The sequence below is a fragment of the Weizmannia agrestimuris genome (assembly GCF_943193165.1).
GTDB classification, from domain to species: domain Bacteria; phylum Bacillota; class Bacilli; order Bacillales; family Bacillaceae_C; genus Weizmannia; species Weizmannia faecalis.
The window spans coordinates 1-57,671 of record NZ_CALPDC010000009.1; the positions used below are offsets into that span (position 1 = coordinate 1).

General features: G+C 46.4%; 46 protein-coding genes, 2 tRNA genes, 1 pseudogene and 1 riboswitch (1 of these 50 running past the window's edge). Of the genes and pseudogenes, 16 read left to right on the plus strand and 33 right to left on the minus strand.

Annotated features, from left to right (window positions below; translation table 11 throughout):
• Positions 1-456 precede the first annotated feature (456 nt).
• Positions 457-1,707 (plus strand): C40 family peptidase, encoded by a 1,251-nt coding sequence (locus tag NFR98_RS05795; protein ID WP_014095902.1) that lies wholly within the window; start codon positions 457-459, stop codon positions 1,705-1,707.
• Positions 1,708-1,790: 83 nt separating this feature from the next.
• Here the strand turns inward: NFR98_RS05795 and NFR98_RS05800 are convergent, their stop codons facing one another.
• The 3 genes from NFR98_RS05800 to nagA form a co-directional block, all read right to left on the minus strand.
• Complete coding sequence (locus tag NFR98_RS05800; protein WP_014095903.1) at positions 1,791-2,501, minus strand: GntR family transcriptional regulator; 711 nt, start codon at positions 2,499-2,501, stop codon at positions 1,791-1,793.
• Positions 2,494-3,222, minus strand: coding sequence for a glucosamine-6-phosphate deaminase (gene nagB / locus NFR98_RS05805; protein ID WP_014095904.1), 729 nt, complete (start codon positions 3,220-3,222; stop codon positions 2,494-2,496). Before nagB ends, NFR98_RS05800 begins: the two co-directional genes overlap by 8 nt.
• 79 nt (positions 3,223-3,301) lie before the next feature.
• Complete coding sequence (gene nagA, locus NFR98_RS05810) at positions 3,302-4,435, minus strand: N-acetylglucosamine-6-phosphate deacetylase (protein ID WP_035182262.1); 1,134 nt, start codon at positions 4,433-4,435, stop codon at positions 3,302-3,304.
• Positions 4,436-4,634: 199 nt separating this feature from the next.
• Here nagA and NFR98_RS15805 point away from each other — a divergent pair.
• Positions 4,635-6,114 (plus strand): annotated as a pseudogene (locus NFR98_RS15805) (MDR family MFS transporter).
• A gap of 180 nt (positions 6,115-6,294) precedes the next feature.
• On the opposite strand, the gene metA reads toward NFR98_RS15805, so the two are convergent.
• From metA to NFR98_RS05840, 4 genes are all read right to left on the minus strand, one after another.
• Positions 6,295-7,200, minus strand: a complete 906-nt coding sequence (gene metA, locus NFR98_RS05825) for a homoserine O-acetyltransferase MetA (protein WP_014095907.1) — start codon at positions 7,198-7,200, stop codon at positions 6,295-6,297.
• A gap of 91 nt (positions 7,201-7,291) precedes the next feature.
• Positions 7,292-8,239, minus strand: a complete 948-nt coding sequence (gene manA, locus NFR98_RS05830) for a mannose-6-phosphate isomerase, class I (RefSeq protein WP_017551620.1) — start codon at positions 8,237-8,239, stop codon at positions 7,292-7,294.
• A 664-nt stretch (positions 8,240-8,903) separates the two neighbouring features.
• Positions 8,904-9,299, minus strand: coding sequence for an SMU1112c/YaeR family gloxylase I-like metalloprotein (gene gloA2 / locus NFR98_RS05835; protein ID WP_035182266.1), 396 nt, complete (start codon positions 9,297-9,299; stop codon positions 8,904-8,906).
• Positions 9,299-10,159: a CvfB family protein gene (locus NFR98_RS05840; RefSeq protein ID WP_035182268.1), complete on the minus strand. Its 861-nt coding sequence runs from the start codon at positions 10,157-10,159 to the stop codon at positions 9,299-9,301. The genes gloA2 and NFR98_RS05840 overlap by 1 nt, the downstream gene beginning before the upstream one ends.
• A gap of 103 nt (positions 10,160-10,262) precedes the next feature.
• On the opposite strand from NFR98_RS05840, the gene NFR98_RS05845 reads away from it, so the two are divergent.
• Positions 10,263-10,451 carry a hypothetical protein gene (locus NFR98_RS05845; protein WP_014095911.1) on the plus strand — a complete coding sequence of 63 codons (189 nt, stop codon included), beginning with the start codon at positions 10,263-10,265 and terminating at the stop codon, positions 10,449-10,451.
• A 5-nt stretch (positions 10,452-10,456) separates the two neighbouring features.
• Entirely contained in the window at positions 10,457-10,588 is a 132-nt protein-coding gene (locus NFR98_RS05850) for a DUF6254 family protein (protein WP_014095912.1), read from the plus strand.
• A 161-nt stretch (positions 10,589-10,749) separates the two neighbouring features.
• Here NFR98_RS05850 and NFR98_RS05855 read toward each other — a convergent pair whose 3' ends face one another.
• From NFR98_RS05855 to NFR98_RS05895, 9 genes are all read right to left on the minus strand, one after another.
• Entirely contained in the window at positions 10,750-10,938 is a 189-nt protein-coding gene (locus NFR98_RS05855) for a cold-shock protein (RefSeq protein ID WP_014095913.1), read from the minus strand.
• 662 nt (positions 10,939-11,600) lie between these two features.
• Positions 11,601-12,587 (minus strand): LacI family DNA-binding transcriptional regulator, encoded by a 987-nt coding sequence (locus tag NFR98_RS05860; protein WP_017551614.1) that lies wholly within the window; start codon positions 12,585-12,587, stop codon positions 11,601-11,603.
• A 19-nt stretch (positions 12,588-12,606) separates the two neighbouring features.
• Complete coding sequence (locus NFR98_RS05865; RefSeq protein ID WP_251459820.1) at positions 12,607-13,647, minus strand: aldose epimerase family protein; 1,041 nt, start codon at positions 13,645-13,647, stop codon at positions 12,607-12,609.
• Positions 13,648-13,959: 312 nt separating this feature from the next.
• The gene (gene galT, locus NFR98_RS05870; protein ID WP_110133859.1) at positions 13,960-15,444 is read right to left on the minus strand and encodes a UDP-glucose--hexose-1-phosphate uridylyltransferase; all 1,485 of its coding nucleotides are present in this window, start codon (positions 15,442-15,444) and stop codon (positions 13,960-13,962) included.
• 5 nt (positions 15,445-15,449) lie between these two features.
• A complete protein-coding gene (galE, locus tag NFR98_RS05875) occupies positions 15,450-16,445 on the minus strand; it encodes a UDP-glucose 4-epimerase GalE (protein WP_251459821.1) in 996 nt (331 codons plus the stop codon).
• Positions 16,442-17,623, minus strand: a complete 1,182-nt coding sequence (locus NFR98_RS05880; RefSeq protein ID WP_026684379.1) for a galactokinase — start codon at positions 17,621-17,623, stop codon at positions 16,442-16,444. The genes galE and NFR98_RS05880 overlap by 4 nt, the downstream gene beginning before the upstream one ends.
• 424 nt (positions 17,624-18,047) lie before the next feature.
• Positions 18,048-18,266, minus strand: coding sequence for a hypothetical protein (locus tag NFR98_RS05885; RefSeq protein WP_017551607.1), 219 nt, complete (start codon positions 18,264-18,266; stop codon positions 18,048-18,050).
• Between the two features lie 378 nt (positions 18,267-18,644).
• Positions 18,645-18,788 carry a hypothetical protein gene (locus NFR98_RS05890; RefSeq protein WP_437184214.1) on the minus strand — a complete coding sequence of 48 codons (144 nt, stop codon included), beginning with the start codon at positions 18,786-18,788 and terminating at the stop codon, positions 18,645-18,647.
• 44 nt (positions 18,789-18,832) lie between these two features.
• The gene (locus NFR98_RS05895) at positions 18,833-19,969 is read right to left on the minus strand and encodes an acyl-CoA dehydrogenase family protein (protein WP_014095921.1); all 1,137 of its coding nucleotides are present in this window, start codon (positions 19,967-19,969) and stop codon (positions 18,833-18,835) included.
• A gap of 140 nt (positions 19,970-20,109) precedes the next feature.
• Here NFR98_RS05895 and NFR98_RS05900 point away from each other — a divergent pair.
• Positions 20,110-20,182: transfer RNA gene (locus NFR98_RS05900), tRNA-Thr, on the plus strand.
• Positions 20,183-20,200: 18 nt separating this feature from the next.
• Positions 20,201-20,291 (plus strand) — tRNA-Ser (locus NFR98_RS05905).
• Positions 20,292-20,339: 48 nt separating this feature from the next.
• Here NFR98_RS05905 and NFR98_RS05910 read toward each other — a convergent pair.
• The 3 genes from NFR98_RS05910 to NFR98_RS05920 form a co-directional block, all read right to left on the minus strand.
• A complete protein-coding gene (locus NFR98_RS05910) occupies positions 20,340-21,125 on the minus strand; it encodes a 5'-nucleotidase, lipoprotein e(P4) family (protein WP_014095922.1) in 786 nt (261 codons plus the stop codon).
• An 855-nt stretch (positions 21,126-21,980) separates the two neighbouring features.
• On the minus strand, positions 21,981-25,070 hold the full coding sequence (locus tag NFR98_RS05915) for an MMPL family transporter (RefSeq protein WP_035190804.1): 3,090 nt from the start codon (positions 25,068-25,070) through the stop codon (positions 21,981-21,983).
• Entirely contained in the window at positions 25,067-25,597 is a 531-nt protein-coding gene (locus NFR98_RS05920) for a MarR family winged helix-turn-helix transcriptional regulator (RefSeq protein WP_035190801.1), read from the minus strand. The genes NFR98_RS05915 and NFR98_RS05920 overlap by 4 nt, the downstream gene beginning before the upstream one ends.
• Before the next feature lie 573 nt (positions 25,598-26,170).
• On the opposite strand from NFR98_RS05920, the gene NFR98_RS05925 reads away from it, so the two are divergent.
• Entirely contained in the window at positions 26,171-26,812 is a 642-nt protein-coding gene (locus NFR98_RS05925; RefSeq protein ID WP_104851270.1) for a TetR/AcrR family transcriptional regulator, read from the plus strand.
• 30 nt (positions 26,813-26,842) lie between these two features.
• Positions 26,843-28,354: a DHA2 family efflux MFS transporter permease subunit gene (locus NFR98_RS05930; RefSeq protein WP_035190796.1), complete on the plus strand. Its 1,512-nt coding sequence runs from the start codon at positions 26,843-26,845 to the stop codon at positions 28,352-28,354.
• Positions 28,355-28,407: 53 nt separating this feature from the next.
• Here the strand turns inward: NFR98_RS05930 and gabP are convergent, their stop codons facing one another.
• From gabP to NFR98_RS05945, 3 genes are all read right to left on the minus strand, one after another.
• Positions 28,408-29,799, minus strand: coding sequence for a GABA permease (gabP, locus tag NFR98_RS05935; protein ID WP_026684375.1), 1,392 nt, complete (start codon positions 29,797-29,799; stop codon positions 28,408-28,410).
• Positions 29,800-29,843: 44 nt separating this feature from the next.
• On the minus strand, positions 29,844-31,181 hold the full coding sequence (locus tag NFR98_RS05940; RefSeq protein WP_251459823.1) for an aspartate aminotransferase family protein: 1,338 nt from the start codon (positions 31,179-31,181) through the stop codon (positions 29,844-29,846).
• A gap of 1,541 nt (positions 31,182-32,722) precedes the next feature.
• Positions 32,723-33,187 (minus strand): DUF8821 family protein, encoded by a 465-nt coding sequence (locus NFR98_RS05945; protein WP_026684858.1) that lies wholly within the window; start codon positions 33,185-33,187, stop codon positions 32,723-32,725.
• A 600-nt stretch (positions 33,188-33,787) separates the two neighbouring features.
• Between NFR98_RS05945 and NFR98_RS05950 the strand changes: the two genes are divergently transcribed.
• Together NFR98_RS05950 and allB are read left to right on the plus strand one after the other, a co-directional pair.
• Entirely contained in the window at positions 33,788-35,224 is a 1,437-nt protein-coding gene (locus tag NFR98_RS05950) for an NCS1 family transporter (RefSeq protein WP_251459824.1), read from the plus strand.
• On the plus strand, positions 35,109-36,611 hold the full coding sequence (gene allB / locus NFR98_RS05955; protein WP_251459826.1) for an allantoinase AllB: 1,503 nt from the start codon (positions 35,109-35,111) through the stop codon (positions 36,609-36,611). Before NFR98_RS05950 ends, allB begins: the two co-directional genes overlap by 116 nt.
• A 124-nt stretch (positions 36,612-36,735) precedes the next feature.
• Here allB and thiW read toward each other — a convergent pair whose 3' ends face one another.
• From thiW to NFR98_RS05995, 8 genes are all read right to left on the minus strand, one after another.
• Positions 36,736-37,254, minus strand: a complete 519-nt coding sequence (gene thiW, locus NFR98_RS05960) for an energy coupling factor transporter S component ThiW (RefSeq protein WP_207368358.1) — start codon at positions 37,252-37,254, stop codon at positions 36,736-36,738.
• A 39-nt stretch (positions 37,255-37,293) separates the two neighbouring features.
• Positions 37,294-38,085 carry a thiaminase II gene (gene tenA / locus NFR98_RS05965; RefSeq protein WP_326242078.1) on the minus strand — a complete coding sequence of 264 codons (792 nt, stop codon included), beginning with the start codon at positions 38,083-38,085 and terminating at the stop codon, positions 37,294-37,296.
• Positions 38,086-38,121: 36 nt separating this feature from the next.
• Positions 38,122-38,211: riboswitch (TPP riboswitch) on the minus strand.
• A gap of 32 nt (positions 38,212-38,243) precedes the next feature.
• Complete coding sequence (locus tag NFR98_RS05970) at positions 38,244-38,435, minus strand: helix-turn-helix domain-containing protein (protein ID WP_251459829.1); 192 nt, start codon at positions 38,433-38,435, stop codon at positions 38,244-38,246.
• Between the two features lie 92 nt (positions 38,436-38,527).
• Positions 38,528-39,421 (minus strand): alpha/beta hydrolase, encoded by an 894-nt coding sequence (locus NFR98_RS05975; protein ID WP_251459830.1) that lies wholly within the window; start codon positions 39,419-39,421, stop codon positions 38,528-38,530.
• Positions 39,422-39,725: 304 nt separating this feature from the next.
• Positions 39,726-39,980: a hypothetical protein gene (locus NFR98_RS05980; protein WP_225621020.1), complete on the minus strand. Its 255-nt coding sequence runs from the start codon at positions 39,978-39,980 to the stop codon at positions 39,726-39,728.
• 529 nt (positions 39,981-40,509) lie between these two features.
• Positions 40,510-41,286 (minus strand): class I SAM-dependent methyltransferase, encoded by a 777-nt coding sequence (locus NFR98_RS05985; protein WP_035182296.1) that lies wholly within the window; start codon positions 41,284-41,286, stop codon positions 40,510-40,512.
• A 323-nt stretch (positions 41,287-41,609) separates the two neighbouring features.
• Positions 41,610-43,001, minus strand: a complete 1,392-nt coding sequence (rlmD, locus tag NFR98_RS05990; protein ID WP_251459831.1) for a 23S rRNA (uracil(1939)-C(5))-methyltransferase RlmD — start codon at positions 42,999-43,001, stop codon at positions 41,610-41,612.
• 372 nt (positions 43,002-43,373) lie between these two features.
• Entirely contained in the window at positions 43,374-43,700 is a 327-nt protein-coding gene (locus NFR98_RS05995; RefSeq protein ID WP_017551589.1) for an acyl carrier protein, read from the minus strand.
• 390 nt (positions 43,701-44,090) lie between these two features.
• Between NFR98_RS05995 and NFR98_RS06000 the strand changes: the two genes are divergently transcribed.
• Positions 44,091-46,283 carry an alpha-galactosidase gene (locus NFR98_RS06000; protein WP_251459832.1) on the plus strand — a complete coding sequence of 731 codons (2,193 nt, stop codon included), beginning with the start codon at positions 44,091-44,093 and terminating at the stop codon, positions 46,281-46,283.
• Positions 46,284-46,502: 219 nt separating this feature from the next.
• Positions 46,503-47,123, plus strand: coding sequence for an RraA family protein (locus tag NFR98_RS06005; RefSeq protein WP_104851266.1), 621 nt, complete (start codon positions 46,503-46,505; stop codon positions 47,121-47,123).
• A 327-nt stretch (positions 47,124-47,450) separates the two neighbouring features.
• On the opposite strand, the gene NFR98_RS06010 is transcribed toward NFR98_RS06005, so the two are convergent.
• A complete protein-coding gene (locus NFR98_RS06010) occupies positions 47,451-48,629 on the minus strand; it encodes a pyridoxal phosphate-dependent aminotransferase (RefSeq protein WP_251459833.1) in 1,179 nt (392 codons plus the stop codon).
• Positions 48,630-48,777: 148 nt separating this feature from the next.
• Here NFR98_RS06010 and NFR98_RS06015 point away from each other — a divergent pair, with 148 nt between their 5' ends.
• The 3 genes from NFR98_RS06015 to NFR98_RS06025 are packed head-to-tail and all read left to right on the plus strand — an operon-like array spanning position 48,778 to position 50,853.
• Positions 48,778-49,401 (plus strand): YhbD family protein, encoded by a 624-nt coding sequence (locus NFR98_RS06015; protein ID WP_014095949.1) that lies wholly within the window; start codon positions 48,778-48,780, stop codon positions 49,399-49,401.
• 13 nt (positions 49,402-49,414) lie between these two features.
• Positions 49,415-50,116, plus strand: a complete 702-nt coding sequence (locus NFR98_RS06020; protein ID WP_014095950.1) for a polymer-forming cytoskeletal protein — start codon at positions 49,415-49,417, stop codon at positions 50,114-50,116.
• Positions 50,117-50,154: 38 nt separating this feature from the next.
• The gene (locus tag NFR98_RS06025; RefSeq protein ID WP_251459852.1) at positions 50,155-50,853 is read left to right on the plus strand and encodes a hypothetical protein; all 699 of its coding nucleotides are present in this window, start codon (positions 50,155-50,157) and stop codon (positions 50,851-50,853) included.
• Between the two features lie 1,534 nt (positions 50,854-52,387).
• On the opposite strand, the gene NFR98_RS06030 is transcribed toward NFR98_RS06025, so the two are convergent.
• Positions 52,388-53,782, minus strand: a complete 1,395-nt coding sequence (locus NFR98_RS06030) for an MATE family efflux transporter (protein WP_251459854.1) — start codon at positions 53,780-53,782, stop codon at positions 52,388-52,390.
• A 275-nt stretch (positions 53,783-54,057) separates the two neighbouring features.
• On the opposite strand from NFR98_RS06030, the gene NFR98_RS06035 reads away from it, so the two are divergent.
• The gene (locus tag NFR98_RS06035) at positions 54,058-54,933 is read left to right on the plus strand and encodes a 3-hydroxyacyl-CoA dehydrogenase (protein WP_251459834.1); all 876 of its coding nucleotides are present in this window, start codon (positions 54,058-54,060) and stop codon (positions 54,931-54,933) included.
• Between the two features lie 190 nt (positions 54,934-55,123).
• Here the strand turns inward: NFR98_RS06035 and NFR98_RS06040 are convergent, their stop codons facing one another.
• Positions 55,124-57,671, minus strand: partial view of a YhaN family protein gene (locus tag NFR98_RS06040; protein ID WP_251459835.1) — the 3' portion only. 974 nt of this gene lie beyond the right edge of the window; only the last 2,548 of its 3,522 coding nucleotides appear in the window; its start codon lies beyond the right edge, outside the window; the stop codon is at positions 55,124-55,126.

Genomic DNA, 57,671 nt, shown 5'->3' on the forward strand with positions numbered 1-57,671 from the left:
TAACGTAGACGTGCTCTATGTTAAGAAAGACTCTCAATTTTGCCGGGTATCTTAACGTAGACGCACTCTATGTTAAGGAAGCGAGAAAATTTTTGCGGATATCTTAACATAGTCGCGCTCTAGGTTAAGAAAGACCTTCGATTTTGCCGGATATCTTAACATAGAAGCACTCTACGTTAAGGAAGACGCGGAATTTTTATGGATATCTTAACGTAGACGTGCTCTATGTTAAGAAAGACTCTCAATTTTGCCGGGTATCTTAACGTAGACGCACTCTATGTTAAGAAAGACCTTCGATTTTGCCGGATATCTTAACAAATTTCGCTATTTCTGCCGCTTTCATTGGAAAAAAGTGCAATCTTTTCCTATAAAATGCCGAAATGGGGTACCATTGTGAAAAAATTTTGATAGAATGTTAAATAGAGAGATAAAAATATAAATGGAGGTTACACGAGTGTGAGAAAGAAAACTGTCTTTTCTGTTGCCGCTACAACCATTCTGGCCACTTCGTTTACATCGCAGGCATTTGCCCAGACATATAAAGTCCAAAAAGGGGATTCCCTCTGGAAAATTGCAAAGAAGTATAATACGTCCGTTGATGCATTGAAATCAACCAACCATTTGGCATCTGACACGATTTACCCGAACCAGGTACTGAACGTTTCAGCGTCCAAGGCAAAAGCTTCGGCCCGTTCTGTTTCGGCCCCATCCTCTTCTGCCAAAACGTACACGGTCAAGCCGGGGGATACATTGAGCACGATTGCCTTAAACCACGGCATATCGGTTTCAAACTTAATGAGCTGGAACAAGCTCTCTTCATCGCTGATCCATCCCGGTGACGTATTGGCTGTTTCCAAAGGGGCAGATTCCGCTTCCTCGTCCAGTTCAAGCAGCAGTTCGCGTTCAACCGGCAGTTCCAGTTCCACGACTACATACACAGTAAAAAGCGGAGACACATTATCCGGCATTAGCAAACAGTTTGGGACAACTGTCAGCAAGCTAAAATCTTTGAACAATTTAAGTTCCGATTTGATTTTTTCCGGTCAGAAGCTAAAAGTAACCGGTAGCAGCTCATCCGGTTCCTCCACATCGGGAACGGCAGGCGCTGCAAGTTCAAACAGTTCCGGTTCCACGGCTACGGCTACATACACGGTAAAAAGCGGAGACACATTGTCCGGCATTAGCAAACAGTACGGAATCACCGTCAGTAAGCTTAAATCTTTGAACAATCTGAGTTCCGACTTGATTTATGCCGGCCAGAAGCTGAAAGTAACCGGCAGTCCGTCCGATTCTTCCAAATCGGTCACAACAGTCGATACAACTTCAGGCAGTACCCATTCTGTATCTTCTTTAATCAGCATTGCGAACAGCTTAATCGGCACGCCGTATGTTTGGGGTGGTACGAGCCCGTCCGGATTTGACTGCAGCGGTTTTATCTATTATGTATACAAAAAAGCCGGGTACAGCATTTCCCGCATGTCCGCAGCAGGCCTTTATAACCGTTCTTACTATGTGAACAGCCCAAAGGCAGGAGATCTCGTCTTCTTTGAAGGCACGTATGGAACCAATCCGAGCGCGATCACGCATGTTGGTATCTATCTCGGCGGCGGCCGGTTTATCGCCGCGAATTCCGATGGCGTATCTGTTTCTTCTGTCGGCTACACGTACTGGAAATCCCATTTTGACAGCTATAAACGTTTCTATTAATGTTCTATAAATTGAACCAAAAAAACCGCGGATCTTCCGCGGTTTTTTTGCATCTGAACCGGCTTGCCCCGATTTGATTCTTCTTACATATAAAATTTAAAGCGGCTGCCGGCGTATTGCGCTTTGACATATTCAAACGGTGTACCGTCTGAAAGCGAAGTCACGCGTTCAATGGACAGCACCGGTGAACCCGGGGCCACTTTTAACAGTTTTGCCAGCCGTGCGCTCGCCGCAACGGCTTCGATTGTCTGGTACCCTTTTCCGAGCCGCAATCCCTTTTCCCGTTCAAGAAACTGGTAGAAAGAACGGTTTAATTTTTCTTCAGTAAGCCCTGCCGCAATCCTTGCCGGGGTGATGATCGATTCGAATACAATCGGGATCTCATCCCCGTAGCGGAGCCGCTCGATATGAAGAACGTTTTCCGGCTCTTTCAGCGTGAGTGCCTCCATTTCCTGCACGGAGGCTTCCCTTTCAAAAAACGCCACGATTTTATTCGAAGCTTTCATCCCGCGCTCTTCCATCAGCCGCGTAAAACTCATCCGCCCTTCCAAAGGCTGCTCCACCTTATGTTCGCTGATAAACGTGCCGCTTCCCCGTTTTCTCATTAAAATGCCTTCATCCACCAAACCTTGTACCGCCTGGCGGACTGTCATTCTGCTCACTTCAAAAAGATCGCTTAACACCCGTTCAGACGGAATGGCTTCGCCTGTTTTCCATTCCCCCTCCCTGATTTTCTTCCGGATTTCTTCCTGAATTTGAAAGTAAATCGGGATCGGGGAGGTTTTGTCAATCATGGCGCTTCCCGGCATCCTCCAGCAAAGAAGCGGCATCTTCATCGGCAACGACAACGACATTCGGATGCATTTGCAGAACGGATGCCGGGCAGGCTTCGTCCACCGGCCCTTTGATCATGCTGCGGACCGCTTCAGCCTTACTTTTGCCGAATGCCAGCAGTACGATTTTTTTCGCGTCCATAATCGAAGCAATCCCCATCGAAAGGGCGCGATCCGGCACATCTTCTTCTCTTTCGAAAAAGCGCCGGTTTGCTTCCCGCGTCGATTCGGTCAGTTCGACAATATGGGTTCTGGAATCGAAGGAAGTGCCCGGTTCATTAAAGCCGATGTGCCCGTTTTTACCGATGCCGAGCACTTGTAGGTCGACCGGATGCGTTTTTAAAATTCTTTCATACCTTGCACATTCTTCTTCGAGGTCTTCCGCCGTTCCATCAGGCAGATACGATTGTTTAAAATTCATATGCGAAAACAGTTCTTTTTCCATGTAATAACGGTAGCTGTGTTCATCGGTATCTTTGAGGCCCACATATTCGTCAAGATTCACAGTGGTAACGTTTGAAACGTCCAGTCCGGCATGCCGCATGTAAGCATACAGCTTCAGCGGCGTGCCGCCCGTTGCAAGCCCGAGCGTGCGGATTTGCCCTTCCCGAATCCCTTTTTCGATCAGTTCATAGGCGTATTTTGCTGCTTCATCGCTTGTTTTAAAAATATGCACATCCATTTTTATCCCCGCTTTCAAAGATGATATGTTTTTTTACCAGATCTTTACTGGTTGTAAGACTCTTTTACTGCGCGACTGGTTATTTCCGCTCTCCAAGGTGATACGTTGCTTTCGCTCGTAATTGTTCATCCAGCAGTACGAAATCGGCATCTTTCCCGGCCGTGAGACTTCCTTTTTGTTCGAGGCCAAACTCGCGCGCCTGGTTCACGGAAGTCATCTGTACCGCTTCTGCAATCGAACAGCCGGTAAATTTCATAATGTTGCGGAATGCATCGTCCATCTTTAAGATGCTGCCGGCAAGCGCACCATTTTCAAGCCGGGCTTCCCCATTTTTCACCAGCACTTTCTGGCCGCCGAGCTCCGACTCCCCGTCCGGCAGCCCTTTCGCCCGCATCGCATCAGTAATGACGGAGATTTTTTCCGGCCCTTTTATTTCATACGTGAACTTCACCATATCCGGATGCACATGGATACCGTCAACAATCAGTTCAACTTGTACATAAGGCGACAGCAACGCATGCCCCGCAACGCCAGGCTCGCGGTGGTGCAGGCCGCGCATGCCATTATAAAGATGGGTCGCGTGTGTTGCCTTGCTTTGTAAAAGTTCAGCACGGACGGCATCTGAATGGCCCATGGAAGGCACGATGCCGCGTTCAATCATCACATTTTCAAATGCCCGTGCACCTTCATTTTCAGGGGCATAGGTGACAAGCTTAATGAGATTGCCAGAAGCTTCAACCCACTTTAAAAACAGTTCCGTGTCCGGCGCCTTAATATATTCAAGCGGCTGGGCCCCCGCTCTTTTTTTCGAAACAAACGGCCCTTCGAGATGAATGCCTTCGATCGTTGTGCCCCCTTTTTCTTTTGCCACTTTAACGGCGCGCAAGGCGGCTTCGATTTTTCCGTAATCCTGGGTCATCGTTGTCGCGAAAAAGGAAGTCACCCCTTCCTGCCGCAACTTTTGGCTTAATGTAACGAGCGCCTCCGGATCGGCATCCATCGCATCAATGCCATAGCCGCCATGGATATGGACATCAATCATGCCCGGGATAGTTGTCATCCCTTTCCCGTCGATCACTTCTTCCCCTGCTTTCGGCCGGTAATCTGCCATTTTGCCGGTTTCAATGATTTTATCTGTAAACCGGATAAATCCGTCTGCAATATGTTCATTCCCTGTATAAAGATTGCTGTGGATCAGCACTTTTTCCGTCAACGGAAAACACCTCTTTTTTAAAATTTATATAGTTGTCTATACCAATTATCATTCATGATGTGTCAGATGTCAATCTTTATTATGGGGAAATGATTTCTTTTTATGCAGATTCTTTCCTGAGTCTAGAAATCTATTTTTCCGCGGCAAGTTGATATATACTAGAAAAAGTGCAGAACGAACAAATCATGGAGGACTTTTTATGAAACAAACCAATGTCAAGACGGTCACAATCGCCCTGTTTGTGGCTACCTTTTTAACAGCCATTGAGGGGACGATTGTCAGCACCGCGATGCCGCGGATTGTGAGCGACCTGAAAGGGATCGGCGTGATGAACTGGGTATTTGCCATTTATTTGCTCACTTCAGCAGTAACGGTTCCAATTTTCGGGAAGCTTGCGGATTTGTACGGTCGCAAAAAAATTTTCACAGCCGGCACCGTTGTTTTTCTTGCCGGTTCGACGTTGTGCGGGCTTGCCGGTTCGATGGGCCAGCTGATTGTGTTCCGTGCCATTCAAGGAATCGGGGCCGGGGCGATCATGCCGGTTACGAATACCATTGTTGCCGATATTTATCCGCATGAAAAACGGGCGAAAATGCTCGGGTTTATGGGCGCGGCATGGGGCATTGCCGGTGTCATCGGGCCTCTTTTCGGCGGTTTCTTTGTCGACCAGCTCACCTGGCACTGGATCTTTTTCATCAATCTGCCGTTTGGTCTGATTTCCGTTTTGATGGTCATCCTGTTTTTACATGAGCCGGTGGAAAAAACGGAAAATGCGATTGATGTATGGGGGGGCTGCCACCTTTTCCGCCGGGATGCTCGCGTTGCTTTACGCCCTGCAAAAAGGCGGGGATACAAGCGACTGGGGAAACCCGGTGATTTTGGGATTGTTAGCTGGCAGTGTTATTCTCCTTGGTTTATTCATTTTGATTGAGTACCGGCATCCGGATCCATTAATGCCGCTTTCGTTGTTCCACGTCCGGGCCATTTCGGTTTCAAATCTGGTTTGTTTTTTGGGTAGTGCCGTTCTGATGGGGATTAACGTATATATTCCGATGTGGATCCAAGGGCTTGAAGGGCATGGCGCAACGCTTTCCGGCCTTATGCTGGCACCGAGTCCCGTCTTGTGGATGCTCGGCTCTTTTGCCGGCGGAAGGCTTCAGTTGAAATACGGGGACCGTTTGGCGTTTTTAACGGGGATGGCCTTCATCTTGGGAAGCACTGCCTGGCTCAGCTTGTTTTCATTGGGAACGCAGGAATGGAGTTTTTACGTTTTCTCCGCCATTTCCGGGTTCGGGTTCGGGATTGTGATGACGATCTCGCTCGTTTCGGTTCAGTCGGCGGTGGACTGGTCTTTGCGCGGGGCGGCGACGGCATCGAATACATTTTTCCGGAATCTCGGGCAGTCGGCCGGTTCCGCTGTATTCGGTACGTATTTCAATGCAAAAGTTGCCGAGGAACTTGCGAAAGACAATCCGGGCGGGTTTACGACGAATTCGCTGAACAGGCTGATCAATCCGGAAAGTGCAGGCCGGTTTTCGGAAGCGGCGCGCGATTGGCTGCGGCATGTGCTTTTTTCAGGCATTCATTCGATCTTCATCCTGCTTGCCATAATTTCACTTGTTTGTTTTCTTCTCTCTTTCGCGGTTCCGAAAGCGGAAAGCGAAAAGGGGCTGTCCTGATACGCGGGGCTGCCTCTTTTTTTGGGATGCTTCTGATAGCAGTTGGGGGCTTTTTGCCGTTTACGCATTGTCCTTTAGCAAGCTTCAAAGGAACAAAAGCCAGCTGAATCGAACGGTAACTTTCTTTTGAAATCCCCAAGCACCAAAAAAGCCGCCCCTGTTTGTGGGACAGCTCTTTGTTTACCATTGGTATGGTGTTTCTTGGTATACATAATAGTTCAGCCAATTGGAAAAAAGTAAGTAGCTGTGCGAGCGCCATGTATGGAGCGGCCTCTCATTGGCATCGTTATTCGGAAAATAATTTTTCGGGAGGGCGGTACCAAGGCCCCTTTGCTGATCGCGCACATATTCATCAGCAAGGGTTGTAGCGTCATATTCCAAATGGCCGGTGATCATAATATTTTTCCCGTTTTCGTCCATCACAATGAATGGCGCACCCTCTTCCGATATGGAAACGAGCTGCAGTTCCGAATGGTTTTCAATGGCTCCGCGTGCAACATCCGTATAGCGGGAATGGGGCGCGTTAAAAACCTCATCAAATCCGCGGACCAGCTTGACCATCGGCAAAAACAAGCGGTGTTTGAAAATGCCGAAACACTTTTCCGGCAGTTCGTACTTCTCAATGCCGTAATGGTAGTACAATGCAGCCTGCGCGCCCCAGCAAATATGTAATGTCGACGTGACATTGGTTTTGGTCCAATCCATGATTTGCTTCAGCTCGTCCCAATAATCCACCGCTTCGAAATCCATTTTTTCAACCGGGGCACCGGTAATAATCATCCCGTCAAAACGGCGGCTTTTCACCTCGTCAAAAACCGTGTAAAAATGTTCTAAATGGTAGCTGCTGACGTTTTTGGATTGGTAAGTCGACGTCCGGAGAAAAGTGATGTTGACCTGCAACGGCGTATTGCCAAGAAGGCGCAGCAGCTGCAACTCCGTCTTTTCTTTTTCCGGCATTAAATTTAAGATTAATATATTCAGCGGACGGATATCCTGCGTTCTCGCCCTGTCCTCATCCATCACAAAAATTTTCTCTTGTCTCAGCAGCTCTCCGGCAGGTAAATCTTTCGGTATATTGATTGGCATTTTCAACGTCTCCCCCATACTCAGTTGTCATGTATTTTTCATTATATCGGTTTTCTGCCGTTTGCTGCAATATTCTTGATAGACAGACAGTTTACGGATGGGATATGATCAGCGTCAGATGACCTTCCAGTTCAAAATGGCCAAATCCGGACGGCAGCAGAAAATGCATCCCTTTTTCAAGCGGATAAGTTTTTCCGTCGGCTTTCATGGCCCCTTCCCCGTCAAGCACGCTGGCCAGTTCGAACGGTTTGTTTTGGGTAAACGATGCGGTTCCTTTTACATCCCATTTATATACAGAGAAAAAGGCTTCCTTTGCAAACGTTGTGATGGTAACACCCGGTTTTTCTTCCGTACGGGGGAGGACTGCGGCATCCCGGTGCGGTATCGTTGTAACATCAATGGCTTTTTGCAAATGCAGTTCACGTTTGTTGCCGGCAGCATCCGTCCGGTCGTAGTCATAAACGCGGTACGTTGTATCACTGCTTTGCTGCGTTTCGAGCACAAGCGTCCCTTCACAAAGAGCATGAATCGTCCCGCTCGGCACATAGAAAAAGTCCCCCGGGTGAATCGGCACTTTGCGCAGCAGGCTGTCCCATTTTCCTTCTTCAACCAGGCGGACGAATTCTTCTTTCGTTTTGGCATGATGCCCGTAAACGAGCTGTGCGTCTTCCTTGCAATCAATGATGTACCAGCATTCCGTTTTGCCAAGTTCTCCGTTTTCGTGTTCATTGGCGTATGCATCATCCGGGTGAACCTGAACCGATAAATCTGCATTTGCATCGAGAATTTTCGTCAGGAGCGGGAATCCTTTTCCAGACATTCCGCCGAACAAGTCACGTCTTTCTTCCCACAGTTCCATCAAGGTTTTGCCGGCAAATTCACCGTTTTTTACAGTCGACGGGCCGTTCGGATGGCCGGAAATAGCCCAGCACTCCCCTGTATGGTCAGACGGGATGCGGTAACCAAACCGGTCCCTCAGCGCGGTTCCTCCCCAAATTCTTTCTTTAAAAACCGGTTCAAGAAATAAAGGCTCGCTCATTCAAATCTTCCTCCTTGAAAGGCAATCCTTTGCTCAAATATGAACAAAGCATTTTCAGTCCTTTTCATTATAGCATACCGCTCCTGCACCCGCGCCGGTTATCCCGTGTTTTTGCACCGGCCATTTGCTTTCCGCACGCAAAATTTTTTTGCCCGTTTGGGGACGTTTTTCATTTCTTGCCTGCCATTTTTTGCTGTCCCGGTATCCCCGTGTTTTTGCACCGGCCGTTTGTCTTCAGCTATCTTCTGCACGCAAAATTTTTTGCCCATTTGGGACCATTTTTCGTTTCTTGCCTGCCATTTTTTGCTGTCCCGGTATCCCCGTGTTTTTCAATCGGCCGTTTGTCTTCAGCTATCTTCTGCATGCAAAATTTTTTGCCCATTTGGAACCATTTTTCGTTTCTTGCCTGCCATTTTTTGCTGTCCCGGTATCCCCGTGTTTTTCAATCGGCCGTTTGTCTTCAGCTATCTTCTGAGCGAAAAATTTTTTGCCCATTTGGAACCATTTTTCGTTTCTTGCCTGCCATTTTTTTGCTGTCCGGATGCCGCTTTTTTGTTTGCCAAATTTTAGTGTTTATACGGGGGCGTTTTCTATTTCTTTATCTGCCAATCTGTTTTTTTGCACCGGCCGTTTGTCTGCAAATTTTTTCATCCGCAGTAACAGGTCAGCTTTCATACAATTCGATCGGAAGACCGTCGGGATCCTGGAAAAAGGTGAATTTTTTATCTGTAAGCGGGTCAATGCGGATGTCTTCTACTTGAATGCCCATTTCTTCAAGCCGCTTTTTATCCGCTTCTACATCGTCCGTTTCAAATGCAAGATGCCGCAAGCCCGCAGCTTCCGGAAATGACGGACGCGCGGGCGGATTCGGAAAGGAAAACAGCTCGATCTGATATACGCCGCCGACCGAAAGATCCAGTTTGTAGGAATCCCGCTCTTTCCGATATACTTCCCGCACCGGCTCCAATCCGAGGCAATCGACATAAAAATGCTTTGATTTTGCATAATCGGAACAAATGATGGCAATATGGTGAATGCGTTTCAACCTTGGAGCTGCCATTACTTTCCCTCCTTCCGATAAGTCCAGCCTTCTTCTTGATAGACGGTGCCGTTTTTCATCAGACGGCCGAGCGCACGTTTAAACGCCGCTTTGCTGATGCCAAACCGCTCCTGAATCTCTTCCGGCATGCTTTTATCCCAATACGGCATTTTTCCGCCGCGGGAATCCATATAGGCAAGGATATTTTCCGCATCTTTATCCAATGCTTCATAAGCGCGCCCCAAAAGCGAGACATTCAGTGTCCCGTCTTCTTTTACATCAATGACGCGGCCTTCCACTTTCTGCCCGAGGCGCGGTTCGTTTTTGCGCTGTGATTCATGGATGAAGCCAATAAAGCCCTCATCGGTTATGATTGAAGAACCCGCTTTTGTCAGTCGGAACACATGCCCGGTGACATCTTTGTTCCACATTTCACGACCGGCTTGTTTCGCTAAATCCCTGACCATGTTTTCTTCGGCTAATTTTGCGAATAAGCGCCCATGTTTGTCAAGATCAAGGGTAATGTATAAACGATCGCCTTTTTCCGGCCAGAGCGAGCGGATCGGGGGCAAGTCATCAACAGAAAGAAGCATGTCTTTGTGAATTCCGATCGAAACGAAAACGCCAAGTTTTTCTTTGGTGCCGGCAACTTCCGCCCAGCCGTATGTCCCCAATCGGATGTCCGGAATCACATTTGTCGCGGCCAGCCTCCCCTGATGGTCCTGATATAGAAAGACCGTTTGCACCGCTTCCGGATCAAAGGGTTCCACAATATCCCGGTGATGCAGGAGCACGTCTTCTGTCCCGTTAGATAAAAAATAACCGAACGGCGCTTCCCGCACCACCGTAAGTTCGGCAACGGTTCCTGGTGTTAAATCCATTGCAGCAGTTTCCTCCTCCGTAAATCGTTTGCTTCATAATAGGTAATTATAACATTGATCGGCGGAAAACATGATTTTATTTTGAACAAGGAGTGGAAATACTATGCCTGACAAACGTGAGGTGACGCATCGGGACAATGAGGCGGAAACGGTTGTCAATGATGCGCATGGGAGCAACCAGGTTGGCTTGTTCAGTGAACATAAGCCTTATAAACCGTTTGCTGTGACAGCGCTTGAAACGGATAAGGATATGAAAAGATTCGCGAAATTTACAGATGGCAAACAGGAGTGATCCAAGTGAGTAAATCAAAGCGCGAAGAAGAACGACAGTGGAAAGTCCGGAAAGAATCGCAAAACCCGCACGGCAAAGTGAAATCTCTGGAAGAAATCGCGGATGAGATATTCGCCGAATGGAAAGAAAAAAAGTGAGATAAAGGGGTGCTTTCATGGCACCCCTTTTGTATGCTGGAGACCGCGCGCAATCGGGTTTTACAAAAAATGGCTTAACGATTCCCGCAGATAGTAAAAAACCCGTTGAAAACAGGGGTTTCAACAGGCCCGAAAAATGGCAACAAAAAATAACTGTTTTTTTAACTTCCGATAACTGGCAGCACGCGTACTTCTTTTTTCATATCGGAGTGGCAGAGCGGGCAGTGCGGCTTTTCTTCAAAAGTAAAGTTTTCACGCATAAAACCGTTGCAATCATCGTTTGTGCAGGCCCATACGGTCGTTTCCACCTCAGGCACCGGCTCCTTCTGGTTATTAAAATATGCCATCATAAAAGACTCCCTTCTTATGTTTAGTATAACACACTTTAACACAAAAAAGGGGACCGGCCCTGCTGCGTTAACGTATGCAGGCAAGTGTGCAAACCGTCCCGGCGCATTCGTGCATGCTTCTATTATATGCATGCGGCCCCGGCTTTATGCGGGCCTCCGCTTTGCACGAGGCAAGTGCTGCAGCCTGGAACCGGGCTGGAGCCGGGATCCACACTGCTCGATACATTTGCAAAACCTGCCTTAATCGCTACTCTACTTTTCGCAAAGCCGCGGCCATTCTTTCGCGCCACTGCTATTTTTGAAGCAGGTACTTGCAATGCTTCAAGGCATTGCATCATCTGCCCTAAAATCCTGCCCACTTACGACAGGTTTGCGGCGGTTTTGTTTGCAATATATGCCATTTCGAAACAGCAACCTATACTCGCACTGCCCCGATGCATTTGCAAAGCCTGCCTTAATCGCTACTCTACTTTTCGCAAAGCCCGCCCATTTTCTTTCGTGCCCCCGCTATTATTGAAACCGGGACCTGCACTGCTTCGGCACCTTTGCATCATCTGCCCTAAAATTTACTCCGCTTTCCGTAAAGTTCGCGGCCATACCATTCCAAAACCAAGATCGCAACAGACAGCCTCAAAATCATTTTTACCCGCTTTCCCACTCACTCATCCGCTTTTGCGGCAAACAAGTTTTGTGGCAATAAAAATTTTCTTTGCAACGGTTCTGCCTTCCAAACGTTCCAGCAGCGTATCGACTGCTGTCTCGCCCATCAATTCCGTATACACTTTCACAGTAGAAAGCGGCGGGAAAACATATTTGGACAGCGAGATGTCATTGACGCCGATAAGGCTCACGCGGCCGGGCACCGGGATGTTGTTTTCCGCAAGCGCCTTAAGGCACCCGATCGCAATCGCATCATTGGCGGCAAAAAAAGCGGTCGGAAGCGCGTCCCCGTGTTCGCGGATCGCCTCGTTCATCAACTGGTATCCGTCTTCAGTCGAAAACGCACCGATATATACCCATTTTTCATTCCAGCGGCCTGCTGCCTGCATCCAGCGCCTGAACGCCGTTTCGCGCGGATCCTCAATCGTGGCGGACGCATCTTTATAATTTTCCCTGCCGCCGATAAAGCCGATTTGTGTATGGCCTTTTTCCGTAAAATAGGCGAGCACTTTTTCTGTCGCTTTTTCAAAATCGGCCACAACAGCATCAAAGCGGTTGTCGTCAGGCGAGCAGTCGACAAATACGATATTCGGGGTAACAGAGAGAAGCTTCTCCACTTGCGCCAGGCTGAATTTCCCGACAGCAATAATGCCCTGGATTTGCTCTTTCCCCATCTCTTCCAAATGCGTCAAATCGTATTTCGTCAGCCGGATATTTTTCATGCTGCAGCGTGCTTCAATGCCCATTCTGATCGATAAATAATACAAATCATTCAGCTCTTCTTGTTCCGTATACCAGTACACTAGCGCAATTTTAATTTTTTCCGGTTTCCGGGCTGTTTTTTTCTTGTAGGAAAGCGCTTCAGCCGCTTCAAAGATTCTTTTTTTCGTATCGTCACTAACGGAAAGTGACGGGTCGTTATTCAGCACGCGTGAAACCGTTGAAATGGAAACACCCGCCTTCTCTGCAATATCTTTAATCGTTGCCATGCTTACACCTCAATCTTTTTCAACCAAAAATCCATTTTGTATGGGCACGGTATGTTTCACCCGGCTCTAGAATCACAGACGGGTATTCAGGGTGATGGATCGCATCCGGCACACCCTGCGTCTCAAGGCAGACCGCCAAATAATCTGAAGGCTTGCGGCCGCGGATTTCATATTCGTCATTGCCCATTGTATTGCAAGTATAAACGACGACGCAAGGCTGGTCGGTTTCCACCGTCAGCACGCGCCCGCTCTCTTCGTCTTTTAAGCGGATCGTTTTTTCCGTTTCCGGCAATAAAAACGCGTGGTCATAGCCGTTTCCGACAAGGACGTTTTGCGGATGATCTGATACCGTGCCGTCTTCGATTTTTCGCCCGTTCCGAAAATCGAACGCGGTGCCGGTGACATCGAAAGTTTTCCCTGTCGGCAGCGTTTCCTGGCCAAGTTCAAGCACACGGTTACTCGGGATTTGCAATTTGTGCCCGCGTACATCGCGTTTCATATCGCCGCTTAAATTGAAGTATGCATGATTGGTCATGTTGACGATCGTTTTTTTATCCGTATGTGCCTGATAAGACAGCTTCAGTTCTTGTTCATTTGTTAAAAGATAGGTCACGGTGGCATCGAGATTTCCGGGATAGCCTTCTTCGCCGTCCGGGCTTATATGCGTAAATTTCACACCAACTGCGCCGTCTTGTTCAATGGGTGTGCTGTCCCAGATGACGGCGTTAAACCCTTTGAAGCCGCCATGGAGATGGTTGCGGTTTTCATTGGCAGAAAGCTTGTATGTTTTGCCGTCCAGTTCAAAAGAAGCTCCGGCGATCCTGCCGGCAATACGGCCGATGATAGCGCCGAAATACGGAACACCATGGAGGTAGCCGTCAAGGTTGTCATACCCGAGCACGATATTTTCCGGTTTGCCGTTTTTGTCCGGCACGATGATCTTATTGATGATGCAACCGTATTCAAGCACCGTTACAGATATGCCGCGGTCATTTTTCAATTCATAAGCATGGACCGGACGCCCTTCCAATTCCCCAAACAATGCCTTTTTTATTTCCATTTTGATCAGCCCTTTTCCGTTAAAGATTGCGGGCCATATAAAACGGCCCGGTGTACCCGTCTGAGCTAAAAGTTACGGAATGTGATCTGCAGCCCCCTATATGCGTCAAAAGCGTATGCTAAAAATGTTGGAACGCGTTGCCGGCTCCTGTTCCCCGCGGCCGCGCCAAACGCTTCCGGAATCCGCAGCCGGCCTGAAAGCCACGTAAAAAACCGGCCTGCTGTTTGGTGTGCGCGGTACATTCCGGAAGGCGTTTAGCAGCCCGCACCCTTTCACCGTGAACATGCGCAAAAAAAGGTTGGAACGGACCTCCTACAACTTACGCAAAAAATTCCGGAATGCCTGTTTTCCTCTTTCGTCCCGTTTGAAGACGCCGGCGTGCTGCAAAACTTGCAAGAAGACTTTGCCCACTTCATTGCGGACGATGCCTTCCACGTTTTCCGCCGCCACCGTGCCTTCGTATTTTTTCTTTAAACCGTTTGCCCAGTCAAGATGGTAGTCGGCAATATCATTCGGCTGCCCGAGCAAATATTTATCCACTTCGGCCAGCTCATTTTTCAGCCGCGCCGGCAGAACCGCAAGCCCCATCACTTCAATCAGCCCGATGTTTTCTTTTTTAATATGATGGACCTCAGCGTGCGGGTGGAAAATGCCAAGCGGATGGGCTTCGCTTGTCCGGTTGTTGCGGAGCACAAGATCGAGTTCAAACCGGCCCACGCGTTTTCTTGCGATCGGTGTAATTGTGTTATGCGGCGTTCCGTTTGTTTCTGCGAGAATGTCGGCGGAAGGGTCGCTGTACTGTTTCCAGATTTGCAAAATATGATCCGCGGCCTCTGTAAGCCTTGCTGCCTCTGCACTCCGCAGCCGGATGACCGACATCGGCCATTTGATAACGGCGGCTTCCACATCCGGAAATGCCTTCATTTCAAACTGCCAGTCGTCAGCCGCTTTTGCCATCGCAAATTCATAACGCCCGCCCTGATAATGGTCGTGCGACAAAATCGAACCGCCGACAATCGGCAGATCGGCATTTGAACCAAGGAAATAATGCGGGAACCTCCCGACAAATTCAAGCAATCTTTGAAAAGCCGCTTTGTCGATTTTCATATCACGGTGCGTTTCCGACAGCACGATGCAATGTTCGTTGTAATATACATACGGTGAATATTGCAAATACCACGGCTCGCCGCCGAGGGTAAGGCGGATAAGCCGGTGGTTCGACCGTGCCGGATGCCCCGTTCTGCCGGCATATCCCTCGTTTTCCATACAAAGCAGGCATTTCGGGTAATGCCCTTTTTTGGCGTTTTTTTCCCTGGCAATGGACTTCGGGTCTTTTTCCGGTTTTGAAAGATTGATGGTAATGTCAAGATCGCCGTATTCCGTTGGCGTCTTGTATACAATGTTTTTCGCAATCTGCTTCGTTTGGATATAATTGCTGTGTTTGCTTAATGCGTAAAAATAATCGGTCGCTTCAGCCGGGCTTTCCGCATATTTTTCCCGGAAAATATAGTTTACCGTTGACGGGCGCGGCGTAAACACATTCATGATGTGGCTTGCAAAAATGTCTTTCTCATCCAATACATCCTGAATGATGCCTTTTTCGCACGCGTAACGGACAAGGATGCGGAGGAGATCAGGAATATCCTGATCCGCCCCGCCTTCTTCCGGTTCATGAAATTCATCCAGATGCAAAAGTGACAGCACCTGGTTTCTCGCATACACCCGGTCTTCTTCCCCGATTAACCCGGCACGGACAGCCTTGTTTACAAGCTGCTCGACCGTTTCAAAAATGGCCAATGATTTCACCTTCTGTCGTCGTAACCGTTTGGATGGCTTTCATGCCAGTTCCATGCATCTTTGATAATCTGGCGGATATCCGTTTTTTTCGGATTCCAGCCGAGCACACGTTTAGCCTTTTCGGATGAAGCGATGAGCGTGCTCGGATCCCCGGCGCGGCGGTCGCCGATTTTGACGTTAAAGCCTTTGCCGGTCACTTCCCGCACGGTATCCACAATTTCTTTGACGGAAAATCCGTAGCTTGATCCGAGGTTGAACACATCGCTTGCACCGCCGTTTTTCAAATACTGAAGCGCGAGAATGTGGGCATCAATCAAGTCCTCCACATGGATGTAATCGCGGACGCATGTCCCATCTTTTGTATCATAGTCTTCGCCGAAAATGGTGATCGCCTCACGTTTTCCAAGCACCGTTTCCAATACAACCGGGATGAGATGCGTTTCCGGATGGTGGTCTTCGCCGATTTCGCCGGTTGATCTTGCGCCGGCTACGTTAAAATAGCGAAGTGCAACGTATTTAATGCCGTACGCTTTTTCACACCATTTCATCATTTTTTCCATCGTCAGTTTTGTCTCGCCGTAAGTGTTGGTCGGAACGGTCGGCATTGTCTCTGTAATCGGCACGTGTTCCGGTTCCCCGTATGTTGCAGCGGTCGAAGAAAACACAATATGCGGCACATGGAATTCTTTCATCATTTCAAGCACAATTTGCGTGCCATATACGTTGTTGTCGAAATATTTCAGCGGCTGTTCCATCGATTCGCCGACAAGCGAGTTGGCTGCAAAATGAATGATCGCGTCAATTTTTTCTTTCCCGAAAACTTCCTGCATAAAGGCACGGTCGCGAATATCACCTTCGTAAAATTTTGCCTTTGGATGGATTGCGGCGCGGTGGCCGGTTTGCAGATTGTCAATCACCACCACGTCATATTTTTGGTCGATCAGTTGATATACGGCATGCGAGCCGATATAACCGGCTCCACCTAAAACTAAAATGCTCATACAAGTTCCTCCATTGTCATTTCTTTTGCTCCATCACCGATGCTTGCGGTGTAGAAGTCCGCCCGGTAGCCGATTTCTTTTTCATAGACGTCCCCGACATTTTTGATGAACGCATCGACTTTGTCATTTTCAACAATTGCGATTGCGCACCCGCCGAATCCCGCGCCCGTCATTCTCGCCCCGAGCACGCCCTCCTGCTTCCAGGCGGTTTCGGCCAGCGTATCGAGTTCTTTGCCGGTCACTTCATAATCATCCCGCAGCGAACGGTGGGAGGCATTGATCAGTTCTCCGAAAGCGGGCAGGTCGCCACGTTTTAATGCGTCAAGTGCTTTTAGCGTGCGCACATTTTCGTAAACCGCATGTTTTGCCCGTTTCCTCACAATCTCATTGTCTATGATTTCCTTGTTTTTTTCAAATGCTTCTTCTGTCAAATCGCCGAGCGTTTCGATATCGAGTTTCTTTTGCAGCTGTTTCAGTGCCGATTCACATTCCGCACGTCGTTCATTATATTTAGAGTCCGCAAGTTCACGGCGTTTATTCGTGTTCATAATCAAAATTTTATGGTGATCCAGCTTGATCGGGGCATATTCGTACGCAAGCGTGGCACAGTCGAGCAAAATGCCCGCGTCTTTTTTGCCCATCCCGACTGCGAACTGATCCATGATCCCGCTGTTTACGCCGATAAATTGGTTTTCCGTTTTTTGCCCGAGCTTGACAAGATCGAGCCGTTCCACTTTCAGGTTGAACAATTTTTCAAGCATCACGCCGGTTAATAGTTCAATGGAGGCGGAAGAAGACAGGCCGGCCCCATTCGGAATATTGCCGTACACGAGGCAGTCAAAACCCTGTTCTATTTCATGCCCCGCTTCCTTCAAATACTTCAGCATGCCTTTCGGGTAATTGGCCCAGTCATGTGCTTTGTTGTATGCCAGATCGTCAAGCGTAAATTCGATGACGCCTTTTTCTTTAAAATTCAAAGATACAAAGCGAATGTTGCGGTCATCGCGTTTTTTGGCCAAAGCATACGTCCCCATGGTAATCGCGCACGGAAACACATGGCCGCCATTATAGTCGGTATGCTCCCCGATCAGATTAATCCGGCCCGGCGCAAAAAACGCGCGCTCCGCCGCCGTCCCGAAATACTCCTTAAAAGCCTGAGACAAATTTGGGTTGCTCATGGTCGTTCCCCCCTAAGTGTAATAGAATAGAATAAAAAGATTGCAAACGTTTTCTTCAATTCCATCTTACACGCAGAAGTAAAAAAAGGCAACATTTTTACTAAAATTTTTACTGGTAATATTCCATTTCTAAATAGGGCTTGCTGAACGAATCCGATTCTGAGTTTGTACCAAATTTGTCTGCAAGCTCTGTCGCAAAATATATGTGAGAATGCGTGATTTTGTCTTCTAAATACGTTGAATCGGCTTTCGAGTGCAAGCTTTTCCCTGGATTTGTTGTAAAATCCTTGCATTTAAATTGTTGCCAAAGCTGTCAGCACTCTTGCCAAATCTAGGAATTTTGCTTATTCAGCAAGCCTTAAATAATACAGCCTCAGTACAATCATTTACCATTCCAATGCGATCCACTGCTGTAATAACTGATTTAAGATTTTTTCTCTTCTTTTTTTAAATCATCTTTTAAATACTCCATATCTTTTATGTACCTTTGGATTGTTTCTTCTATTGCGTCTTTTACTACTCGGGGATATCCCTTTTCATCTTCTAGTTTTTGTTCCTTCTTTAGCTCATCTATATCTTTAGTAAGCAAAGATATAGCCTTCTTCTTCTCATCTTTACTCATGAATTCATAGATTTTTCTCATAAAAAATACCTCGACAATAAATTATTTCTAAATTTTTATTTTTTTATTATAATACGTTTTGATAAGGAGGAGGCTTCTGTTATACGCAGCTTGCAGATGTCGAGCAGGAAACAAACGGCCTGCTGTCTTACACCCGCAAGCCGAAAACCACCCCGGAAACTATCAGGAAAATCCTTGAAAAATGGCTGGATGAAAACGTACGGGCTTACCCGTACATCATAGAACGTAAGCGAGCCATGGAGCGGCAACAGTGCAATATCAGCAGTTGCCGCTTTTTAGCGACAGCGACAAAGCGGGACGAAAAAAAGCGGCGGCGCTTTGCTGCTTTGCGCCCCCCCTTTTTTCCCGGCTGCTTAGACCATCGGGTGCTTTTTGATTTTACACGCGCGCGCCGAGCTGCATAAGGACGGCATCATCCATCGGTGGGTTGTGGAGCCCGGCGCGGACATCACGGTAATAGCGCTGCAGCGGGCTTTTTTGAAAAAGGCTGCGGGCGCCGACTATCCTCATGGCCAGATCCACAATTCTGTTTTCCCGCTGTTTAGACCATCGGATGCTTTTTGATTTTACACACGCGCGCCGAGCTGCATAAGGACGGCATCATCCATCGGCGGGTTGTGGAGCCCGGCGCGGACATCGCGGTAATAGCGCTGCAGCGGACTTTTTTCGGACAGGCTTCTGGCACCTACGATTCGCATCGCTAAATCAACTGCTTCTATCGCATGATTCGTAACCGCCATTTTCGCTGCCCCAAGTTCCGGGCCCATCTCTTTTCTTTGTTCTGCTCCGGCTTCATCCCACATTTTCGCAACCGAATACAGAAAATGCCGCGCCTGCATCAATTTCAGCTCGATTTCACCGAATTTCTGGCGGATAGCCGGCAGTTCCGCAATCGGATGGTTCAGGCTGTTCGGCGTATACGATTTAGCAAAGCGAGCCGCTTCCCGTTTTGCTGCCTCGGCAATGCCTAAATAACAGGCAGGGATATGGAGCAGATAACCGGCCGGCTCCTTCTTTTTCGTCTGGATCTCCGCCAGGTTCGCAAGCGGGACTTTGACGTTTTCCAGCACAACATCATGGCTGCCGGTTGCCCTTAAAGCAATGCTGTCCCATGTTTCGACGATGGAGAGGCCAGCCGTATCCCGCGGAACGACAAAACTGCCAACCGCTTCTTTTTCCGGAATCGTTGCGGTAATGATAAAAAAGTCGAGCACCGGAGACATGGTGGCAAAAGTTTTTCTCCCGTTTAACACCCATTCGCCGTTCTTTTCCGTTGCCGTTGTTTCCGGCATGCCACCGCGCGTCGGGCTGCCCGTTTGCGCTTCTGTTGCGCAAGTGTTGATGAGGGCGGCCTCCCCTGCTGCCGCACGGCAAATGCGTTCAAACAATTGCCCGTTCCATGTTCTTGTTTCGGACAAATGCATTAAAATCCCCATATGCCATCCAATGGAAAGGGCAGTCGACCCGTCCGCAACCGCGATGGCCTCTTGCAGGCGGACAAGCTCATACAGCGAAATGCCGCCCCCACCGTAGTTTTGTGGCACAGTCAGCTTTGTATAGCCTGTTTCTTTTAAATCTTGAATATTTTCAAAAGCAAACCGTCCTTCCAAGTCATTGGCAGCCGCCCTTTCGGAAAACGGGCCGGCAAGCGTTTGAATTAGGTCCAGTTTTTCCTCCAACGTTGAGGCTTTTAAAAAATCCATATCCTTTCCTCCCCCGGAAACATCTTTTCTCTTATTTTACCGGAAACATGCCGGAAAAACATTACAACACTTTTTTTAAATTTCCTCTTGCAATCCGGATTTTATTATAATATAATTTACATTGTCCTGATTGATTCCATGCTGGTGTAGCACAGTTGGTAGTGCACTTCACTCGTAATGAAGGGGTCGGAGGTTCGAGTCCTCTCACCAGCATCTTTCTTTTTTTCATATGGAGAAGTACCCAAGCGGCTGAAGGGGACGCACTCGAAATGCGTTAGGGCGGGTGACCGTCGCGTGGGTTCAAATCCCACCTTCTCCGCCATACATAGTGCATATAAAAATTCCGGAGAACTCCGGAATTTTTTTGCGTTTATGAACCACATGGCAATTCATGCTCCCAATCCCCGTAAACCGGATTCGGGAATACGATAAATTTGCGGCCAAATGCATGGCGGAAACGGTCTGCTTCCAGGCTGCGCGCCTTGTTTCCTTTTCCGTCAAATGTCTTAAAAAAGTCACCCAGATTATCACCGAACAAGGCAATGATGTCGTGGTCCTTTTCAACAACTTGCCGGCGCGTTTCTTTGCTGCTTGTTCCTGTTTGCAACAGCACATGGGAACGGACGGCCTGCGGGATCCCTTCTTTTTTCAAGTTGCGAAGGGTGGCATCCATATATTTTTCGTCCCGGTTTGAAATGTAATAAATATCGATTCCTTTTTTATCGGCATATTTTAAAAAGGAAAGTGCCCCCGGGAGCGGTTTTGCTTTTGCTTTTTTCACCCATGTCCCCCAGCCGCTGCCAAACGAAATGCCTTTTTCTGCCATATAAGATAAGTAGGGTCCGTTATCCAGCACCGTTTCATCGAGGTCCAGCACGATGGCCCGCTTCTTTTTTACTTTAGTTTTCAGGCTCTCCTTAATACGCTGTTTTCCGATATTGTATCCTTGATAATAGAGCGCTCTTGCTTCCCCGGATGTCCGGTACCAGGCAACCCCCATTTTGGTCTGTTCCGCTTTTTGCTTTGCCGTGCAGCCCGTAACCGGAACCGTCTTCATGACGGCAGCTTCCCGGTTTTGTTTGCCGCCTTCAGCAGAGCACCCCGCATTTCCAAGCACCAGCGCAAAGACAATTAGCAACCCTGCAAAATAGTTCATGCTTGCCCCTTCTTTCTAAAATGCTTTTACGATTAGTATAAGGGAACCCCGGAAATTGATACATGCTAAAATGGCATCTTTCACGGGGGTTGTTAGGCACTTCGAAGCGGTCTATTCTGATTTACGACGGGATTTTCATTCTTCCGCTGGCATGTATTTTTTGTGATATGGGCGTTTACGTACATTGTTTGTCGGAATTTCGCCCGCTTCCTTAACGTAGACCCCTTCTACGTTAAGGTACACCAGATTTTTCGCTCGCTTCCTTCACTTAGACGCATCCTACGTTAAGAAACAACGCGTTTTTTCCGCGCTTCCTTCACTCAGACCCGTTCTACGTTAAGGAACAACGGAATTTTCGCCCGCTTCCTTAACGTAGACCCGTTCTACGTTAAGAAACACGGCGTTTTTTCCGCGCTTCCTTCACTTAGACCCGTTCTACGTTAAGGAACAACGTCTTTTGCGCCCGCTTCCTTAACATAGACGCACTCTATGTTAAGGAACACTGCGTTTTTTGCTCGCTTCCTTAACGTAGGCGCGCTCTACGTTAAGGAACAACGGAATTTTCGCCCGCTTCCTTCACATAGGCGCGTCCTACGTTAAGAAACAATAATTTTTTCCCGCGCTTCCTTCACTTAGACCCGTTCTACGTTAAGAAACACCAGTTTTTGCGCCCGCTCCTTCACCTATACTCGTTTTATGCTCACTTTTCAAAAAAATAGTTGGCCTGTTTGCTCACTTACCATCTCTTTACCGTACTTTAGCTAAAAGGTTACCTGCTTCCTCCGCCTCGATCTAAAACCGTGCCAGCAAAAAAAGCAGCCCTTTCCCAATTTGGATAAGCGGCTGCTTTTTTCATTATCGCTTGGATGATTCTTTCTCCAGCTCCAAGTTTTCTTTCTTTTTGTCCGAAAATATTTTTTCCAAGGCTTCCGGCAAGGCGATCATGCCTGGCAGAAAGAATGGCAATAGGATGAAGCAAAGCACGACAAGGCCGGTAATGACGGCGATCGCCAATTCAGCCAGCAGCAGCATTCCTGAAGGCATCAGCGTGGCAAATGTGCCGCCTAAAATAACGACCGCGGAAATAATGACACCGCCTGTATGTCTCGAAGCGAGTATAATCGCTTCCCTCGGGTCAAGCTGCGGGTATTCCTTATAGCGCATCATCAGGAAAATGCTGTAATCTACACCAAGCGAGACGATGATGATAAAGGAAAAGAACGGCACAAACGAAGAAATGCCTTCATAGCCCAGCATGCCAAGAAAAATAGAGTTGATGACAAACATGGCTGTATAATAGGCACCGACAAGGGATGCCGTAATGAAAACCGGCGGCCAGAAAGACCGTATAACCAACAGAAGCACAAGCAGCACGCTGATGGTCACGATCACGGTTGATTTGGCAAGGTCCCTTGACAGAATATGGTTCATGTCGTTGGTCGTTGCACTCGTTCCGGCTGTCCCGCTGTCGGCTTTTGAAAGCACAGTTCCTTTCAGCCCGGTGACAACCGTTTTATTGATCTTATCAATGGTATCCAATGATTGATTTGAATAAGGATCGTTGCTCAACACGACAGTCAGTTTCGTCACTTTTCTGTCATCCGACATATACGTGTCCATTGCTTTTTTAAAATCTTTGTCGGCGAGCGCTTCTTTCGGAATATGGAATGTTTTTTCCGTTTTCAGCTGTGCCAGATAGTCATTTGTTTTGCCAAGGCCGTCTGAAATTTGCTTTAATCCGCGGTTAACATCCGACAACTTATCGCCGAACTGTTTAAAACCGCTAAGGCCGGAAGCGAGTTGCTGCTGGCCCGATTTCATCTGGCCCAGCCCTTTTGTCACATCGTTCATATTGGTTACTATTTTGCCGATGCCATCAGACGCCTGGCCAAGCCCGCTTTCGGTTTTCTTGAGCCCGTCTGCCATTTGCGAAAGCCCGCCAGCCATCTTGGATAGATTGTCGTTCGCTGTCTTGAACCCGGCTGTCGTCTTGTCGTAATTGCTGTTCAGCGTGTTGATCCCTTCCGGCGTGATTTGCTTGAGGGATGATGAGAGCTGGTTTGTCATTTGCTTCAGCGCCAAATAGTTCCGGTCGCTCTGCACACTTGGCGTACTTTGCCCGAGCGCCGTCACGAGCGTCTGCATTTGCGCAATCGCACTTTTTACACCGAGCAGTGCTTGTGCAGCCTGCTGATAATTTTTGCCCATTTCAGCATAGCCGGCCTGCATTTTCCCATAATTTGCTGACAATGTGCTGACCCCGCTGCTCATTTGGGAAAGATTTTTTTCAATGGTAGCGATGCCGTTTGCCAGTGTTTCCGGCTGGCCGGACCCATTGCCAATGCCGTTTTGAATTTTTTCGAGCCCGGTGGTGAGAGCGGCCATTCCATTTTCAAGTTTGGCGGTTCCATCTACCATGTCGTTCACTTTCGAAAAATCGGCGGATCCGAGTTTCTCCTGGGCTGTCTTTAATCCAGCATTGATTTGGTCAACCCCGTCCTGCGTTTGCGACAAGCCGTCCGTTACCGTAATCATCTGCTTGTCGATGTAAAAGTCCTCCATTTTCTTTCCTTCAGGCCGCGTAACCGAAGAAACTTTCCCGACACCGTCTATTTTTTTCAGCCTTTGTGTAATATTGTCAATGACAGCCATGGATGCGTTGTTATCCATTGCTTTTCCGTTCTCAATCACAACCTCCGCAGGCATGGACTGCCCTTTCCCGAAATGTTCAGCAACAAGGTTGATCGCTTTGGAAGAAGGATATTTATTGCCAAGTTCTCCAACCGTATCAAAATTCAGCTTCTCCTGGTGAAAAATCAATGCCGGGGCAATGATCAAAAGAATGAGTGTGACTGTAATAATCGGATGTTTTACGGCGATGAAAGAAGCTTTTCCCCAGTACCGGTTCGGCTTATGCCCGCTTGCATTTTTCGACGGCCAGAAAAGCTTTGTACCAAGGACTTTCATGATGAAAGGGGTTAGGGTTAAAATTTCAAGCAAAAGGATCGTTACCCCGATCACCACAACGACACCTGACCGATATATCGGCGATTCGGAAAATATAAGCGCCAGAAATGCGATAAAAACAGTCACAATACTATAGGCGATCGTTTTTCCTGCCGTCCGGTATGTGCGGACAATCGCTTCATCAATCGGGTGCCCGTGGGACAACTCTTCCCTGAACCGGTTAAAAAGCAGGATATTATAATCGGTTCCGATTCCAAATAAAATCAGCACAAGCAGCATCTGCGTCAAGCTTGTCACCGGAAATCCGGCTTTGTCGATAAGCTGGGCGGCAATCCCCATTGAACACAAATAGGAAAAAGCGACAGCCGCCAACGAGACGAGCGGGGTCACAACGGAGCGGAACACAATCACCAGCACAACGAGAATAAAAATGACCGTTAATGCTGCGCTCCGCTCCACACCGGCTTGGGAGGCCTTCAAATAGTCATTGTTAATAAAATCTTCCCCGCTCAAATAATAATCGACAGGCGAATGTTTCAGCCTGGCATCAAACTGTTTTTGGATGTCATCGATTTCTTTCCCTTTTTTATCCAGCTTGAAGCTGACCATAAGCGTGGTGCCGTCTTTTGATAAAAGGGAACTTTTCGCTTCCGGCGTATGGATCGGGTCAATCACATTGGAAATGCCGAGTTCGGATTTGCTTTCTCTAATTTTGTCTAAACAATCACCGATTTTTTCCATTTCGGCCTTTGAAATTTTATTTTTATCGTAAAAAACAATCAAATTGTTCGTGCCTTTGCCGGCATCGATCTTTTTTAACATTTTGTCTGCTACAACGGAAGGGCTTTTGCTCGAGGTTCCCTGCTGCCCCCGTTCCCGCAGGATGGCATTAACATCCGGCTGGATCGCTGTCAGCACAATCGTGGCAATGAGCCATACGGAAAAAATGATCCAACGGCCTTTCAGAATTTTTCTCACTTGTCGTTCTCCTTTTTCCTAGATTTGAAGCTTTCATTTTCGTCACGAAAAAAGAACACATCAAAAGATTCATATTTATGAAGGCCATCCCGCTCGATTTTTTTCTTCACAGCATTTACGAGCAGTTTGATGCCTTGTTCCACGATGTCCTGTTCATCCGGCTGCAACAGGTTCAATGCATCTACAAATGACTGGTTGATGATTCTTGATATGTTTTCACTCAGTTCGCCTTCCAGCTCTGATGACGGGGAGATCTCCACCGACCGTTTATCCGATGCGCTCGGGGTTTTCACAAGCAGCCCTTTTAACGTCAGCCGCTCCACGATATCCGAAACGGTGCTCTGCGTCATTTTCAAGTTCCGGGACAGCAATTTGATACTAACCCTTTTGCCCGTTAACACCTCCGCCAGCACCCTGACCTGGGGAACAGTTAAACCAAACTCCTCCGCTTCTCTTTGCAAACTTTTGATGATATAACGCTGCAAAAAATCAATTGAATCCCGAATAAATTCGGCTCTTTCACTCATATACTCCCCTCCCCTGCATATTTATCATTGAATCGCCTAATATACATCGTATCCGATATATCGTATACGATGTATATTAGGCGAAAACAGGATCATTGTCAATAAAATATCTGCTATATAAAATGAAGGAAAAATTCTGATGAGCGCCAAACCATTCATTGTATGATAGCTTACAGCAGGCAATATTTCGTTATACTTTAGGACGATTATTTTTGTAGGCAACAGAATAGCCATTTTCCGTTCATTTTATATAGTAAAAACCGGGACGGGCACCAGCCTGTGTTTCCATGATTGGAACTGCGACGGATTTCCCCGCCGATTCGCGACCGGTGAGACCTTATTTAAAACTATCCCAGTCTTTTGGTACGGTTGTCCTTATTTTTTCCCGGTAAGCTGTGGCGAAGAGACCGGTGCACTTTATTAAGAAATTTTTCCAGTGACACCGTGTCATCTTTTCATTGACATCCTAACACGGTGTCATATATAATCTTCATATTGTTTCTTTTATGACACGGTGTCATTTTCAGGACAGATCCCGTGCCGCAATTTTTCAAGATAGGAGAATATGCTGCCATGCCGAAGCCAACTTTTTTCCGGTTGCCGAAAGAAAAACAGGATACTTTGATTCAAGCTGCAAAAAAGGAATTTTCAAGAGCGCCGCTGCACGAATCCTCTGTCGCCAACATTGTAAAGGAGGCTTGCATTCCAAGAGGCAGCTTTTACCAATACTTTGAAGATAAGGAGGATTTGTTTTATTATTTGCTGCGTTTGCTCTCACGAAAAAGCAAAGAACAGTTTATTTCCACTCTCCAAAAAAAGGGCGGGGATTTATTTGCGGCTTTTACCGAGGTCTTTCAATTTGCCATTCAAGACATCCGAAACCAGGAAAATGCCAATTTTTTCAAAAATGCTTTTTCCAATATGAATTATAAAACCGAAAATACTTTGGCAGAAAATTTTTTTGAAGAGGATCTGAAAAAGCAGGATTTGGCTTTGCTCCGGTCCGTTAACACAAAAAAACTGAACATCAATGACGAACGGGAACTGCAGGATATGATCACGATTTTGGAAGCCGTCACCTTTCATAATCTTGTGCAAGCATTTGCCGGGGAATTAACGGCCGAAGAAGCACTCGATCATTATCTTGCCCAAATGGAACTGCTTAAAAAAGGATTGTACAGGGAACCTTCTCCGGCAATTTCAAGCGGGAAATAAAAACAACTTACAAAAGGGGAAAAAGATAATATGAATCCAGCAATACAACATAAAAAGCCGCCCTATCTCATGATCGGGGTTCTTTTTATCGGCGCTTTCGTTTCATTTCTCAATAACTCGCTGCTCAATGTAGCACTGCCTTCCATCATGGCAGATTTACACATCAAAGATTATTCCACCATTCAGTGGCTCGCAACTGGTTATATGCTAGTCAGCGGCGTGCTGGTTCCTGCATCTGCTTTTCTGCTGACCCGCTTTACAAACCGGCAGTTGTTTATTACGGCCATGTTGATCTTCACGTTAGGGACTGCGCTGGCAGCATTTGCCCCGAACTTCGGGCTGCTGCTGACAGGAAGGATGATCCAGGCTGCAGGATCTTCTGTCATGGGGCCATTGCTCATGAATATTATGCTGGTTAGTTTTCCGATTGAAAAACGCGGAACAGCCATGGGGGTCTTTGGCCTTGTCATGATTACAGCCCCGGCAATCGGCCCGACGTTATCCGGCTACATTGTCGAATACTTTGACTGGCGCTTTCTGTTTGAAATGATTTTGCCATTAGCCGTTATCAGTCTTGTTTTGGGGATCTGGAAAGCGGAAAACGTCATGGAGCAAAATAAAAAAGCAACGCTTGATTATCTCTCGGTCGTCTTATCTTCCATCGGGTTTGGTGGTTTGCTTTACGGATTCAGTTCTGCAAGTTCGGACGGCTGGACAGATCCGGTGGTTTTAACGGCACTGATTGCCGGCAGTGTGGCTTTAATCGCCTTCGTTATTCGGCAGTTTATGATGGATGAACCATTATTGGATTTGCGCGTGTATAAATATCCGATGTTTGCCCTTGCCTCTGTCATTGCCATTGTAAATGCGGCAGCCATGTTTTCCGGCATGATTTTAACACCTGCCTATGTGCAAAACGTACGGGGCATCTCTCCGCTTGACTCCGGCTTAATGATGCTGCCGGGCGCAATTGTCATGGGGATTATGTCGCCGATCACCGGAAAGCTGTTTGATCAGTTCGGTCCCCGCGTGCTGGCTGTCACGGGGCTTTCCATCACAGCTGTTTCCACCTATATGCTGGCGAATTTACAAATTGACTCGAGCTACACGTATATTATTCTTGTTTACACGCTCCGGATGTTCGGGATGTCGATGGTGATGATGCCGATTATGACGAACGGCTTGAATCAATTGCCTTCCCGGCTGAACCCGCACGGAACGGCGGTTAATAATACAGCACAGCAAGTTTCCGGGTCAATCGGAACAGCCGTTTTTGTCACGATCATGAATGCTGTCACAAAATCGAAAGCGGAAGACCTGATGTCCGGGATCAATCCGCTTCATTTTACAGCAGCTGATAAAGCCGCTTTAGGACAAAAAGCGTTGCTGGCCGGCATCCAATATTCCTTCTACGTCGCGCTCGCGATTAATATTGTCGTATTGATCATGTCCCTTTTTGTGAAACGGGCAGATACATTTAAACCAGGCGCCAAAAAGGAAAACAGAAAGAAAACCATGCAAACAAAACCGGCTGCAGATTAACAGCTGGAAAATGGGCACCGCCTTTTTAAAAGAGGCGGTGCTTTTTGCTGTGCTTAAGATTTTATACTTGAATCCTCACTATCCAGTGGCAGCACATTTGTTTTTTTAGGATGCAAAAGGAAATACGAGCCGACCACGAGAACGGCAATAAGCAAAGTCAGCAGTACTTGCGGACGCAATGAGTCGATAAAGATCATCGCGACTAAAACCGCAACAATGCCCAAAATGGTGACATAAGTTAAATACGGATACAGCCACATTTTCACCTTCAAGGCATCCGGGTTCGTTTTTTCCACCGTCCGACGCATGCGCAAATGGGAAAAGGCAATGACAAGGTAAACCAATAAAGCGATCCCGCCTGAACTGTTTACTAAAAACAAGAATACTTTATCGGGGGAAATATAATTAAAAATAACCCCGACATAAGCGAAAACCGTGCCGCACAAAACGGCATAAACCGGTACCCCGTTTTTATTTAACTTCAGAAAAATTTTCGGGGCATCGCCGGCTTTTGCCATCCCGTACAGCATCCGTGAATTTGTATATAAACCAGAATTCAAACAGGAAAGTACGGCGGTCAGCACAATGAAATTCATAATCTGAGCCGCTGCCGGAATGCCAACATGTTCAAGAACGGCGACGAACGGGCTCTTTAAAATATTCGCCGAGTTCCACGGAAGCAAGGTGGCTACAATCGCAATCGAACCGACATAAAAGATCAGAATTCGCCAAATGACACTGTTAGTAGCTGTTCTGACTGCCCTTTCCGGTTCGGAGGATTCCCCCGCCGCCACTGCCACAATTTCGGTCCCCATAAAAGAAAAGATGACAACCGTAATGCCCAATAAGACGCTACCAAAGCCATTCGGCATAAAACCGCCATTCCCTGTTAAGTTGGAAAGTCCTGGGGATTGGACGCCCGGAACGATGCCGAAAATAACGGAGAGGCCGAGCAGCAGGAATAAAACAATGGTGGCCACTTTAATGATTGAAAACCAATATTCGAATTCACCGTACGATTTAACGGAATATACATTTGTGAGCGTTAATAAAACGGTTAATATTAAACTTAAAAGCCACGATGGCATTTCCGGGAACCAGTATTGAATATTCGCTGCCCCCGCAGTTGCTTCAATCGCAATGACAATGACCCAAAAGAACCAGTACAGCCAGCCAATCGTGTATCCTGCCCAAGGGCCAATGGCTTCACGCGCATAGGTGGAAAACGAACCGCTTGTCGGGTTCACCGATGCCATTTCCCCCAGCATTCTCATAACAAAAATGACAAGTAAACCTGCCAAAGCATACGAAATGACTGCACCCGGGCCGGCCGAATGGATGACGGCGCCGCTTCCCATGAACAAGCCGGCGCCAATGACTCCTCCGATCGAAATCATCGTAATATGGCGAATTTTCAAGTCCTTCTTTAGTTGCTGATTCTCCAAACCCTCTCTCTCCTTTGCAGCACATTTTCTAACAAGAAACGTTTTTACAATTGGAAGATGCTTTCTTTTAAAACTTGCACGATCGTGCGAAAGTCATCATCGGTTATGCTTAACGGCGGGGAAAGCTGCAATACATTGTTAAATCCAGCAACAGTATCACCGTTCTTGCCAATTAACAGGCCTTTTTCTTTGCAGGTGCTTATCACTTTATTCAGTTTTTCGACTGCAGCCGGTTCCTTTGTTTGTTTATTTTCCACCAGCTCAATGCCAATCAGCAATCCTTTTCCGCGGACATCCCCTACATTTGGATGATCCTTCAGGCTTATTAGCGCTTCTAGCAGCCGTTCACCCAGTATGCGGGAACGTTCAAACAACGCTTCATTTTCCATTAATTCCAAATTCTTTAAAGCCAGTGCACAGGCTGCAGGATTTCCTCCGAATGTGTTGACGTGGCGGAAACGGTCATAATCTTCACTGCCCGCATACGCCTCGTAAATTTCCCTTTTGACAGCAGTCGCTGATAGCGGGAGATAACCGCTCGTAATCCCTTTTGCCATTGTAATGATGTCCGGCTTCACGCCGTAGTGCATAAAACCAAATGCCTTTCCGGTCCGTCCGAATCCGCAGATCACTTCATCACAAATCAGAAGGGCACCGTGCTTTTCGCAAATCTCTTTCACCTTCGCCATATAACCATCAGGCGGCAGTAAAATCCCTCCGCCAGTAATGATCGGTTCCATAATAACACCGGCAATCGTTTCACTTAGCTCCCACGTCATTACACGGTCGATTTCCTTGGCACTTTCAAGCGTTTCCACGTCATCCGGATGCCGGTACGTGTCAGGAGGTGCAACATGAAGAAATCCCTGTCCAAGCGGTTCATACTTATACTTTCTTTGTGCCTGGCCTGTTGCCGCAAGCGCCCCCATCGTATTGCCGTGATACGCGCGATAACGGGAAATAAACTTGTACCGGTCCAGGTCCCCTCTTTGCCGGTGGTATTGGCGGGCAATTTTAAAAGCCGTCTCATTGGCTTCCGAACCGCTGTTAGAGAAGAAAATGACGTAATCCCCGCCAAGCCATTCGTTTAATTTTTCGGCCAGCTGAATGGCAGGCACGTGGCTTTGGGATAACGGATAGTACGGCATCTCAAGAAGCTGCTTGTATGCCGCTTCCGCCAATTCTTTCCGGCCGTAACCGGTATTCACACACCATAACCCGGCCATCCCGTCCAAATAGCGGTTACCCTCAATGTCCGTTACCCAAGCACCTTCCGCTTTTGTGATAATCAAATTGGGCTGCCCGGGACTTGCGGCTCCCCTCATGGCATGCCATAAATATTTTTCATCTGTTTCCTGTAACGTTTTTGTTTGCAAATGCATTCATCCTCCCATCCCCTTGATTAAGTTACACGCTGTCGTCTTTTTTGCGCGTAAAAACAGTGTGCATCCTTCCCCCCATTTCCCGGCCAAAAGCAGCTCAATGGCAATATTCCGACTGCCTTGCTGCTGGCGGGTATGGGCTTCCGTTCTTTTGACGGTGCCATGTTCGCCCTGGCATGGCATTCATCCTGAAAAATGTACTGGATGACTTTCATTCTTCTCTGCGAAACGGGCGCCTCCCCACTGCCACCCATATCGATTTTTCGCCATCTGCCATGCCATACCCCTGTTCGAAGTCATTTTTGTAAGCGGATTCAGTGAAGGGTTTGACAAATGATTCACCTATTCACATTACATTCCGACAGAGAACCATCCTCCAACCATAAAACTGAAGAAACCAGTAGCCAGAATTTTGGATATAAAAGGGGTCCCCATGCCCGGAAAATCACAACGGTTGGCTAAACAACACTATGCGCATATTATAGAATGAATTTTTTCTCTTTTCAATACCTTTTTTCTGACCACAGGCAGAAAAGATTTTATTGCAGCCGTGTCTGATCAAGATTGTAACCTATGATCGGGAAGATAACCACATAGAAAAGAGAAAACAGTTAACAGTTCGGAAAAAAATTAATTTTCCTTGGATTTTATGGAGGCGATTTCGAAAGGATGCTATAATAAAATTGCTCAAAGCTTGATCTGGGCATAGCATGAATGATGAATGGAGGTGTACGGCTTGAAAAGCTTTATTTTATCTAAAACGTTTGTCATTACTTATGTGATTGTCTTAGCCATATTTGGATTACAATTAATGAGGCCAGCTAAATTTATTAATTTTCTTGTCTTGTTCGTTGGATCTTTTTTCATCGCTGCAGGAATTTCATTTATCATAAATGCATTCCGGAAAAAAACATCTTAAAAAAGCTCCTATATAAATGAACAAAATATCGCGGCTCCGTTGCCTGCTGAATAAAGTAGGCCTCATGCAAATTGTTGCTCATGCTTGATGAAAAACTTAAGTTTATTTTATATAATAGGGGCTTTTTCTTAACACCGTTGTTTTCATTTTAAACATTCGCATGAGTAGGCACCATCAGCAACTCGGCTTTCTACATTAAAAGAAAGCTCTTTTCGCGGCTACAAGAAGAGCTTTCTTCCATTTTTAAATTTTTCATTTTAAGTGATTTGAAGCGTCCCACAGCATTTTTAGCAGTAAATCCGTTCATACGGATCCATTCATCCGCTTTAGTGTGTTTCCTTTTAAAATGGCAGCCATGGAGGTCCGGACCATTTACACTTATCTCATCTCTAAAATTCCCCAAACCAATTGGTTATTTATTTCCAGCAGGATTTGCATTTTTCTTTTTGAACAATTATAGCGGCTATCCCCCACTAAATCAAAGATCTAGAAAGGGACTGCGCTGCTATTAATTGTTCAATTTTGATTACTTATTCGTAACGAAAAGTAACTAGAGTTTGCCGGACGAATCAGCTTTTGGCCTGTTCTGACTCGTCCAGCAAGCTCGTCCAGATTATTGCTTTTAATACTCGCCTTTTATGACAAAAAATGACCCCCGTATGGTGCCGGCCAGTTTTGACTTTTGTCTGGCAAATTTAAATTTCCCTTCTAATTCCTTTGGTACTTCCATCCCCTCAGAAAGTTTAAAACCAACCGCCCGCTTCTTCGGATCATCTATGGAATACATTACATTGACAACGAGGCCATCCTCGTAAAAGACGTAAGCAAATTGGATATTTTCCACTTGAAAACGCGAAGTTTCCAATGGCTTGGCTGCAAATTCAATGCCGCGTTCTTCTTTCAAAATCCTATTCACATATTCTAGGGTCTCTCCGCTTTCTGCAGCTGGCAAAACAGTAAATACGTGTTTGTATTTATTCATAAAATAGCGCGCCTCATTCGCACGCAAACCGGCTAGCGCCTTCGCAACAGGTGAAGACTCTAGACCAACATCAGACACATTTTTGAAATCAACGATATAGGACATGCGCAACGCTCCTTTTCCTAAATGGATTTGATGTAAACACAACAATATATAAAAACCATTCTATACTTAACCGCTTACAATATTTGTCCTCGCTCACCAGAAATGATCACTGATATTTTTGGGCTCTCACCTAGCATTTCTATTATAACAAAATTGGTAGCACTGAATGGGGAAATTGCTGAGGCGAGTTTTCGGTGCAAAACATCCATACAAATCCGGCCGTGACCATTTTTGCTAAAAAATCCTGGTTGAATCATGTGCAGAATCTGCTGTTTTTACATTTCCTACAGCAGCGATTATTTGGATAAAGGATGTCTCCTCAAACCCAAGCTTTTGTTTTCACCAAGAAAAAATCTTTCAGCTCTCCCTCCTATTCATGTTAAGTTACCTTACATAAAAAACAAAGAAAACACCAACACTGGTTCTACTTTATCTATTTTGAATAATAAATAGATAAAGAATTGTGCAAAATCGCTAATGAAAAATCGTTTATCCTTTGCTATATTAAAAATACAGATGACATTATATGTGATATTAAATGACATCAAAAGAAACATCCCAAATTCACTACCGTAAATTTATTGAAAAGGAGCTGAAGCAATGGCTACTCAATTGGAAAGTGCTTATCCGCAACCGCAGAAGAAGGCGAGTATGGATCCCTCCCTGATCCCGAAAACAGATGCAGACAGAACAGTTGGCCCTTTGAATTATATTTTTATGTGGATTGGGGACGGGGTCAATATTGGAAATATTACGCTTGGTGCAAGTCTGATTGTGGCCGGGATGGCGACATTAAACATTTACCAAACTTTTGCTGCGGCATTGATCGCCATCAGTATTATTTCAACCATCTTTTCATTGAACGACAGATTAGGCTACAAAACAGGCATTCCGTACGTTGTCCAGCTGAGAATGTCCTTCGGCGTAAAGGGTTCGATATTCACATCGCTTTGCCGCGGTATACCTGCCATTGTTTGGTACGGATACCAAAGCTGGATTGGCGGCACGGCTTTAAATGAAATGGCCAAAATTGCAACGGGCGGAGCTTTTGACAATGCGGCTGTTTGCTTTATCGTGCTCCAATTGTTTCAAATTGCGCTCTCCCTCTATGGCTTTCATGCGATTAAGTGGGTGGAGGCCCTGACTTCAGTCGTGATTTTAGCTGCACTTTTCTATGTGTTCAGCATTCTTCTCACATCCCATAGCGCCACGATTGCAAACAAATGGGTGCATGCAAAAGGAACGTGGGGGCTGCCATTCTTTGCTTTTATCATGACGTTTATGGGCAATTATGCCGCCATCTTTTTAAGTGCAGCGGATTATTCAAGAGAATTGAAAGCCGGGATCAGCCATACAAAAAGAAGGTTATTGTATTTTATTCCGATCTTTATCGCATACGGGTTTGCTTTAACGATGGGGGCCATGCTTGCTTCTGCTACCGGTATTACAAATCCTGTAAAGGCCTTTTCGGTGGTGGTCGATAATCCTTATATTACATTTTTCGTGTCTGCGTTTATCGTGATCGGGACCGTTTCGGTGAATATGGTTGCCAATATTATTCCGCCAACTTACGTCATTACATTGCTTACGAAATTAAAATTTAAGTATGCTGTCACCATTACAGGGCTGCTTGCTTTTGCATCTTTTCCATGGGTGCTTGTCCGGGATTCTTCAGCAAAGGGGCTCGACATTTTTATTCTGGCTTACTCGGCATTTTTAGGTCCGATTGTAGCCATTCTATTGATTGAGTACTACATCTTCCGAAAACAAAAGGTAAATATCGCCGACTTGTACGCGGAAGACGGGCCTTATTCCGGCTATAACCCTGCGGCTGTCATTTCATTAGTAATTGGCGCGGCTGCCGCACTTGCAAAAGTGGAACTGGCATGGATCATCGGCTTTGTTGCGGCTGGTTTAGCCTATGTCATTCTGTCAAAATACGCATTTCCATTTTCAAAATTTAAAAAGGATACAATTTTTCAAAATACAGTCGTTCTCGAACCAAATCACAGGGAGGGGATTCACAACGAAATATGATACGCTCATTAAAAATGGAAAAGTCGTTTTTAGAAACAGCGTTAAAATTGCTGATCTTGCCATCCAAAATGGAAAAATTGCTGTAATTGCGGATAAAATTGAGGAAACGGCAGAACAAGTTTATGACGCTTCAGACCAATATGTGATGCCGGGAATGGTCGATATCCATGTGCATATGTGCGAACCGGGGCGGACGGAATGGGAAGGATTTGAAACCGGAACAAAGGCGCTTGCCGCCGGGGGAACGACAACCTATGTAGATATGCCTTTAAATGCGCTGCCTGCCACGACAACAAAAGATGCTTTAGAAAAAAAGCTTGCCGCTGCCGCCGGCAAAAACTATGTGGACTACGCTTTTTACGGCGGATTAGTCCCAGGTAATCTCGATCAGTTAAAAGAACTTTCCGATTGCGGTGTTGTTGCTTATAAATGTTTTATGGCCAGCTGCGGAACCGATTTGCCGGGAGACTTTAAAAATGTAGATGATTACACGCTTTATGCGGGGATGAAAAAATTAGCCGAGCTGGGACATATTTTATTGATTCATGCAGAGAATGCCGCCATTACCGATGGGTTAGCAGAGGAGATGATTAAACAAGGGAAAACAAGCCCGGCTGATTATGTTGCAACACGGCCGGTATTTACTGAAGTGGATGCCATCAAGCGGGCGCTGTATTTTGCGAAACAAACCGGGTGCAAACTGCATTTTGTCCATGTCAGCAGTGCGGAAGGAGTGGAAGAAATTACGAAAGCGCGGAACGAAGGACAGGATGTCACGCTTGAGTCGTGCCCACATTATTTTACAATCACAACAGCCCAATTTGCGGAAATCGGCCCGCTTGCAAAATGTTCCCCGCCTTTACGCAGCGAAGCGGAGCAGGAAAAACTTTGGGAAGGATTGAAACAAGGAAAAATCGATATGCTGACATCCGACCATTCCCCTTGCCCGCCTGTAATGAAGGACAGCGAAACCGGAAATATTTTTGAGGTATGGGGCGGCATAACCGGGTGCCAGAATAATGTCGATTTGATGTTCGATGAGGCTGTCAAAAAGCGCAATATTCCCATTACGCAATTTACGCGCATGATTGCAACCAACCCTGCCGAACGTTTTGGCTTAAAATCGAAAGGGGAAATTGCGCTCGCAAAAGATGCGGATCTCCTCTTTCTCGATCCCGACCGGCCATACACGGTAAGTGCGGAAGACCTCTATTACCGCCATAAGCACAGCCCGTATATCGGCAGAAAAATTGATTGCCGGGTTACGAAAACTTTTGTAAGAGGACAGCTCGTATTTGATCTGGATGGCGGTGGTATCAAGGGTGAGCCGGTTGGCAAATGGATCCGGCCAGCGAAGGTTTCAGACTATGCCGGAGTGCCGTCATAATGCCAACAGCATCAGGCTCTGCTTTCAAGAGCCTGATTTTGCTGGCATAAATTTTGGCCGGTTATCAATAGCTGGCATCCTGTATGCGCCGTGGCAATGCCTTCATTCCTCCCCGGTGTTTCGCTCAAAACTTACGGTTGCTTACGGTATGATTGATCATCCTGCCCCATCCTTTATTTTTTTGTAAAACTTTTATCAAAACATAGCCAAAAATGGCCCCTGCAAAAGAACTTAAAAAGAAGGCAGGGATAAATCCGAAAAGCGTTGATGTTTGGCCGAGCAGAAAAACAGCAATGGGATAACAGGCCAGGGCACCGAGAATGCCCGTCCCCATGACCTCCCCGACAAAGGCAAAAATGAGCTTATTCGTCTTCGCGTAAAGATAAGCTGCCAAAAACGCGCCGATCATGCTTCCCGGAAAGGCAAAAATACTCCCTGTCCCAAGCAAGTTACGTAAAAGCGAGGATATAAAGGCTTGCGCAACCGCATAACCGGGGCCGAGCAAAACAGCCGAGAGTATATTGGCAAAATGCTGTACCGGAAAAATTTTTGCAAAACCGACCGGGATATAAATCAAGCTGCTGGATGCAGTCGTTACAGCCGCAATAACTGCAGTTGCTGTTATTTTTTGTGTTTTTCTCATTAGAACCAAACTTCCCTCCTTTTTAGTTGCGAATGAAAATCAGACCGGCCAGTCTTGTTTTTTATCGTTCATATCCCAAAATAAGTATTCATACTTTGAGGCCATTTGAAAATGGCGTTCTAAGGCCATCAGTTCCGTTTCTGATTTTCCGCTTGCCAGTTGGTCCATTAAGTCAATTAACCACTGCGTTCCGGAGCCGAACGTTTCTGAAGAATAGGTTTCGATCCATTTCTTGTAAGGATTGGCCTCCAATGTGTCTCGATGATTTACTTTTAGCAGTTTCCCAATTTCCCAATAATCCCAGGCACACGGCAACAAGCAGGCAACAAGTTCAGCCAAGCTTCCATTGGCGGCCACTTGCAGCATATAACTCGTGTAAGCAAGGTTAACCGGCGTTGGTTGGGTTGCTTCTAAATCCGTGCGTGTAATGCCAAACTCGGCAGCGTATTGGCGGTGCAGTTCCATCTCAAAATGCAACGATTCATGGAGCACCGCAGCAAATCTCGTCATCATGCCGAGGTTACCCGCTTTCACAACACCCATGGCAAACAGTTTTGCGTACTCAACTAAATATACGTAATCCTGCTTTAAATAATAGATAAATTTATCTCTTTCTAAAGTTCCGTTCCCCAGTCCCACGACAAAAGGATGGTTATGGTTTTTCTCCCAAATCGGTTGGACATTTTGATATAGCCTTTCTGTAAAAGATCGTTTCAACAATGATTCCTCCTTGTTTACCGGGAAACCGATTGCGGTTTGCAGGCTGGTTTCTCCCTTTGCCCCGAGCGATGGCCAGAGGCGGCTCCTCAAAATAAAAAACCCGCCCTCCATCGGAAAGCGGGTGTATCAATTACAAATCATCAGGTGTAATTTCATCACCTACTTCCCTTCGCTAGTACGAACTAGATCAGGTTCAAAGGGTACTTCTCAGCCAACCCGGCGCCCCTAGTAGACTATTGTGAATATTCATTTTCATTACTCTTACCATATCATAGTCCCGAATTTTGTGCAACAGCAAATTTATTGCCCGTAAAATATGGAAAAAAGCACAGGATGTTACCCCAAATGCTGCCCGTACCATGCTTCAGTTCCCGAGATACGGTATTTTTTTTACAGCCAACCACATCAGCGATTACTTGTATGGATTTTCCTTCTGCACGAAGGGTGGAAATCTTCACCATGGATAAACCTCCGTATTGATTGCGTTTTCATCGTAAACGGTTTATCATGCTCTTTTTTTCATTTATTTAGCTTGTTGCATTTGATTATCCAACTAGCCTTTTGTAATTTTATCAAAAAAGTCTATATAATCTACTATTGTATTTTCAAAATAATCACCTAAATAAATATTGAAATGTCCACAATCGTACGCTTTAATCGTTGCTTTCTTGGAGCGTTTTGCACACTTTATGGTTGCCCAAGCAGGTGCTAATATATCTTTCCGACAAACCGCATAAAATATCGGTATTTCTATATTTTTAGTATATCTACTAGGCGAATATTTAAAAAATTCCAAAATCGTTCTTGCAGGGGCTTTATTCACAAACTTTAAATTTTCAGGCATCAACTTAAAAACCTCTTTGTAATCAGGAACAGCCATCATCGCTACTTTCCCATGCGCATCCACCAATTTAATCATGACCGGATGATACCCGGTAATAGAAGATAAAACGTCGGCTATGACAAAGGGGAATATTTTTAGGGCAGATAGCGGTGAGACCGTTTTCATTGTAGCTAAATTGTTTGTATATGGGCACTGTGCCACGGTTGCAAGAATATCTATTCGATAAGCTGATAGGGTTATAACGTGTCCCCCACTAAACGAACTTCCAAACAGGAGTATTTTACTATCATCAATCCTATCATTCTTTTTGATGAAATCAATGGCAGAGTTCCAATCTGCAAGTTGTTCTTTTACATTTATCCGTTGTCTTTTATTTCCGTCACTTGCTCCATGGTTACGATAATCAAATAAAAAGCAGGCATACCCGGCAGCAGCAAACCTTTCAGCATATGCGTCCAACCGCATTTCACGCACTCCACCCAAGCCATGAGCCATTACAATTACCGGGCATCTTTTATCTACATTGGGTAGATATAGCCACGCGCTACACCTTGTTCCATTTGAATAAAAGTCAATATCTTCTCGTCGAAATTGATTGTTCATTTTTCTCCCTTCTCCCGCTTCAGGCGAGCACAAACATTGCACGAAATAGAATTGACATATACGTATAAAAATGGCTCCACAGTGAACTACTCCCACTTCGACGGGTCACTCGAAGTAGGGGCTTCTCGACTTATCGTTACTTTTACGAGCTAACGAAAGCTGACCAAGCGATCCTTTTTGTTCCAAGCGTTTATGTTTCATACTAACCCCAATAAGCATATGCCTTCTTGTTTGTATCCCCGAATATTGCTCAATTCGTCCAGCGCAGTTTGTGACCAAAATACACGATACTCTTTGTCCACGCTTAAGACCCCTTGAAACATCTCCGAAGATACTTAAGCCCCTGTTCTTTGCTGTAAATGCGTCCGTTTCGCCGATCTTCGCGACTCTTTTGAACCTGACGAACAACTTCTTCATCTTTTGCCAGATATTCAACTTCCTTTTCGTTTAGTGCTTGTTCTCCCCGCTTGAAGGTTAAAAATTCAATAAAATCATACACTTCAAGGACATCTTGTTCAGGAATTTGATCAATCATCCGCTTTAATTCTTCACGGCTCACTCTCAAAACGTTTCACCGCCTTGTGGTTTATTTTCTCATTATATTTTTTAAATGCAAACACACTCCACATGGCTCAGGTGCTGTGAGATATCAGGACGTCCTATCCGTTAAGCAGAATCTGGGTTAGCCATGAGACATCTTTTAAAACGATACTCAATCAATAGCGTTTGCTGCGACATTGAAGGGTATTGATTCTGGCCCGGCCTTAAAATAGCAGTACCGGCCACTTTCCCTAATTTGCCGCGTTTCGGCACTGTCCAGGAAATGGCCGAAATTGGTTAAAAATACTTCAATTTCAGGACTTATATTTTCGGAAATCTATTTTATCAATGTCTTTATAATTGTTATGATCTGCTCTATAACTATTCATAGAGGAAGCCTCATAAACACATAAATATTGTTCAGGATTTAGTAAATAAAATTGAACATCCCCCTTTTGATGCATTTCCGGATCTTCTAATTTTACGCCTGCAAAATTGGGGAAAGTGGGTAGTTGTTCTTACCCGTTGCCCTGCAGGCGGTCAATCAGCTAAATAGTTGCCTTCCATATTGTCCACCGGTCTTTTTCAACGATGTTATTTTCCTTTGTCACCTTTTTCTGGACATAATCGGTCAGCAAACTTAGTTCTTGATCATCCAGTTCATACAAAATGCTTCTTCCTGTTCTTTCACTTATGTCTTTTAATAATTGCGCTTTATTTTCGTGCACCTTTCTTGTTTCCCATAATTTAACTTCTTCAATTTTTTTGAACCCTGCTTCTTGCAAAGCCTCGATGACCGTTTGGCTGCTATGCCTGCGTTTTATTTCCTCATCAATTAATTTTGGAAATAACTCAAATAAATACCCTCTGATGTTTGTGTTATCTCCTTCTAATAAGCAATCATCGGGTGTGCGATCTTGAATAATAAAAACCCCGCCATCCTTTAACAGTCTGTGTGCTTCTTTAAAACAAGCATGCAAATCCCAAAGATGGTGTATTAACGCTCTTTCAATCACCAATTGAAAGCTTTGACTTTCTAAGCCTGTATCATAAGCGTTTCCGAGTTGAAAGGAGATATTTTTATAGTCTTTACAATTTTCCTTCGCTCCTTCAAGAATCGGTTCCGAAAAATCGATGCCTATAACAGTTTGAACGCCCATATCTGCCAGGGCTTTCGAATAAATCCCTCCTCCGCACCCGATATCTAAAGCGTTTGATATATGCTCGACAGTTAGCAGACTTTTCATCATGTCAATCCAGGAACGATCCGCAACACGGGTTGTATAAGTCAATCGATTTTGCTTACTGTGAAAATCAATTCCCATTTCTTATCCCTCATCTCTATTGAAAAATCATATTACTCTAAAAACTGAACTTAGTTTTTTACATTTAGACCAAGTCATCCATTTTACATCCTAATTGCTTTTGCAACCGGTAACAAAATAGCAATGTTTCGCTCATTCTCTCCAGCTTTATTTTATTATACCTCATTGGAAAGAAAAATTCGGAAAATTTTATTACAAATCATAAATATTCATTATAGTCCCGGTAATAAGCCGGCTATTGGAGATTTTTGATTTTGAATAAAAAATCGCCCTGATTTTGGAAAGGTGATTTTCACAAAATCAGGGCTTTGTATCGTTGCTGTTTACACATCTAAAACCAAATGCGCCACACATTCCACATGCACCGTATGCGGGAACAGGTCCACCGGCTGGACGGCAGTCAGTTTGTAGCCAAACGGTTCGAGTTCTTTTATATCCGTTGCAAATGTGTCCGGGTTGCAGGAGACATAGACAATGCGCGCAGGTTGGGCCCGGCCGATTTTGCGCATCACTTTGCCGCCGGCGCCGGAACGCGGTGGGTCGAGAAGCAACAGTTCCGGGTTGCCGAAGCTTTCCAGCACTTCATCTATCCCTTTGCGTGCGTCTTTGGCAAGGAAATATGTGTTTGAAATGCCATTGTCTTTTGCATTCCGTTTGGCAGATTCAATCGAGGTTTCGACGATTTCAATGCCGGCAAGTTCCCCGACACGGTCCGCAAACGGCAGCGAGAATGTGCCGACGCCGCAGAACAGGTCAATCATTTTTTCCGTTTTCTCCGGCCGGCCCATTTCAAGCGCAAGATCGACGAGTTTCTGTGCCTGTACCGGGTTGGTTTGGAAAAATGTATCGAACCATATCCGGTAACGGTAACCGCCCATTTCATCGTAAATAAAATCACGTCCAGAGAGGACATGTGTTTTTTCCGCCTGTGTCCGGTCTGCCCAGTCGGTATTTTCGAGCCAGAGCAGGCTTTTTACTTGCGGGAATTTGCCGGTGATCCGCTCTGCCAAATCGCGGGCCGCTTCAGCTAGTTCCCCATCCGGCGCTTTTGTTGCAAACAGGGCGAGCATCATTTCCCCTGTTGCAAAAGACTGGCGCACCATTAAGTGGCGTAAGAGGCCTTCGTGCGCATCTTTGTCATAGCCTTTTAAGCCATGCTCTTTTACCCACGCGGCCACTTCCATCGTGCCATCCACCATTTCTTTTCCGGCAATCAGGCAGGTTTCAAGTGGAATCACTTTCCGGAAATTCCCTTGCTCATGGAGGCCGAGCGATCCATCCGGAGCAAATGTAAATTCCATTTTATTGCGGTAATGCCAAGGATTGTCCATGCCGATCGTATCACGGACAAGCGCCGGGTCAAAGCCTTGTGCGGCAATGGCTTCTTTTACATGGGCAGTTTTTTGTTTTAACTGCCCCTCGTATGCCCAGTGCTGCCAGACACAGCCACCGCAACGGTCAAAGTGCGGGCACATGGGCACCACCCTTTCCGGATGGGCTTTCAGAATTTCATCCGGCAGCGCCTTTCTTCTTCTTTTCTCCGGCTGGTCCACGGTGACGCGTACTTTTTCCCCCGGAAGCGTACGCGGAATGGTCAGTTTTAATTTTTTCGCGTTACCAAGTTCATTTTCACGCCAGACAACCGCCTGCCCGGAACCTTTTGCATCAAGGCCGCGGATTTCTGTCACCAATGATTCCCCTTGCAAAATGGCCAATCCAATCTCTCCTTCCATTGAAAAACAAATATCTTGAACACGTTTAAAGTGTAAAATTTTCGATTCAAAAAAACGGGCGTTTCACTGCCTTGTAATAGTATAATGGAAAAAAAGCGGTTTGCAAATGTGCATCGCGCCGTTGCAAGCCATCCCGTAAATAGAGCTTGCTGGGCGAATCCGATTTTCTACCCATTGATCAGCAAATGCTGTCTCAATATATAGAAGAAACTATCTGCAAAATGCAGGATTCTGTCTTCTAATACGATGAAACAGCTTGCGAGTGCAAACTCTTCTCTTGATTTTTATAAACCAAATCTATAAATTTTGCTTAATCAGCAACCCATAAGCAAAACAAAGCCCGTGAATCATGAGTTATCCACGGGCCTTGTTTTGCTTTCTGATTTCCAGTATTTTTGGCAGTTTGATTGCCAGATGTTCACGACATTTTCGCTGTTTTTCATATATATAATCTGTTGTCTTTTCAATGGAAACGAGCTTGTTGATTTCATCTTCCTCTATATCGAGATCAAATTCATCTGATAACTCCACAGCCAGCTCTGAAAGATCAATCCAGTCTGCACCGAGATCATCGACAAAAAGGGTGTCATCCTTTATTTTCGAAGGGTCATCATCGAAATCATTCAACACAATGTCGCGCACTCTTTCCCGGATATTTTCTTTTGAAATGGTTTCCCGCATCATCATCAGCTCCATTGTGTAAATGTTAACAAATTGTTTCTCATCTACTTTTAATAATAGTCATTTTACAACGCCAGCACAAGAATGCAATACCTGACGCTAACTTTTTTATGCCAAATTTTTCCGGAAAAAGACCACCGCAGCATTCCTTGGATATAGATACGCCCGCACAGCTTCTCTACAAATCAAGTGACAAGGACGGATGCAAACACTAAAATGATAGTATAGTGTAAACGGATTCTTTCGGTAAAGCAGATGCACCATTCCTTTACCCAAAAGAATTTTCTCTAACCGTATTATCATATTGAACGAAACTGGGGATGCCTCGGCCATTCCAACTGAAGCAGCAAAACGAAAACCTCTGCACTTACGATACGAGGAGGAAGATGAATGATTAGTTTTGATGAACAAACGAAAACTTTCCATTTGCAAAATGATGAAGTGAGTTACCTTTTACAAGTAGATGCATTCGGCTACGTTGAACATCTGTATTGGGGAAAGCCGGTGAGATCCTATCACGGAGGTCGCGCCTATCCGCGCATTGACCGCAGTTTTTCCCCGAACCCGCCCGGTGCAAAAGACCGCAAATTTTCTCTTGATACGGTACTGCAGGAATTCCCGGGTTACGGCAACGGCGATTTCCGTGAGCCGGCACATATTATCCGACATGCGGACGGGTCAACGGTCACGGACTTCCGCTACCGGGCGTATGACATTTTAAAGGGCAAGCCGGCGCTTCCCGGGCTTCCCGCTACTTTTGCCAATCAAAATGAAGCCGAAACGTTGAAAATCATGTTGGAAGACAAGCTTACAGGCCTTCAATTAACGCTTTTATATACCATCTTTCGCGATTTTCCGGCGATTTCCCGCGCGGCTGTGCTGACAAACGGCGGAAACAAACCTGTTCGAATTGAACGCTTGATGAGCCTGAATGTCGATTTCCCAGCCGGAAATTTTGAGCTTTTGCATCTCCCCGGCGCCCATAAACGCGAACGGCAAATAGCAAGAGAAACCGTAACAGACGGCATCAAGCGGATAGACAGCAAGCGCGGCGCCAGCAGCCACCAGGAAAATCCGTTTTTGGCGCTTGTCCAGCCTGAAACAACGGAATTCCAAGGTGAAGCATATGTAGTGAACCTCGTTTACAGCGGCAATTTTGCCGGAATGGTGCAGCAGGACCAGTTCGGCCAGGTACGCTTTGGAATCGGGCTGAATGATTTCGGGTTCAGCTGGGCGTTGGAGCCGGGTGACACTTTTTATTCCCCTGAAGCGGTGATGGTATACAGCAGAGACGGGCTGAACGGGATGTCGCAAACGTTTCACACGCTCTACCGCCGCCACCTTTTGCGCGGCAAGCATAAAGATGCGGAACGCCCTGTATTGATCAATAACTGGGAAGCGACCTATTTCCGATTTCATGATGAAAAACTGCTTGAACTCGCCGACGAGGCGCAAAAGCTCGGCATTGAGCTATTTGTACTGGATGACGGCTGGTTCGGCCACCGGGACAATGACCGCAGTTCTTTAGGGGACTGGTATGAATACGCCGAAAAAATAAAGATGGGGCTCAAAAACCTGGCAGAAGAAATCCATAAACGCGGGATGCAATTCGGCCTCTGGTTTGAACCGGAAATGGTTTCGCGGGACAGCGACCTTTTCCGTGAACATCCGGACTGGGCACTGCAAATTCCGGGCCGCGGGCTTTCTGAAGGGCGCTCCCAATATGTGCTCGATTTTAGCCGTAGGGATGTACGCGAAAATATTTTCCGGCAGATGACAGACATTCTGGATCATGTCCATGTTGATTACATCAAATGGGATATGAACCGCCATATGACAGAAGTCCATTCCGCCCTGCTGGAGCCGGAAAACCAGGGAGAAACCGCCCACCGCTATATGCTCGGGCTGTATGACTTTTTAGAAAAGTTGACATCGCGTTATCCTGATATTTTGTTTGAAAGCTGTTCCGGCGGTGGCGGGCGTTTTGATCCGGGCATGCTGTATTATATGCCGCAAACGTGGACGAGCGATAATACCGATGCGGCCGACCGTTTGAAAATCCAGTATGGCACAAGCCTCGCCTACCCACCGGTTACGATGGGCGCGCATGTCTCGGCCGTTCCGAACCACCAAACCGGCCGGGTTACGCCGTTATCGACGCGCGGTGACGTGGCAATGGGCGGCAATTTCGGCTATGAGTTGGATTTGACAAAATGCACGGAAGATGAAAAAGCAGTGATCCGGGAACAGGTTGCATTTTACAAAGCACACCGGCAATTGTTCCAGTTTGGCCGGTTTTACCGCCTGATAAGCCCGTTTGAAGGCAACAGCGCCGCCTGGCAATTTGTCTCACCGGACCGCAACCATACCATTGCCTATTTTTTCAACGTACTGTCTGAAGCAGCCGGCCAGTTGAAAATATTAAAACTGGCAGGCCTTGACCCGGACAAAAACTACCGGCATATTGAAACAGGCAAAATCTACGGCGGCGACGAACTGATGAACATTGGGCTATATTTGCCATTGTTTAACAAACAGGACTTTGCAAGTTACAAGGCGGAGTTTGAGGTGGTGTACGAGTAAAAATACCTCCCCTCTGCCCGGGCAGAAGACACTGAAAAACGGTGAGACACTATGAATGGCGCGGTGTCTTGCCGTTTTCTCTTGGACTTTTTCAGCGGCTTTTCTCCTCTCCTCTATTCATTTTTGTTATGAATGAATATAACAATTTTTTATTTTCATTTTTTTCTCTATTTCAGTATAGTATACATAAAACCAGTCTTAAAGAAAGAGGGTTCAACTATGGATGCATTTGTAGACGCATTCCGTTCTATTCCTACCACATGTATATCAGATGCTATGGACGGCTTGAATAACTTGCACCCGCGGATTAAGCCATTGAAATCTTCCTATTTTCTCTGCGGCAAAGCTTTTACTGTTAAAATGCCGGTGGGTGACAATTTAGCCGTCCTAAAAGCCATCAGACATGCACAACCTGGCGATGTTCTTGTCGTGGATGCAAAGGGGGATGAGTACAGAGCCATTGCTGGCGACTTTGTGGTCGGGATGGCAAAAACTTTAGGCATAAGCGGGATCGTTGTGGACGGCGTCATTCGCGATATAGATGGCGTTAAAAAACTGAACTATCCTGTTTTTTGCAGAGGCACAACTGTGGCCGCTAGCGGAAAAAGCGGTGTTGGCGAAATAAACGTCCCCATTTCCTGCGGGGGAGTAGCCGTACATCCCGGGGACATTATCGTGGGTGATGCGGACGGAGTTGTTGTGGTCCCGGCAGAAAAAGGAGAAAAGATATTGCAAAAAGCACAGGAAAAAATGAAAAAAGACCAGCTTAGGGAAGAATCCGTCTCCGAAAACAAAGAAGAGATCATCAAGTACTTAGACTCCATGATCTCAAAATCATAAGCTGCCTGTCTCTAGCACTATTGGGTTGTTGAACCACAGGAGATGCTCCCTGCCGGAAAAAAACAGCCGCCATGCAAATGGATGTGTGGCTTTGAAATTAAATTCACTTTATTCTATAAAACAGGGAAACATTGTTATTTTGCCACCGGCTGCAAACACCATGCAGATGGATAAGTGGCTTTAAAGTTAAGTTCACTTTATTCTATAAAACGGGCGAAACATTGTTAGTTTGCTACCGGCCGCAAACACCATGAAAATTGTTGACTTAGCCCCGATGCAAAAGCTTAAGTCTGTTTTACACGACATACGGCGGACTGGCCAAATGCTTCATAGTTGATATTCATTTGCCAGTTTCCTGAACGCTGCAAGCGACCGTTTCACTTTCTCTGTCGGGATGCAGTAGGCAATCCGGAAGTAGCCCGGAACACCAAACGTATCAGAAGGAACGAGCAGCAGGTCATATTCAAGTGCTTTTTTGCAAAATGCCACAGCATCGTCTTCCAAGGCTTTCGGAAACATGTAGAATGTACCACCTGGCTTTGTGATGGAAAAACCCATATCGGTCAAGGCATCGTACAAAATATTCATGTTGGTTTCATAGACTGAAAGATCCGCCGTGATGTCCAGCACTTCGGCAACAGCGAGCTGGATGATTGACGGCGGGCAGTTGTGGCCGATGCCGCGTGAGATCTGGCCGCACATATTGACAATCAATTCCGCATCCGGGCAGTCCGGGTTCACAGCCACGTACCCGATCCGCTCGCCTGGCAGCGACAGCGACTTGCTGAAAGAGTAGCATGTAATCGTGTACGGATGATATTTTGCAACGTACGGGGCCTCTACACCCTTGAACACAATTTCCCTGTACGGTTCATCTGTAATGATATAAATCTCATGCCCGAATTCCCGCTCTTTTTCTTGCAAAATCTGCGCCAATTCCCGGATCGTAGCTTCCGAATAGACAGCACCTGAAGGATTGTTCGGCGTGTTGATTAAAACGGCTGCCGTTTTGGGCGAAATCATCCGGCGGAACGCGTCAAAATGAATTTGAAAATTTTCCGTATCAGCAGGAACAACTTTTAACACCGCGCCCGTTTGATTAACGTATGGCACGTATTCCGGAAAATACGGCGCAAACGTGAGCACTTCATCTCCCGGTACGGTTACCGCCCTTAACGCGTGTGCAATGGCGCCGGCTGCTCCTGTCGCCATAAAAATATGTTCTTTCCGGTACGGCATGCCAAACCGCCGCTTTAAGGAATTTGCAATTTTTTCACGGACGGAATCAATCCCAAGACTCGGGCTGTAGCCGTGCACCGCCGGATTTTTCGCAAGTTCCATAAGTTTTTCGGTAAAAGCTTGAGGGACCGGCACGCTCGGATTGCCAAGGCTATAATCAAAAACATTTTCAGACCCAATTTCCTTTGCCCGCACTGCCCCGTATTCAGCAATTTCCCGGATGACCGATTTCTGGCCGAGCATCCTTTTGAATTCTTCCGCAATCATGTTTTTCTTCCTCCTGAACATCAATCCTATGTATAGATATAACTATAACATATTTTGAGCCCGTTATGATGAAATTTTCTAAATTTGCTTTCTTGTTTACAGTGTAACAGTGTTATGTTATATTAAAAACAGCAAAGGAGTGGCGAAAATGGATGAAGACTTAATTTCCAAAAAAGATCTGCTCGAACAAACCGGCATCTCCTATGGGCAATTATACCGGTGGAAACGGAAAAACCTGATTCCGGAAGACTGGTTTATCCGCAAATCGACGTTTACCGGGCAGGAAACCTTTTTCCCCCGTGAACGCATTTTGGAGCGGATTGAAAAAATCCAGGCGATGAAAGAAAACCTTTCGCTTGATGCGCTTGCCGAAATGTTTGCACCGGGCGGCGGGAAACGGATCAGCAAGGCAGATATACTGAAACGGGGTATTGCCTCCGATTTTGTACTAAATTTTTACATCGACCAAACGCAGGCGCAAGAACAGGCTTTTCCTTTTGAGGAAGTGCTCGCCATTTTTTTATTGGAAAAACTTTTGCACGGCGGGGAGATTTCCCTTGAGGAAGGAAAAATGCTGGTTGGGCTCTTGCAGGATGCAGAAAAATCTTTTGCAACGGAAGGCACAAACGTATGGCTGATCCGGAAGTTCGGCGTTTCCACCTGCTTTTTGACAAAAAAAGCGGAAGATATTTTGTTTGACCGTGAAGCAAAAGTGATTGTCAACCTTGATCTGATGGAGTTATCAGCAGAATTAAAAGGAAAATGGCTATAGGAGGCGGGCAAAAGTGGGAAATCTTGTCATAAACGGAGTCGCATCCTCAAACGGCGGGACTTTTGACGACGTAATCGTGAGCGGAAAAGGAACAGTGAATAGTGAAATCAAGTGTAAAAATTTGGAATCAAACGGAATAGCGGTTTTTAAAGGAAACATTGTTTCACAAAATGCCACTGTCAATGGAACGGCAACCTTTCACGGTAGTCTCTCCAGTAAAAGCATGGAGGTTTCGGGATCGGCCAAGTTTTTGGATGATGTCCTGGCAGAAAATCTTCACGTATCCGGGAATGCAAAATTTGGCGGCAAAGTGAAAGGAACGGAAATCCTGCTTGAAGGGAATGTGTCTGTTGCCGGAGATTGTGAAGCCGAGGAAATCAACATCCACGGCACCGTCAAAATGGAAGGCGAACTGAATGCCGAAAAGATTGAAATGAACCCGTTGTGGCGCTGTTTTATCCGCGAAATGGGTGAGCAGCAGATCACGGTGAAAAAAGTCAATTCTATTTCAAGCTGGTTGAAGCCGTTTACGCCCACAGGCCTCACGGTTGACAGTATTGAAGGGGATGATATTGTGCTTGAAATGACGACAGCGAAAGTGGTGCGGGGCGCCCGTGTAAAAATCGGTCCAAAATGCGAAATTGATCTTGTGGAGTACAAGGATACGTTTGAAAAAGACAGCTCAGCGGTTGTGAAAGAATACCGGAAAATATAAAGAAAGGCGTGCAGAACATGGAGAGAAATCCTTTGATTGTGAATGGTTCGGGCGCTTATGGCGGCGGATTGTACGGAAATGTAAAAGTGAACGGAGAAGCGGAAATTGTCGATGCGCTCGATTGTTTGAACTTGTCGATCCGCGGTACAAGCAAGGTAAGCGGCAATACAACCGCCAAGACGATTTCAGTTTTTGGCGAGGGGATATTTGCCGGCAGTGTAGAGGCAGAGAAATTGAAAGTTTCAGGCAGCTGCCGGATTGAACGGGATGCGGAAATCAAGACCAGCCTTGTACGCGGGGAGATGGAAATCGGCGGCCGGTTCAGCACGGAAAAAGCAGAGATCAAAGGGTCGCTTGACGTCAAAGAAGATGTCGAAGCAGAGGCTTTTATTTCAAAAGGAAAGTTTCTAGTTGGCGGCCTGTTAAATGCGGAAGAAATTGAAATTGCGTTAAAGTATAGCAACAGCCGCGCGGGCGAAATCGGCGGGAAGAAAATTGACGTCCGCATGCAAGGCGGGCTTCCCGGCATGTTTGGAAAAAAGCGGCATCTGTTGCACGCTGATATCATCGAAGGAGATCAAATCTATTTGGAATACACTGAAGCCGGCACGGTTCGCGGGGAAAATATCGAAATCGGCCCCGGCTGCAAGATCGGTTTAGTGGAGTACACGGGAACGCTGAACATTTCAAATGAGGCAGTGGTCGAAAAACAACAAGAGTCAGGAGCCAATTCGTAAACAGGGGGCTAAATTTGCTCCCTTTTTTTGTCTCCCACAGCCTGATGAAGATATTTTGGACGCGGTTGTTTCGCGGCACACAGGCATTTGGATTGGGGGCCGGGCCAAGTCTACGTTAAGAAAGCGGGGGAAAATGACAATCTTGACTTAGAATCCCTCTAATTGGACAAAAGCTCAACGCTCCCGAGTGGTTTGTCTAGTTAGAAGGTCCAATTAGACAAAAGCTCCCCGATCGGCGTTCGTTTTGTCCAATTAGCGAGGTTAACTGGACAATAGCCCCACGCTCCCTGAGTGTTTTGTCCAGTTAGAAGTTCCAATTAGACAACAGCTCCCCGACCGGCGTTCGTTTTGTCCAATTAGCGGGGTTAACTGGACAATAGCCCCACGTTCCCTGAGTGTTTTGTCCAGTTAGAAGTTTCAATTAGACAAAAGGTCCTGTACGGCGTTCGTTTTGTCCAATTAGCAGGGTTAACTGGACAAAAGTTCCCCGCTCCCGAATGTTTTGTCTAGTTAGAAGGTCCAATTAGACAAAAGCTCCCCGACTGGCGTTCGTTTTGTCCAATTGGCTGACCTGCGTGAAGAAAGCGAGAAAAAAGATATTCCGGCGTTGTCAAACTCGCTTTTGTTCCTCTTGAACCCTGCAGCCCAACCTGTTTCGCCCCCTATTCCGATCGCGGCCACTCCCTTTTTTCCAAATAACGGAAGCCCCACCTTCTTGGCAATCCTGTTTTTTTCTTGAACGGCATGCTTCCCAAATGAAAAGGCAGTGCGATGAACGGGTACTTCATCGCACTGCCTTTAGTTTGGTATTACAGGGGACCCAACCATGCCGCATCCTGTATACATTTTCACATTCGGGGGGTAGCTCCCCAATCTATGAATGGGGTTTTCAGCCTTTTCCCGGCTGCCGGAGTGTGATGTTATCAGGACGCCTGTCGTCGGCTCCGTGACAGATACAAATCTTTGTTAAGATTTGCTGCTTTTAAAGCTTGTGCCTTAAAAGATCCGTAACTGATCCGGCTTTCCTTTGCCTTTCCATATTCTTTTGCCTGAAAGTTCATTGACATTTCATTTGACTGTTCAGCACTTTTTCTCATGAATGAATTGCTTTGCGGCCTTTTCCTTTTGAAAACTTTCCTTAGAAAACTTTCATCGTCGGAAACTGGTTCCCCAATTGCTTTCATTCATTTACTCAAGTGCCTGGAGTTTCCATGATTCTTCAAATCACTTTTTCGGCAATCGTTTATGTCCCGGCAAAAGGTTTGCTTTTCAGCTGCCTGAACGGGCGGAGAGCATTCGCCAATTCCTTTTTAGTGGACCGGTTGCGCTCACCGTTCTGGGCTTTTCGAAATATACGCGTGAAGACGGAACCAATCGGGATGGTTGAGTCTCCTGCAATCCCAAACTGTAAGGGCTTTCCTTCCTTACACTTGTAGTATAGCATGGGCAGCCGGAAAAAGCTGTGTCGAAATTGTTAACGTTTTCACATTTTGAAAACTAAAAGCAGTGCGGACGATCGCACTGCTTTCCGTCGTTAAACCAGTTTATGCGCATACCATTTGGCACCTTTGAAGCGGTTCATAAAAATGAGCCCGCGCACACCCCATTCGGCAATCATCGCGACCCAGACGCCAATGATGCCAAAACCGAATGTAATCCCTAAAATATAGCCGAGTATCACCCGCAAAAGCCACATTGACAACAGCGAAGCGACCGATGTAAATGTTGAGTCACCTGCTGCCCGGAGCACGGCCGGCATAATAAAACTTTGCGGCCATAACAGCGGCTGCCCGAACGCAGAAATCAGGACAATCGTAAAGATCGTCGGAATAATCGAGTCAGGCGGATTAAACAATTGCATCATGACAGGGAAAAACGGCAAAAGAACCGCTGTCGTTACGATATAAAGCAGCGAAGACAAAACAATAAACGACTTTGCAAATTTCCGCGCGTCATCGATATTCCGCCGACCCATGCATTGTCCGACAATCGTAACAATCGCAATGCTGAGCGCGTTTGGTCCAATCTGGAAGAGCAGCGTGATTGAACTTGCGATCGCATTTTCCGTTAGCGCCAATGTCCCAAGTTGCACAATAAATGTCTGTGTCAGCAGTTTCCCGCCGTTAAAAAAGATTTGTTCCGCCGCAAACGGGATCCCGATAAACATCACTTTCTTCAATAAAGAAAAATCAAGGTGCAGCGCATTTTTTATTTTAAAACGAATCGTCTCATTGTACTTCATAACGTAAAAAATGGAAGCGATCATACCGAAAATTCTTGCACATAAAATGGATGTCACAAGGCCGACGACACCCATATGAAAAATAGTGATAAATACAACATTGAGCACGGTATTCGTTAAGTTCATAAACAGCGACAAGCCGAGGCATGGCTTTGTTTCCCCGACGCCGCGCAAACCGCCCAGTACTGCCTGGAAAATCGCAATAAAAGGATACGAGAGACAGCTGCCAATCAAATAAATTCTCGCATTATGAAAAACGGCTGCATCTGCTTTCCCGAACAGTAAATTGAGCGTCGGCGTGTTGAACACAATCACAAACACGACAAGCACGACCGAAAAAATAGCAACAGCAGAAATGGCTTGTGTCGCCGTCTTTGACACCATTTCTTTATTGCCAATGCCTTTATACTGGGCAACAATCACCGTTCCACCGGTTGCAATTGCAATAAATACGTTGACAAGGAAAATATTCAATGAATCTACCATGTTTACGGCACTGACAGCACTGACGCCGGCAGAACTGATCATCGCCGTATTTAGAAAACTCATTAAGATCAAAAACGCCTGATCCACCAAAATTGGGATAATAATGCCAATGACTTCCCGATAATCTATAGAATCCCCCGTTAAATATCTGTTCAGGTAAAAAGTAGACTTCTGCTTGAGTTTGACAGCTTTGATTTCCATAAGACCTCTCTTCTTCATTTTGCGGGCTTTTTCATCCGTTCTTTTGAATGCAACCCATATTATATCACCTTGATAAAAAGAGTAAAGCTTTTTCGCCTGGCGAAATTTACGATTTTGTGAATAGCAGGCAACCCGGAAAATAAGCGCCAGCACGCCAAATGCGGCCTGAAAAACGGCATTTTTCCATTGATAGTTATTCAATTTTTGACGCTTCATTTCCATGGTGATACGATAGACATGTAAGGGGTTACATAAACGGGAAAGGGTGTATGATGATGGACTTTCAAAATATCACCATTGCAGGGAGCGGCGTACTCGGAAGCCAAATTGCCTATCAAACGGCTTTTAAAGGCTTTCATGTATATGTTTATGATATTTCTGCCGAGGCAATCGAACAGGCAAAAGAAAGAATTTCCGGGTTGAAGGCCCGATACCAGAAAGATCTTGGTGCAACAGAGCAAGAAGTGGACGCAGCCTATCATAGAATTTCTTTTTCTGATGATCTGGGACAAGCTGTAGCCACTGCCGATCTGGTCATTGAGGCCATTCCGGAAGTGGTTTCCATTAAAACGGACTTTTACCAAAAACTCGGAAAATTGGCACCAGAAAAAACGGTCTTTGCAACGAACTCATCGACCCTGCTGCCAAGCCAGTTTGCAGAAGCAACCGGCCGCCCGGAAAAATTTCTGGCGCTCCATTTTGCCAATGAAATTTGGAAAAACAATACAGCGGAAATCATGAAACATCCTGGTACAGGTGAAAAAGCGTTTCAGGATGTGATCGCATTCGCAGAGGCAATTGGCATGGTAGCGCTGCCTTTGCACAAAGAGCAGCCGGGCTATATTCTGAACTCATTACTCGTACCGCTGTTGGAAGCAGCGCAAATGCTGCTGGTAAAAGGGGTTGCCGATCCGGAAACGATTGACAAAACATGGCGCATTGCAACGGGCGCCCCGGCCGGACCATTCCAAATTCTGGATGTTGTCGGCATCAACACCGCCTACAATATCAGTTTGGCAAAAGCAGAAACTACCGGCGATGAACTGTATAAAAAAATAGCAGACTTGCTGAAAACGGAATACATTGACAAAGGCAAACTCGGAAAAGAAACAGGAGAAGGCTTTTACAAATATTCTTCCACCGAATCCTGATGTAAAAGAAGGACCCGCACAAAGCGGGGCCTTTTTTATTTTGTCTTGCTTTTATAGTGATCCCGAAAAAACTTAATTCAAAAGCCACAGCCATAGATAGAAAAGAATCAACCTGTATCTGGTAAACATTGCAGCACTTACTGAATGGGCCGGATAAAAAGCAAAAACGGATTTGTTCGGCAAGCCCTGTTTAATGCACGGCAATTTTCTGCCCGTGGAAAGCCAAGTACTGGACGGCTTCCGGCGGGGCGATTTCCTGCATCATGTCGACAAGGCGCTGATGATGTGTGAAAAAGATGATTTGCGTGCAGCTGGAAAGTTCGAGCAATACTTTCAATGTTTCTTTTGAACGTTCATCGTCGAAATGGACGAGGATGTCATCGACAATGAACGGTAGCGGCTCGTTTTCAGCTGCGTATTTTTCAATGCTCGCAAGGCGTAAGGACAGATACAGCTGGTCGGTCGTCCCGTCGCTCATCCCGTTCAGCGGCACATTCTCCCCGCCGCGCACGCCCATTAAAACAGGCTCGTCCTGCTCGTTGTAATCCACCGCCAACCCGTCAAAAGAATGAAGTGTCAGCCGCGCAAAAATATCACCCGCACGATTTAAAATCGGATTTTGATTTTGGCTCCGGTAAAATTCAATCCCCTTTTGCAGCAAAGCGGCAGCGAGTTTCAACTGGATATATTGCTCCGTCAAACTGGCGATTTGCGCATGCACGCTTTCCCTTTCCTGGCCGGCTTCAATGGCTGTCATGTTGGCGCCGCGAATCTGTTCTTCGTATTCTTTTTTGACCGCCCCATATTCCTGCTCCACCTCGGAACGCGAGGCTTCCAAACGGTCAAGTTCACGCCCGGTTTCCGCCAAATCGGCGTCAATCGAATCTGCATCAAACCGGGCCGCCTCATCAAGCAATTCCTGCAGTGATTTACCGGCACCCGCATCCAGCATGTCCGCTTCGATTTGCCGAATGTCTTTTTCAAAACTTTTTTTCAGCAGGAAAGCTGTTTCAATTTGCTTTAGTTCTTCGATTGTGCTGCAGCCTGCCTGTTGGAAAAGTTCTGTTAAAACCGCTTCAGCTGCTTCCAGTGCTTCTGTTTCTTCTTTTCTCTCATTCTCCAAGTCTTCTAAACGGCGTTTGAGCTTTTTCAAAGCGGCATCGTCCTGTTGGGCATTTTGCAATAGCTGATACATCTGGCTTACGGCAACAGCGGCATTCTCCCCGTTCGATGGAAGTTGGGCCGTTTCAAGGATATGCTGCACTTTTTCTTCAAAGCGCGCCATTTTTTCAGTAACGGCTTGCTGCTCTTTTTCAGTCTGGTTGTATGCATCATAGAGTTGCATACATGTTTCATAGCGGGCGAGCAGGGATTCAGCAACCGCCGGCGGCACCTCTTCCAATATTGCCGTGCCCGCGACAGCCGAAGACCAATTTGCCAGCCATGCTTCGCGTTTCTTCCCGATTTCCGCTTTCTCCGTTTGCATCTCTTCCCGTTTTTCTTTTAAATCGCGGATAGCCGTTTCGAGGCTGTCCTTCTTTGCGGCAAGATTGCGGACTCGTTTCAATTCGTTTTCTGCAAGACTTACCAGTTCCGCAAGCGGCTGCCCTTCTGAAACGGCGGCAAATGTTTTCAGCACGGCAGATAGCGCATTGCAGCAGTCCGCATGGCTATCATGAAGCGCGCGCATTTTTTCTTGCGCCTTCTCATAATCCTGCATCAAGCTTTTAATTTGCGCGTGTTTTTGCAGCCATTCCCGCATCTCTCCAGGCGTAAGCGGACGGATTTGCGCCGGCGCCCAAAGATTTTGCCAGGCGGATTCCCACGCACGCAAAGCTTCTTCAAGCCCGGATTTCTCTTTTTCAAGCTGTTCTTTTTTCCCGCGGAACTTTCTAATATCGGCTAAAAGTTTATTCTTCTCGCCGACTTTTTCCGCTTCCAGCCGCATCGTATCCGCAATCTGGTCAGCTTCAAGGACATGTTTCTCATAAACCGACGCGGCCGGCTCTCCCTTTGTATATGTTTCAGCCGTTTCAAGCCAATGGCCGGTTTCAAGTTTGGTGCGTATCAGCTGCCAGCCGGCATCCCTTAAGGCACGGACGGCCGACAGCTTTTCTTCAGACGGGATCTCGGCAATGGAATCAAGCCGGCGGATGCTTTCTTCTGAAGCTTCGATGTCCTCTTTCAACCGGGAAATCCGGCTTTGCACCGAATCCAGCTGCCGCGTCAATTGCTCCGCTTCTTTTTCAAACTTTTTCACCGTTTCTTCCAAACCGGGCACCGGAAGTTTGACAAGTTCTTCCACCCCGCCATCCCATAACGGCAAAGCACGGACGGCTTCTTCCACCTGCCGTTGTTTTTGCCGGCATTCCGCGGCCAGCTCGTGTATCGCCGCTTCCACGTCTCCCGCACGGTTCACCTTGGTCAGGACGGCTTCAAGTTTTTCCACGTCCGGCAGATCAGGCAAGGCAGCCAATTCTTCCAGCTTCTTTGCCAGCTCTTTTTCCAGTTTTTCGCCTTCCCGTTTCAATGATTCATAAGCCTGGTCGAGCAACGGCTTTTGCTTGCAAAGCTCGCGGATCATTTCTTTTTGGGCGGAAGGCAGCCGGTAATGTTCTATATTTTCAACGGCTGCACGGCCCGGGTCGATCTCCTTCATAACGGACATCAATTGGGCTTGGAGCTGCTGCTTTTTCCCTTCGAGCTCAGGCAGCATTTTTTCATCGTCTTCGTACTGT

Bases quoted from the DNA above. Each gene is read 5' to 3' on its own strand.
- NFR98_RS05970 (WP_251459829.1), bottom strand. From the start codon at position 38,435: ATGGTGAAGATTTCCACCCTTCGTGCAGAAGGAAAATCCATACAAGTA.
- NFR98_RS05845 (WP_014095911.1), top strand. From the start codon at position 10,263: ATGCCTGACAAACGTGAGGTGACGCATCGGGACAATGAGGCGGAAACG.
- NFR98_RS05995 (WP_017551589.1), bottom strand. From the start codon at position 43,700: ATGCGGGAAACCATTTCAAAAGAAAATATCCGGGAAAGAGTGCGCGAC.
- NFR98_RS06010 (WP_251459833.1), bottom strand. From the start codon at position 48,629: ATGATTGCGGAAGAATTCAAAAGGATGCTCGGCCAGAAATCGGTCATC.
- NFR98_RS05840 (WP_035182268.1), bottom strand. From the start codon at position 10,159: ATGGATTTAACACCAGGAACCGTTGCCGAACTTACGGTGGTGCGGGAA.
- NFR98_RS05975 (WP_251459830.1), bottom strand. From the start codon at position 39,421: ATGAACAATCAATTTCGACGAGAAGATATTGACTTTTATTCAAATGGA.
- NFR98_RS05930 (WP_035190796.1), top strand. From the start codon at position 26,843: ATGAATCCAGCAATACAACATAAAAAGCCGCCCTATCTCATGATCGGG.
- NFR98_RS05895 (WP_014095921.1), bottom strand. From the start codon at position 19,969: ATGGATTTTTTAAAAGCCTCAACGTTGGAGGAAAAACTGGACCTAATT.
- NFR98_RS05925 (WP_104851270.1), top strand. From the start codon at position 26,171: ATGCCGAAGCCAACTTTTTTCCGGTTGCCGAAAGAAAAACAGGATACT.
- NFR98_RS05860 (WP_017551614.1), bottom strand. From the start codon at position 12,587: ATGGCAACGATTAAAGATATTGCAGAGAAGGCGGGTGTTTCCATTTCA.
- NFR98_RS05945 (WP_026684858.1), bottom strand. From the start codon at position 33,187: ATGTCCTATATCGTTGATTTCAAAAATGTGTCTGATGTTGGTCTAGAG.
- NFR98_RS06030 (WP_251459854.1), bottom strand. From the start codon at position 53,782: ATGGAAATCAAAGCTGTCAAACTCAAGCAGAAGTCTACTTTTTACCTG.
- NFR98_RS06035 (WP_251459834.1), top strand. From the start codon at position 54,058: ATGGACTTTCAAAATATCACCATTGCAGGGAGCGGCGTACTCGGAAGC.
- NFR98_RS05865 (WP_251459820.1), bottom strand. From the start codon at position 13,647: ATGGAAATAAAAAAGGCATTGTTTGGGGAATTGGAAGGGCGTCCGGTC.
- metA (WP_014095907.1), bottom strand. From the start codon at position 7,200: ATGCCAATCAATATACCGAAAGATTTACCTGCCGGAGAGCTGCTGAGA.
- tenA (WP_326242078.1), bottom strand. From the start codon at position 38,085: ATGGAGGGCGGGTTTTTTATTTTGAGGAGCCGCCTCTGGCCATCGCTC.
- NFR98_RS05950 (WP_251459824.1), top strand. From the start codon at position 33,788: ATGGCTACTCAATTGGAAAGTGCTTATCCGCAACCGCAGAAGAAGGCG.
- NFR98_RS06000 (WP_251459832.1), top strand. From the start codon at position 44,091: ATGATTAGTTTTGATGAACAAACGAAAACTTTCCATTTGCAAAATGAT.
- nagB (WP_014095904.1), bottom strand. From the start codon at position 3,222: ATGGATGTGCATATTTTTAAAACAAGCGATGAAGCAGCAAAATACGCC.
- NFR98_RS05940 (WP_251459823.1), bottom strand. From the start codon at position 31,181: ATGCATTTGCAAACAAAAACGTTACAGGAAACAGATGAAAAATATTTA.
- gloA2 (WP_035182266.1), bottom strand. From the start codon at position 9,299: ATGGCAGCTCCAAGGTTGAAACGCATTCACCATATTGCCATCATTTGT.
- NFR98_RS06015 (WP_014095949.1), top strand. From the start codon at position 48,778: ATGGATGAAGACTTAATTTCCAAAAAAGATCTGCTCGAACAAACCGGC.
- NFR98_RS05910 (WP_014095922.1), bottom strand. From the start codon at position 21,125: ATGAACTATTTTGCAGGGTTGCTAATTGTCTTTGCGCTGGTGCTTGGA.
- thiW (WP_207368358.1), bottom strand. From the start codon at position 37,254: ATGAGAAAAACACAAAAAATAACAGCAACTGCAGTTATTGCGGCTGTA.
- NFR98_RS05885 (WP_017551607.1), bottom strand. From the start codon at position 18,266: ATGAGAAAAATCTATGAATTCATGAGTAAAGATGAGAAGAAGAAGGCT.
- allB (WP_251459826.1), top strand. From the start codon at position 35,109: ATGTCATTCTGTCAAAATACGCATTTCCATTTTCAAAATTTAAAAAGG.
- manA (WP_017551620.1), bottom strand. From the start codon at position 8,239: ATGAGCGAGCCTTTATTTCTTGAACCGGTTTTTAAAGAAAGAATTTGG.
- NFR98_RS05920 (WP_035190801.1), bottom strand. From the start codon at position 25,597: ATGAGTGAAAGAGCCGAATTTATTCGGGATTCAATTGATTTTTTGCAG.
- NFR98_RS05985 (WP_035182296.1), bottom strand. From the start codon at position 41,286: ATGGGAATTGATTTTCACAGTAAGCAAAATCGATTGACTTATACAACC.
- NFR98_RS05855 (WP_014095913.1), bottom strand. From the start codon at position 10,938: ATGATGGCATATTTTAATAACCAGAAGGAGCCGGTGCCTGAGGTGGAA.
- NFR98_RS05800 (WP_014095903.1), bottom strand. From the start codon at position 2,501: ATGATTGACAAAACCTCCCCGATCCCGATTTACTTTCAAATTCAGGAA.
- NFR98_RS06005 (WP_104851266.1), top strand. From the start codon at position 46,503: ATGGATGCATTTGTAGACGCATTCCGTTCTATTCCTACCACATGTATA.
- galE (WP_251459821.1), bottom strand. From the start codon at position 16,445: ATGAGCATTTTAGTTTTAGGTGGAGCCGGTTATATCGGCTCGCATGCC.
- NFR98_RS05880 (WP_026684379.1), bottom strand. From the start codon at position 17,623: ATGAGCAACCCAAATTTGTCTCAGGCTTTTAAGGAGTATTTCGGGACG.